This is a genomic window from Litoreibacter meonggei (assembly GCF_003663885.1).
Lineage (GTDB): Bacteria > Pseudomonadota > Alphaproteobacteria > Rhodobacterales > Rhodobacteraceae > Litoreibacter > Litoreibacter meonggei.
Window position 1 is genome coordinate 110475 of the sequence record NZ_RCCE01000006.1, and the last position, 55848, is coordinate 166322.

60 protein-coding genes (2 of these 60 running past the window's edge) are annotated in these 55848 nt (G+C 57.9%); 23 read left to right on the top strand and 37 right to left on the bottom strand.

What is annotated here, in order from left to right; all coding sequences use genetic code 11:
* The 5 genes from BCF46_RS16645 to folK all read right to left on the bottom strand — a co-directional run.
* On the bottom strand, window positions 1-609 hold the 5' portion of the coding sequence (locus tag BCF46_RS16645; protein ID WP_211332833.1) for a pyridoxine 5'-phosphate synthase. Its footprint begins 135 nt before the window's first position; the window shows 609 of its 744 coding nt (coding positions 1-609); the start codon lies at window positions 607-609; its stop codon lies off the left edge, out of view.
* A gap of 67 nt (window positions 610-676) precedes the next feature.
* Window positions 677-1324, bottom strand: coding sequence for a DUF2062 domain-containing protein (locus tag BCF46_RS16650; RefSeq protein ID WP_121026977.1), 648 nt, complete (start codon window positions 1322-1324; stop codon window positions 677-679).
* A 42-nt stretch (window positions 1325-1366) separates the two neighbouring features.
* Window positions 1367-3490, bottom strand: coding sequence for a RelA/SpoT family protein (locus BCF46_RS16655; RefSeq protein WP_121026980.1), 2124 nt, complete (start codon window positions 3488-3490; stop codon window positions 1367-1369).
* A 30-nt stretch (window positions 3491-3520) separates the two neighbouring features.
* Entirely contained in the window at window positions 3521-3874 is a 354-nt protein-coding gene (gene rpoZ, locus BCF46_RS16660) for a DNA-directed RNA polymerase subunit omega (RefSeq protein WP_121026983.1), read from the bottom strand.
* A gap of 91 nt (window positions 3875-3965) precedes the next feature.
* On the bottom strand, window positions 3966-4553 hold the full coding sequence (gene folK, locus BCF46_RS16665) for a 2-amino-4-hydroxy-6-hydroxymethyldihydropteridine diphosphokinase (RefSeq protein WP_121026986.1): 588 nt from the start codon (window positions 4551-4553) through the stop codon (window positions 3966-3968).
* A gap of 94 nt (window positions 4554-4647) precedes the next feature.
* Between folK and BCF46_RS16670 the strand changes: the two genes are divergently transcribed.
* A complete protein-coding gene (locus BCF46_RS16670) occupies window positions 4648-5226 on the top strand; it encodes a LabA-like NYN domain-containing protein (protein WP_121026989.1) in 579 nt (192 codons plus the stop codon).
* A 37-nt stretch (window positions 5227-5263) separates the two neighbouring features.
* Here BCF46_RS16670 and BCF46_RS16675 read toward each other — a convergent pair whose 3' ends face one another.
* Together BCF46_RS16675 and BCF46_RS16680 are read right to left on the bottom strand one after the other, a co-directional pair.
* Complete coding sequence (locus BCF46_RS16675; RefSeq protein WP_245990211.1) at window positions 5264-5722, bottom strand: GNAT family N-acetyltransferase; 459 nt, start codon at window positions 5720-5722, stop codon at window positions 5264-5266.
* A 56-nt stretch (window positions 5723-5778) separates the two neighbouring features.
* Window positions 5779-6210 carry a c-type cytochrome gene (locus tag BCF46_RS16680; protein WP_121026992.1) on the bottom strand — a complete coding sequence of 144 codons (432 nt, stop codon included), beginning with the start codon at window positions 6208-6210 and terminating at the stop codon, window positions 5779-5781.
* A gap of 146 nt (window positions 6211-6356) precedes the next feature.
* On the opposite strand from BCF46_RS16680, the gene ispH reads away from it, so the two are divergent.
* The 7 genes from ispH (at window position 6357) to BCF46_RS16715 (ending at window position 11028) form a co-directional block, all read left to right on the top strand.
* Window positions 6357-7307, top strand: coding sequence for a 4-hydroxy-3-methylbut-2-enyl diphosphate reductase (ispH, locus tag BCF46_RS16685; RefSeq protein WP_121026995.1), 951 nt, complete (start codon window positions 6357-6359; stop codon window positions 7305-7307).
* The gene (locus BCF46_RS16690; protein ID WP_121026998.1) at window positions 7304-8260 is read left to right on the top strand and encodes a serine hydrolase domain-containing protein; all 957 of its coding nucleotides are present in this window, start codon (window positions 7304-7306) and stop codon (window positions 8258-8260) included. Before ispH ends, BCF46_RS16690 begins: the two co-directional genes overlap by 4 nt.
* 73 nt (window positions 8261-8333) lie before the next feature.
* The gene (locus BCF46_RS16695) at window positions 8334-8948 is read left to right on the top strand and encodes a LysE family translocator (RefSeq protein WP_121027001.1); all 615 of its coding nucleotides are present in this window, start codon (window positions 8334-8336) and stop codon (window positions 8946-8948) included.
* Window positions 8945-9382 carry a DUF3429 domain-containing protein gene (locus BCF46_RS16700; protein ID WP_245990212.1) on the top strand — a complete coding sequence of 146 codons (438 nt, stop codon included), beginning with the start codon at window positions 8945-8947 and terminating at the stop codon, window positions 9380-9382. The genes BCF46_RS16695 and BCF46_RS16700 overlap by 4 nt, the downstream gene beginning before the upstream one ends.
* The gene (locus BCF46_RS16705) at window positions 9379-9969 is read left to right on the top strand and encodes a class I SAM-dependent methyltransferase (protein WP_121027007.1); all 591 of its coding nucleotides are present in this window, start codon (window positions 9379-9381) and stop codon (window positions 9967-9969) included. The genes BCF46_RS16700 and BCF46_RS16705 overlap by 4 nt, the downstream gene beginning before the upstream one ends.
* Window positions 9962-10411: a ribonuclease HI gene (gene rnhA, locus BCF46_RS16710; RefSeq protein WP_121027010.1), complete on the top strand. Its 450-nt coding sequence runs from the start codon at window positions 9962-9964 to the stop codon at window positions 10409-10411. Before BCF46_RS16705 ends, rnhA begins: the two co-directional genes overlap by 8 nt.
* Window positions 10408-11028: a trimeric intracellular cation channel family protein gene (locus BCF46_RS16715; protein ID WP_121027013.1), complete on the top strand. Its 621-nt coding sequence runs from the start codon at window positions 10408-10410 to the stop codon at window positions 11026-11028. Before rnhA ends, BCF46_RS16715 begins: the two co-directional genes overlap by 4 nt.
* Here BCF46_RS16715 and fmt read toward each other — a convergent pair.
* The 4 genes from fmt to def (BCF46_RS16735) are packed head-to-tail and all read right to left on the bottom strand — an operon-like array spanning window position 11025 to window position 13394.
* Window positions 11025-11933 (bottom strand): methionyl-tRNA formyltransferase, encoded by a 909-nt coding sequence (gene fmt, locus BCF46_RS16720; protein WP_121027015.1) that lies wholly within the window; start codon window positions 11931-11933, stop codon window positions 11025-11027. The genes BCF46_RS16715 and fmt overlap by 4 nt on opposite strands.
* Entirely contained in the window at window positions 11930-12424 is a 495-nt protein-coding gene (gene def, locus BCF46_RS16725; protein ID WP_121027018.1) for a peptide deformylase, read from the bottom strand. The genes fmt and def (BCF46_RS16725) overlap by 4 nt, the downstream gene beginning before the upstream one ends.
* On the bottom strand, window positions 12421-12876 hold the full coding sequence (gene def / locus BCF46_RS16730) for a peptide deformylase (protein WP_121027021.1): 456 nt from the start codon (window positions 12874-12876) through the stop codon (window positions 12421-12423). Before def (BCF46_RS16730) ends, def (BCF46_RS16725) begins: the two co-directional genes overlap by 4 nt.
* Window positions 12873-13394, bottom strand: coding sequence for a peptide deformylase (gene def / locus BCF46_RS16735; RefSeq protein WP_121027024.1), 522 nt, complete (start codon window positions 13392-13394; stop codon window positions 12873-12875). Before def (BCF46_RS16735) ends, def (BCF46_RS16730) begins: the two co-directional genes overlap by 4 nt.
* 153 nt (window positions 13395-13547) lie before the next feature.
* On the opposite strand from def (BCF46_RS16735), the gene BCF46_RS16740 reads away from it, so the two are divergent.
* Window positions 13548-14717 (top strand): MalY/PatB family protein, encoded by a 1170-nt coding sequence (locus BCF46_RS16740; RefSeq protein WP_121027027.1) that lies wholly within the window; start codon window positions 13548-13550, stop codon window positions 14715-14717.
* Window positions 14718-14722: 5 nt separating this feature from the next.
* On the opposite strand, the gene BCF46_RS16745 is transcribed toward BCF46_RS16740, so the two are convergent.
* Together BCF46_RS16745 and BCF46_RS16750 are read right to left on the bottom strand one after the other, a co-directional pair.
* Window positions 14723-17230, bottom strand: a complete 2508-nt coding sequence (locus BCF46_RS16745; RefSeq protein WP_121027030.1) for an ABC transporter permease — start codon at window positions 17228-17230, stop codon at window positions 14723-14725.
* Window positions 17227-17922, bottom strand: coding sequence for an ABC transporter ATP-binding protein (locus tag BCF46_RS16750; protein ID WP_121027033.1), 696 nt, complete (start codon window positions 17920-17922; stop codon window positions 17227-17229). The genes BCF46_RS16745 and BCF46_RS16750 overlap by 4 nt, the downstream gene beginning before the upstream one ends.
* A 79-nt stretch (window positions 17923-18001) precedes the next feature.
* Between BCF46_RS16750 and BCF46_RS16755 the strand changes: the two genes are divergently transcribed.
* Entirely contained in the window at window positions 18002-18604 is a 603-nt protein-coding gene (locus BCF46_RS16755; RefSeq protein WP_425454432.1) for an arylesterase, read from the top strand.
* Window positions 18605-18751: 147 nt separating this feature from the next.
* On the top strand, window positions 18752-19708 hold the full coding sequence (locus BCF46_RS16760; RefSeq protein WP_121027038.1) for an L-malyl-CoA/beta-methylmalyl-CoA lyase: 957 nt from the start codon (window positions 18752-18754) through the stop codon (window positions 19706-19708).
* A 39-nt stretch (window positions 19709-19747) separates the two neighbouring features.
* Here BCF46_RS16760 and BCF46_RS16765 read toward each other — a convergent pair whose 3' ends face one another.
* The gene (locus BCF46_RS16765; protein WP_121027041.1) at window positions 19748-20584 is read right to left on the bottom strand and encodes an AraC family transcriptional regulator; all 837 of its coding nucleotides are present in this window, start codon (window positions 20582-20584) and stop codon (window positions 19748-19750) included.
* 117 nt (window positions 20585-20701) lie between these two features.
* Between BCF46_RS16765 and BCF46_RS16770 the strand changes: the two genes are divergently transcribed.
* Window positions 20702-21664, top strand: coding sequence for an acetyl-CoA carboxylase carboxyltransferase subunit alpha (locus BCF46_RS16770; protein ID WP_121027044.1), 963 nt, complete (start codon window positions 20702-20704; stop codon window positions 21662-21664).
* Window positions 21665-21670: 6 nt separating this feature from the next.
* Here the strand turns inward: BCF46_RS16770 and BCF46_RS16775 are convergent, their stop codons facing one another.
* From BCF46_RS16775 to BCF46_RS16790, 4 genes are read right to left on the bottom strand one after another with little or no spacing between them, the layout of a single operon-like run.
* On the bottom strand, window positions 21671-22273 hold the full coding sequence (locus BCF46_RS16775) for a pyridoxamine 5'-phosphate oxidase family protein (RefSeq protein ID WP_121027047.1): 603 nt from the start codon (window positions 22271-22273) through the stop codon (window positions 21671-21673).
* Window positions 22274-23011, bottom strand: a complete 738-nt coding sequence (locus BCF46_RS16780) for a lysophospholipid acyltransferase family protein (RefSeq protein ID WP_121027050.1) — start codon at window positions 23009-23011, stop codon at window positions 22274-22276.
* A gap of 2 nt (window positions 23012-23013) precedes the next feature.
* Complete coding sequence (locus tag BCF46_RS16785; protein ID WP_425454434.1) at window positions 23014-23931, bottom strand: cell division protein FtsX; 918 nt, start codon at window positions 23929-23931, stop codon at window positions 23014-23016.
* A 2-nt stretch (window positions 23932-23933) separates the two neighbouring features.
* On the bottom strand, window positions 23934-24611 hold the full coding sequence (locus BCF46_RS16790; RefSeq protein WP_121027053.1) for a cell division ATP-binding protein FtsE: 678 nt from the start codon (window positions 24609-24611) through the stop codon (window positions 23934-23936).
* A gap of 159 nt (window positions 24612-24770) precedes the next feature.
* Here BCF46_RS16790 and BCF46_RS16795 point away from each other — a divergent pair, with 159 nt between their 5' ends.
* Window positions 24771-25595, top strand: coding sequence for a zinc-ribbon domain-containing protein (locus tag BCF46_RS16795; protein WP_121027056.1), 825 nt, complete (start codon window positions 24771-24773; stop codon window positions 25593-25595).
* A gap of 2 nt (window positions 25596-25597) precedes the next feature.
* Here the strand turns inward: BCF46_RS16795 and BCF46_RS16800 are convergent, their stop codons facing one another.
* From BCF46_RS16800 to BCF46_RS16810, 3 genes are read right to left on the bottom strand one after another with little or no spacing between them, the layout of a single operon-like run.
* Window positions 25598-28186, bottom strand: coding sequence for a TIGR02302 family protein (locus BCF46_RS16800; protein WP_121027059.1), 2589 nt, complete (start codon window positions 28184-28186; stop codon window positions 25598-25600).
* A 33-nt stretch (window positions 28187-28219) separates the two neighbouring features.
* Complete coding sequence (gene lysA / locus BCF46_RS16805; protein ID WP_121027062.1) at window positions 28220-29485, bottom strand: diaminopimelate decarboxylase; 1266 nt, start codon at window positions 29483-29485, stop codon at window positions 28220-28222.
* Entirely contained in the window at window positions 29485-29802 is a 318-nt protein-coding gene (locus BCF46_RS16810) for a DUF2834 domain-containing protein (protein ID WP_121027065.1), read from the bottom strand. The genes lysA and BCF46_RS16810 overlap by 1 nt, the downstream gene beginning before the upstream one ends.
* 150 nt (window positions 29803-29952) lie before the next feature.
* Here BCF46_RS16810 and BCF46_RS16815 point away from each other — a divergent pair, with 150 nt between their 5' ends.
* The 4 genes from BCF46_RS16815 (at window position 29953) to BCF46_RS16830 (ending at window position 35305) form a co-directional block, all read left to right on the top strand.
* A complete protein-coding gene (locus tag BCF46_RS16815) occupies window positions 29953-30918 on the top strand; it encodes a phosphatase PAP2 family protein (RefSeq protein ID WP_121027068.1) in 966 nt (321 codons plus the stop codon).
* 66 nt (window positions 30919-30984) lie between these two features.
* Complete coding sequence (locus BCF46_RS16820) at window positions 30985-32619, top strand: electron transfer flavoprotein-ubiquinone oxidoreductase (RefSeq protein WP_121027071.1); 1635 nt, start codon at window positions 30985-30987, stop codon at window positions 32617-32619.
* Between the two features lie 116 nt (window positions 32620-32735).
* Window positions 32736-34445: a tetratricopeptide repeat protein gene (locus BCF46_RS16825; protein ID WP_170157965.1), complete on the top strand. Its 1710-nt coding sequence runs from the start codon at window positions 32736-32738 to the stop codon at window positions 34443-34445.
* On the top strand, window positions 34445-35305 hold the full coding sequence (locus BCF46_RS16830; RefSeq protein ID WP_121027077.1) for a 4-(cytidine 5'-diphospho)-2-C-methyl-D-erythritol kinase: 861 nt from the start codon (window positions 34445-34447) through the stop codon (window positions 35303-35305). Before BCF46_RS16825 ends, BCF46_RS16830 begins: the two co-directional genes overlap by 1 nt.
* Here the strand turns inward: BCF46_RS16830 and BCF46_RS16835 are convergent.
* Complete coding sequence (locus tag BCF46_RS16835) at window positions 35298-36299, bottom strand: polyprenyl synthetase family protein (RefSeq protein WP_121027080.1); 1002 nt, start codon at window positions 36297-36299, stop codon at window positions 35298-35300. The genes BCF46_RS16830 and BCF46_RS16835 overlap by 8 nt on opposite strands.
* A 57-nt stretch (window positions 36300-36356) precedes the next feature.
* Between BCF46_RS16835 and BCF46_RS16840 the strand changes: the two genes are divergently transcribed.
* From BCF46_RS16840 to BCF46_RS16850, 3 genes are all read left to right on the top strand, one after another.
* Window positions 36357-36572, top strand: coding sequence for a putative signal transducing protein (locus BCF46_RS16840; RefSeq protein ID WP_121027083.1), 216 nt, complete (start codon window positions 36357-36359; stop codon window positions 36570-36572).
* Window positions 36573-36578: 6 nt separating this feature from the next.
* The gene (locus BCF46_RS16845; protein ID WP_121027086.1) at window positions 36579-37328 is read left to right on the top strand and encodes a tRNA1(Val) (adenine(37)-N6)-methyltransferase; all 750 of its coding nucleotides are present in this window, start codon (window positions 36579-36581) and stop codon (window positions 37326-37328) included.
* Window positions 37329-37424: 96 nt separating this feature from the next.
* Window positions 37425-37589 carry a YdcH family protein gene (locus tag BCF46_RS16850; RefSeq protein WP_121027089.1) on the top strand — a complete coding sequence of 55 codons (165 nt, stop codon included), beginning with the start codon at window positions 37425-37427 and terminating at the stop codon, window positions 37587-37589.
* Here BCF46_RS16850 and yddG read toward each other — a convergent pair.
* The 5 genes from yddG to BCF46_RS16875 form a co-directional block, all read right to left on the bottom strand.
* Window positions 37586-38452 (bottom strand): aromatic amino acid exporter YddG, encoded by an 867-nt coding sequence (gene yddG / locus BCF46_RS16855; protein ID WP_121027092.1) that lies wholly within the window; start codon window positions 38450-38452, stop codon window positions 37586-37588. The two genes, BCF46_RS16850 and yddG, sit on opposite strands and share 4 nt — an antisense overlap.
* Window positions 38445-39386, bottom strand: coding sequence for a transcriptional regulator GcvA (locus tag BCF46_RS16860; RefSeq protein WP_121027095.1), 942 nt, complete (start codon window positions 39384-39386; stop codon window positions 38445-38447). The genes yddG and BCF46_RS16860 overlap by 8 nt, the downstream gene beginning before the upstream one ends.
* A gap of 316 nt (window positions 39387-39702) precedes the next feature.
* Complete coding sequence (gene phbB / locus BCF46_RS16865; RefSeq protein WP_121027098.1) at window positions 39703-40428, bottom strand: acetoacetyl-CoA reductase; 726 nt, start codon at window positions 40426-40428, stop codon at window positions 39703-39705.
* An 85-nt stretch (window positions 40429-40513) separates the two neighbouring features.
* Window positions 40514-41689 carry an acetyl-CoA C-acetyltransferase gene (locus BCF46_RS16870; protein WP_121027101.1) on the bottom strand — a complete coding sequence of 392 codons (1176 nt, stop codon included), beginning with the start codon at window positions 41687-41689 and terminating at the stop codon, window positions 40514-40516.
* 173 nt (window positions 41690-41862) lie between these two features.
* Complete coding sequence (locus BCF46_RS16875) at window positions 41863-42690, bottom strand: EAL domain-containing protein (RefSeq protein WP_121027104.1); 828 nt, start codon at window positions 42688-42690, stop codon at window positions 41863-41865.
* 136 nt (window positions 42691-42826) lie between these two features.
* Between BCF46_RS16875 and BCF46_RS16880 the strand changes: the two genes are divergently transcribed.
* Window positions 42827-43399 (top strand): DNA-3-methyladenine glycosylase I, encoded by a 573-nt coding sequence (locus BCF46_RS16880; RefSeq protein WP_121027107.1) that lies wholly within the window; start codon window positions 42827-42829, stop codon window positions 43397-43399.
* Here the strand turns inward: BCF46_RS16880 and gndA are convergent.
* The gene (gndA, locus tag BCF46_RS16885; RefSeq protein WP_121027110.1) at window positions 43396-44802 is read right to left on the bottom strand and encodes an NADP-dependent phosphogluconate dehydrogenase; all 1407 of its coding nucleotides are present in this window, start codon (window positions 44800-44802) and stop codon (window positions 43396-43398) included. The genes BCF46_RS16880 and gndA overlap by 4 nt on opposite strands.
* A gap of 99 nt (window positions 44803-44901) precedes the next feature.
* Between gndA and BCF46_RS16890 the strand changes: the two genes are divergently transcribed.
* Window positions 44902-46260, top strand: coding sequence for an MATE family efflux transporter (locus BCF46_RS16890; protein WP_121027113.1), 1359 nt, complete (start codon window positions 44902-44904; stop codon window positions 46258-46260).
* Here BCF46_RS16890 and ccoS read toward each other — a convergent pair.
* From ccoS to ccoG, 4 genes are read right to left on the bottom strand one after another with little or no spacing between them, the layout of a single operon-like run.
* Window positions 46250-46402: a cbb3-type cytochrome oxidase assembly protein CcoS gene (ccoS, locus tag BCF46_RS16895; protein ID WP_121027116.1), complete on the bottom strand. Its 153-nt coding sequence runs from the start codon at window positions 46400-46402 to the stop codon at window positions 46250-46252. The two genes, BCF46_RS16890 and ccoS, sit on opposite strands and share 11 nt — an antisense overlap.
* Entirely contained in the window at window positions 46399-48549 is a 2151-nt protein-coding gene (locus tag BCF46_RS16900; RefSeq protein ID WP_245990214.1) for a heavy metal translocating P-type ATPase, read from the bottom strand. The genes ccoS and BCF46_RS16900 overlap by 4 nt, the downstream gene beginning before the upstream one ends.
* 5 nt (window positions 48550-48554) lie before the next feature.
* On the bottom strand, window positions 48555-49007 hold the full coding sequence (locus BCF46_RS16905; RefSeq protein WP_121027121.1) for a FixH family protein: 453 nt from the start codon (window positions 49005-49007) through the stop codon (window positions 48555-48557).
* Window positions 49004-50425: a cytochrome c oxidase accessory protein CcoG gene (gene ccoG, locus BCF46_RS16910; RefSeq protein ID WP_121027124.1), complete on the bottom strand. Its 1422-nt coding sequence runs from the start codon at window positions 50423-50425 to the stop codon at window positions 49004-49006. The genes BCF46_RS16905 and ccoG overlap by 4 nt, the downstream gene beginning before the upstream one ends.
* A gap of 396 nt (window positions 50426-50821) precedes the next feature.
* Between ccoG and rsgA the strand changes: the two genes are divergently transcribed.
* Window positions 50822-51826, top strand: a complete 1005-nt coding sequence (rsgA, locus tag BCF46_RS16915) for a ribosome small subunit-dependent GTPase A (protein ID WP_342768443.1) — start codon at window positions 50822-50824, stop codon at window positions 51824-51826.
* Window positions 51827-52002: 176 nt separating this feature from the next.
* Here the strand turns inward: rsgA and ccoP are convergent, their stop codons facing one another.
* The 5 genes from ccoP to fnrL form a co-directional block, all read right to left on the bottom strand.
* Entirely contained in the window at window positions 52003-52866 is an 864-nt protein-coding gene (gene ccoP / locus BCF46_RS16920; RefSeq protein WP_121027130.1) for a cytochrome-c oxidase, cbb3-type subunit III, read from the bottom strand.
* Window positions 52859-53068 carry a cbb3-type cytochrome c oxidase subunit 3 gene (locus tag BCF46_RS16925; protein WP_121027133.1) on the bottom strand — a complete coding sequence of 70 codons (210 nt, stop codon included), beginning with the start codon at window positions 53066-53068 and terminating at the stop codon, window positions 52859-52861. The genes ccoP and BCF46_RS16925 overlap by 8 nt, the downstream gene beginning before the upstream one ends.
* Window positions 53069-53080: 12 nt before the next feature.
* The gene (gene ccoO, locus BCF46_RS16930; RefSeq protein WP_121027136.1) at window positions 53081-53839 is read right to left on the bottom strand and encodes a cytochrome-c oxidase, cbb3-type subunit II; all 759 of its coding nucleotides are present in this window, start codon (window positions 53837-53839) and stop codon (window positions 53081-53083) included.
* An 11-nt stretch (window positions 53840-53850) separates the two neighbouring features.
* On the bottom strand, window positions 53851-55455 hold the full coding sequence (gene ccoN / locus BCF46_RS16935; RefSeq protein ID WP_121027139.1) for a cytochrome-c oxidase, cbb3-type subunit I: 1605 nt from the start codon (window positions 55453-55455) through the stop codon (window positions 53851-53853).
* A 237-nt stretch (window positions 55456-55692) separates the two neighbouring features.
* Window positions 55693-55848 carry the end of a transcriptional regulator FnrL gene (fnrL, locus tag BCF46_RS16940; RefSeq protein ID WP_121027142.1) on the bottom strand. The gene runs 573 nt beyond the window's last position, so 156 of the gene's 729 nt are visible here — the last part of the coding sequence; its start codon lies beyond the right edge, outside the window; the stop codon is at window positions 55693-55695.

The following is a 55848-nucleotide window of genomic DNA, read 5'->3' on the forward strand; positions in this document are numbered from 1 at the left end:
GCTGTCGAAGGTGAAGCCATGCCCCGCATGAACCTCCAGCCCCAACGAGTGGGCAAGTGTCGCCATGTCGCGCAGCCGCACAAACTCGGCGTCCCGCTCGTCAAAGCGCCCTTCGGCATGGGCGTCGCAATAGCCGCCTGCGTGCAATTCAATAATGTCTGCTCCAATGCGTGCCGCCGCGCGAACCTGTCGCTCGTCCGCGCCGATGAACAACGACACGCGCGTACCCTCGGCCTTGAACGGCGTGATATATGCCGCCAACCGGTTGTCGTCGCCCGCGACATCCAGACCACCTTCCGTGGTCCTTTCCTCACGCCGTTCCGGCACAAGGCAAACGGCATGCGGTTTGGCCGCCAAGGCAATCGCCTGCATCTCATCGGTGGCAGCCATCTCAAAGTTCAAAGGAATGGAAATCGCATCCTTGAGGGCCGCTATGTCTTCGTCACGAATGTGGCGCCGATCCTCGCGCAGATGCGCTGTGATGCCGTCCGCTCCTGCGTCTTGCGCCAAGAGTGCAGCACGGACCGGATCAGGGTTATCTCCACCACGGGCATTCCGAACAGTCGCAACGTGATCGATATTGACGCCAAGGCGCAGCTTACTGGTCATGAGGGTCGTCCTTTGGATAGCTCTGCTAGCCAGATCATAGGACAACGCACGGCAAGCTCAACAACGCTTATTGCACGCGACCATCCTCGGCCTTCTTGGCAGCCTTGCGCTGGCGAATTTCTTCCAGCTTAGCTTTTATCCGCCCCTTGCGCCGATTTTGATAGGCGGAAATCAGGGGTGCGCTGACATAATAAGCAATAGTGCCCGCAACCACGCCAGGAATGAGGCCACCAATCATATACGGAAAGAACACTTCGTCATAAAATCCGGCCAGTCGATCCCAATGGGCCACGTCATCAGTGAACATCGACCAAAAATTGTCCTTCAGGTCGCGCCACGCCCCGGCAAAGCGACGCGCGATATTCATGTTCTCTTCAAACTCGGTGCCTAACAGGAAGTGGCCGGTTTTCAACGACACCACGCCAATCGGTAGATAGGTCAACGGGTTGCCAAAGAAAGTCGCCATCAGCGCGGCAAGGATGTTGCCCCGCATGACTTTACCAAGCCCCGCAGCGATAAAAAAATGGAAGCCGTAGAAGGGCGTAAACGTAGTAAAAACTCCGGCAAAAACACCCCGCGCGATACGGTGAGGATCGTCAGGAAGGCGGCGAACACGGTGTTTGACATACCCGAACGCTCTGCCCCATCCGCCCTGAGGCCAGATCAGGTGCAGAGCCCACAGGGCCCAACTTTTTGGTGTCCGGCGTTTGAACACGTGTGTTTTTACCTCTCCGCCCCGCTCAAACGGGGCAACTCATTACGGTTTGCGGCTCAAATCTCTATGTCGCTCAAGCGCTGCTACGTCGCTATCAGCCTCGATCGCAGTCATCACGCTATGCAGATGCTCCGCGTCCCGCACGTCAACATCGACCAGCAGTTGAAAGTAATCCGGCTTACGGTCGATGAAATGCATGTCCGAGATATTCGCCTTCTGCTCCCCGATCAACGTACAAATACGTCCCAACACACCAAAGCTGTTCCCAATGGTAAGCGCCAGCGAAACTGCGTTGGTCGCCGCATGCCGCCCGGTATGCCAACGAATGTCTAGCCAGCGTTCGGGTTCGTCCTCAAACTCCACAAGCGCGTCACAGGCAATGGCATGCACAAAAACCCCTTCGCCCTTGTACTTGATGCCGACGATGCGCTCTCCCGGCACCGCCTGACAACAAGCGGCCCGTTTGACTTCCGCCCCTTCTGGCAAACCAACAACAGGACGTTGCGCGTCGGCAGGCTCCATGTCGGGCGTGTCGGCCAATTCTGGGTACAGCGCGGTCACAACTTCCCGTGCAGACAGCTCGGTTGAACCGACATACTCCAGCAATTGCGACGCATCGGTCAAGCTCAGCTCTTTGGCAGCCGTGTCCAATGCCTTATCCGAAGCCTTCTTTCCCACATGCTCGAACGCCACACGCGTCAACTCGCGGCCCAGCTTGATATATCGGTCGCGGTGTTCTTCGCGCAACGACTTGCGGATGGCCGATCTAGCGCGACCAGTAACCGCGATGTCGATCCAGGTCGGTTGCGGTTTTTGTCCTTCGGCCGTAATGATCTCTACCGATTGGCCATTGCGCAGCCGCGTCCAAAGCGGCACGCGTAAACCGTCGACCTTCGCCCCAACGCAGCTATGCCCGATCCGTGTGTGGATCGCGTAGGCATAATCCAACGGGGTCGCCCCACGCGGCAGCTTGACGACCTCCCCTTTCGGGGTGAAGCAGAACACTTGGTCCGAATACATCTCCAGCTTCACATGCTCGAGGAAATCATCGTGGTCATCGGCCTGCTCGAATCGCTCGGTCATGGACGAGACCCAAGTGGACGGATCAACAGCAAATGGGTTCTCGACCCGTTCGCCATCGCGGTAGGCCCAGTGGGCAGCAACGCCAGCCTCAGCCACGTCATGCATCTGGCGGGTACGAATTTGGATTTCGACGCGTTTACCATCACGTCCAGAAACCGTCGTGTGGATCGAGCGATAGCCATTGGTCTTTGGCTGGCTGATGTAGTCCTTGAACCGGCCAGGAACGGACCGCCACCTGCGGTGCAGCACTCCCAAGGCGCGGTAGCAATCATCTTCGGAATTGGTAATTACGCGGAAGCCATAAATGTCGGACAGCCGTGAGAAACTCTGCTTCTTCTCTTCCATCTTCCGCCAGATGGAATAGGGCTTCTTGGCGCGCCCGAGAACTTTGCCCTCAATCCGCGCATTCGCCAATTCCGTGCGAATATCTTCGGTAATTTTCGGAACAACGTCGCCAGTCTCTTTTTGCAGCGTAATAAACCGACGGATAATCGACGCCCGTGCATCCGGGTTCAGAACACGAAAGGCTAGATCTTCCAGCTCTTCACGCATCCAATGCATCCCCATACGCCCGGCCAGTGGCGCATAGATATCCATCGTCTCACGTGCTTTTTGTACCTGCTTTTCAGGACGCATATGCTTGATCGTGCGCATGTTGTGCAGCCGGTCGGCCAGCTTCACCAAAATCACTCGCAAGTCCTTGGACATCGCCATAAACAGCTTGCGGAAATTCTCGGCTTGTTTGGTCTCGCTGGAGTTCAGTTCCAGATTGGTCAGCTTGGTGACGCCGTCCACTAATTCAGCAATCTCGGAGCCGAAGCGACGCTCCACCTCAGAAAAGGTCGAACCCGTGTCTTCAATCGTGTCGTGCAGCAACGCCGTTACGATGGTTGCATCGTCCAACCACCGCTCCGTCAGCAGGGCAGCAACTTCAACTGGATGCGTGAAATATGGCTCGCCGGAATGCCGCGTCTGCCCCTCGTGCATTTTTGCACCGTAGGCATAGGCATCACGGATCAGGGCTTCGTTCGTATTGGGATTGTAGGCACGGACCATCGCGATCAGGTCGCTATCAGAAATCATCCGTTGGTCCGCCGCCAATTTTGTAGAGCCTTACTTTGGCCCTTGTGCTTCCATCAAGGCCCGCAGCAACTTCTCTTCGGACATATCATCGTCGGCAGGCTTGTCCTGCTCAACACCCATGAGAAGCGCCATGGCGTCTTCTTCAGGCTCGTCCACTTCGATTTGTGTCTGGTTGCTTTCGATCATGCGCTCGCGCAACTCGTCAGCTGTTTGGGTCTCGTCTGCAATCTCGCGCAGGGATACAACAGGGTTTTTGTCGTTGTCGCGATCAACAGTAAGCGCATCACCGGCCGCAATCTCGCGGGCTCGATGGGACGCCAACATAACCAGCTCAAAGCGGTTAGGAACCTTGTCTACGCAATCTTCAACCGTCACGCGGGCCATTGGGGACTCCAGTCATTCACAGGGGATGTCAGACGGCACAACTAGGACCGTTAAAGGCTGAATACAACCTTAAAACCCCTCAAATCGGCTTCTACAGCGGGCAAATCGCGCCTTTTTCTTCCTGAGGAAGCTCGCTGAGCAGCTCGGTCACGCTTTGACCGGTCAAAGGATGCACCCAACTCGGCGCAATATCAGCCAAGGGAATCAATACAAATGCGCGATCTTGAATCCTCGGATGAGGCAAAATCAGCCTCTCTGGAGCCTCGTTCATCTGGCGCACAAGCTGCAGGTTGATCCAGCGCTCTACCGTTGCCTGATCCGGCACGATAGTACCACCATAATCAAGCAAATCCAGATCTAGCGTTCGAGCCGCCCAGCGCTCCTCGCGCACACGGCCGAACTCGGCCTCCACACGGTGCAGGTGCGTCAATAGCGCCTCTGCTGACAGGGCTGTCTCAAGGGTAATTGCGGCGTTCACATAATCCGGCCCGCTGTCCGCTGGAAAAGCAGGACTGCGGAAAAAACGGCTTTCAGCCAGCACGTTAACTGAGTCGCTCGAAATCGCCTGCTTAACCTCTCGCAGGGTAAATTCCGGCGATCCAGAACTTGACGTTGCGTTACTACCCAGCGCAACATGAGCTATTATCAGCCCTTTGTGACCCTCCGTGGGTTGCGGCATAAGCTTTTTTCCTTATGTTTGACGAGGCGTGTACGCCTACGCCCCTCACTCGGGGATTATTAATCGGGCTAAGCGTTTATCGGAAGGACATTTAATGTTTTATAAAGACGAACGGCTGGCGCTGTTTATAGACGGGTCGAATCTATACGCCGCTGCCAAGTCTTTGGGGTTTGATATTGACTACAAACTCCTAAGGCACGAGTTCATGCGTCGTGGCAAAATGCTGCGTGCATTCTACTACACAGCTTTGCTGGAGAATGACGATTATTCGCCCATTCGCCCGCTTGTCGACTGGCTGCACTACAACGGCTTCACCATGGTCACCAAACCGGCCAAGGAATACACTGACCGGGAAGGTCGGCGTAAGGTCAAAGGCAACATGGATATCGAATTGGCGGTCGATGCCATGGAACTAGCACCCCATGTGGATCATATCGTGATCTTCTCCGGTGATGGTGACTTCCGCCCGCTGGTCGAGTCAATCCAGCGCAAAGGCGTTCGCGTATCGGTCGTCTCGACGATCCGGTCCAACCCGCCGATGATCTCGGACGAATTACGCCGTCAAGCCGACAACTTCATCGAGTTGGACGAGCTGCGCGACGTGATCGGTCGCCCCCCTCGTGAGGGCGATATGAGCTTTTCGCGAGAGCGAGAGACCGAAACCACCGAATAACAAGTCAAACGCCGGGCAACACCCCGGCGTTTTTCGTTCAGATCGTCGCACCGTCAACATCCAGATCATAAGTGACCCAGCCGGTGCGCGTTGCCAGTTGGTCATACAGCCCCCGCGCGCGGTAATTGTCGTCAGCAGTAATCCACCGCACCACACCCCAACCACGCTTGCGACCTTCTGCCTGCACAGCCGCAATAAGCGCCTCGCCGGCTTTTAGGCCTCGTGCGTCGGGGCTCACGAACAAATCATCCAGAAATCCACCCGTGCCTGCCGCTAACGGCCGCTCGAACGGTCTGTAATGGGTCAATCCCACAAGCGCGCCGTCCACCTCCGCGACAAACCCGTTCACCTCATGGGCAGGGTCTATCAACCACTCCCAAACGCGGTCGCGCATGTCCTCGGTCTGGGCGACACCATAGAAGGCCGCATACCCCTTAAACAGCCCGCCCCAAGCCGCACGATCAGCCGCCGCCACGGCACGAATATTTAACGTCACGATAGAATCTCCTTTTCAAGAGACCCTATGCGACGCGACGCGCTCTATGCCAGCCCCTAACGGGTCATCGCACTATGCCGCTCTTGGACGTCTGCAGGCCAAGTGCTTTTGATGAAAGCGAGAACCGCCTTGATCTGGGCATCAGTCAACTCATCCTGAAAACCACGCATGTCGCTTTTGTACGTGCCACCAACCAGCGCTTCCGTACCGAATTTCGTAATCACAAACAGCTGCTCCTCCGCGTGGTGCCAAGTGTGGCCGGAAACATCATGGGGTGGGGCGGGCAGTTTGCCGTCCGGCCCAGGCTGCCGCCAGTTGGGTTGTCCCTCCAGATCAGCCCCATGACACGAGGCGCAGGCGCCGTCATAGATGAGCTTGCCCTCGGCTACGGTCGCTGGGTCGTTATAGGCGTCAATCCGCTGCGCCTGCGCAGCAGGGATGCCCGCCGTCAAAGCCAGCACCACACCCACGAAAATTTGTCGTTTCATCTGATCTCAACTCCTCGATTGAGCCGCCCTTATCCGGCTTCCAGCAGGTGGAGGGTCAAGCGCCAAAAACACACATTTCCGCGAGCCACCACTGGACCCCGCTGGCCCAACCCCCTACTTCATGCCTTAAGCAGGAGCGACACATCATGACCAAGCCCCCCCTCACCCTCTATCTCGCCGCCCCGCGCGGGTTCTGCGCAGGCGTGGACCGCGCCATCAAGATCGTGGAGATGGCCTTGGAGAAATGGGGCGCGCCCGTCTACGTGCGCCACGAAATCGTGCATAACAAGTATGTGGTCGACGCCCTGCGCGACCAAGGTGCTGTGTTCGTCGAGGAGCTTGACGAATGCCCCGATGACCGCCCGGTGATCTTCTCGGCCCATGGTGTCCCCAAAGCCGTCCCCGCCGCCGCCGCCAAGCGAGAGATGATCTACGTTGACGCCACTTGCCCGCTGGTCTCCAAGGTCCATATCGAGGCGGAGCGTCATCACTCCAACGGCTTGCAAATGGTGATGATCGGCCATGCCGGCCACCCCGAAACCGTCGGCACCATGGGCCAGTTGCCCGAGGGCGAGGTCATTCTGGTCGAGACCCCCGAAGACGTCGCCACCATCACCCCGCGCAATCCTGAAAAGCTGGCCTTCATCACCCAGACCACCCTGTCCGTCGATGATACCGCCGATGTGGTCACGGCCCTGCAAACCCGCTTCCCCGCGATCATCGGACCGCACAAAGAAGACATCTGCTACGCCACCACCAACCGGCAAGAGGCGGTAAAAGCGATGGCCACCAAGACCAACGCGATGCTGGTCATCGGCGCGCCGAACTCCTCCAACTCCAGACGGCTGGTCGAGGTCGGAGCCAAGGCGGGTTGCACCTACGCGCAATTGGTGCAACGCGCCGCCGATATCGACTGGCGCGCGCTGGACGGTATCGACAGCATCGGCATCACCGCAGGCGCATCGGCCCCTGAAGTGCTGATCAACGAGGTCATCGACGCCTTCAAGGCGCGCTACGACGTGACCGAGGAAATCGTGGAGACCGCCGTCGAGAACGTCGAATTCAAAGTCCCTCGCGTGTTGAGAGAACCGACATGAGTCTGCGGGCGCTCCTGGTTGGCGCTTTACTTCTGACCATGCCGGTGGCCGCACAAGACGATCGCCAAGCCGCCATCGTGACCGCGTTCGAGGCATGGATGTCCGACCACGGCATCACCAAAGCCTCCATCGCGGTGCTCGCAGGCGACGCCCGCGCACCAACGCTGACGAAGGGCTATGGCCGCGATGCCGCCGCGCCTGTCACATTGGCGAGCCTGTCAAAAGCCATCACCGGGGCTTGCATCGCCGTGTTCCAGCAAGAAGGCGTCTTCGACCTCGACGCGCAGATTTCAACGCTGATTGACGCCCCTGAAGGCGCAGGCAGTTTGCACGATTTCCTGTCGCAGACCTCCGGCTTTGACGAAGACCTGACCCAAGGCAAGCCGTGGCATCTGGAAGCCGACCGCACGCCGCGCCATAAGCTCGCGACCAAACTAGCGCTGGACGCCCCCCGGGCAGACGCGTCCTTCCGCTACAACAACGCCAATTACGCCGTTTTGGGGGCCGTGATCGACGCCCATGCGCAACAGGACTACGAAGCCGATTGCCGGTCGCTGGTCCTCGATCCGCTGGGCATCGCCACCGCAGCACTCGACCCTGTCTGGGCCCCGCTGGGTGCGTGGGGCGGCTGGTCCATGTCGGTCGGCGATTACGCCCGTTTTGCGAAGGAATGGTTCGGCAGTCCCCGCAACATCGGGCGCGCGCCGCTTGACTGGCCCCATGCCGAGCTTGGGCGCGGTGCGAAGTATGTGATGGGGTCTTTCTATCGTAATCTAAAGGGGCGCAACGTCTTCTGGCACGCGGGATTGCTGTGCTGGGGCGACGAGGGTGACGGCTCCTATTTTGCCAGCTACGGCGGCGAAATGGTCGTGGTGGTCAGCTACGCGGCCTGCCTGGAGGACGGCGCTCTTGGCGATTTGGACACAGTCTTGTTCAAAGCCGCGCTGCGCTAGAAGGGGCCGCGCGGCGCGTGACATCTTCGCCTGCCATGATATCTCTGTATTACGCAACCGGAGCACCCTGCCCATGATCACCACCCAATTCCTGCTCACCGCCCTCGTCGTCGTCCTCGCCCCCGGCACCGGCGTCATCTACACGCTGGCCATGGGCCTCGGCCAAGGCCGCCGCGCCGCACTCTGGGCGGCGTTAGGCTGTACCTTCGGCATCGTTCCCCACCTCGCCGCCGCCACGCTGGGGCTGGCCGCAGTGCTGCACACCTCTGCTCTGCTGTTCCAGATCGTCAAATTCGCAGGCGTCGCCTATCTGCTCTATCTCGCGTGGCAGATGCTCAAATCCGGCGGAACGCTCTCCGTAAACAGTACGCAATCCGCGCAAAACGGCTGGCAAATTGCCCGCCGTGGCGCATTGATCAACATCCTGAACCCCAAGCTGTCGATCTTCTTTCTGGCCCTTCTGCCCCCCTTCCTGTCCGGCAACCCCGCCTCTGTCACGATTGAGATGACCCTGCTGGGCACGGTCTTCATGGCTCTCACCTTCGCGGTCTTCGTGCTTTATGGCCTCTTCGCCGCCCGCGCCCGCGATGCGATCCTCGGCTCCGAGCGGGTGCTAAAATGGCTCAACCGCTCCTTCGCCGCAATCTTCGCGGGTCTCGCCGGGAAGCTGGCCCTAGAGCGCGCGTGATCCCCCGCCCCGCCCTCACCCTTGGCCTTGCGGGGTTGCTACCGTTCCTGTGGGGCGCGCTCGGCGTGCTGGTCCCCGTCATCGACGACCAGACCACCTCGCTTCTCAGCCAGCGCTTCGGCGCGTCCTACATTCTGATCTCCTACGGCACGGTGATCTTGTGCTTCATGTCCGGAGTGCTCTGGGGCTTTGCCACCAAAACCAACGCCGCCGCAGCCTATGCGCTGAGCACCTTGCCCGCCCTATGGGCGTTCTTCACCATCGGCGGCGGTGGCGCGCGCCCGACCACCGCCGTGCTGATCGGCTTCCTTCTGGTCTTCGCCTGCGACGTGCAATTCGCGCGCTGGAACCTCACGCCCGCATGGTGGCTCAAACTCCGCGCCTTGCTGACGGTGATTGTCTGCGCCTGCCTTCTCATAGGAGTCTACGCATGAGCGACAAGGAAACTATCGACGTCTACAACGCCCGTGCAGCCACTTACGCGGATACGTTCGCGCGCACCAAGCCCGACGCCGACCTGCGGGCCTTCATGGAGGCGGTCACGCCCAACGGCGACATACTCGACCTCGGCTGCGGCCCGGGCAACTCCGCCGCGATGATGCAGGCGGCGGGCTTCACGGTAGAAGCCACCGACGCCTCCCCCGAGATGATCCGCATCGCCCGCGAGCAGCACGAGGTCGACGCCCGCCTCGCCACCTTCGACGACATCTCGGGGAGCGACCTCTATGACGGCATCTGGGCGAATTTCTCGCTGCTCCACGCGCCGAAAGCCGATATGCCCCGCCATCTGTCTGCCCTCCGCAAGGCGTTGAAACCCGGCGGGATATTCCATATCGGTCTCAAGATCGGGGACGACGCCAACCGCGACAAGATCGGGCGGCTCTACAGCTACTATCAGGAAGACGAATTGAAACACCTTCTCACAAACGCGGGCTTTACCCCGCGCACCACCCGCCTCGGCGCGGAGCCGGGGCTTGACGGCACCGTCGCCCCCTTCATCATCGTGCTGTCCGATGGCTGAGTTGTTCGCCTACACGGATGGCGCATGTTCCGGCAATCCTGGCCCCGGCGGCTGGGGCGCGATCCTCATCGCCCGCGAAGGTGGCACCGTGGTCAAAGAACGCGAACTCAAGGGCGGAGAGCCCAACACCACCAACAACCGCATGGAAATGCTGGCCGCGATCAACGTGCTGGAAACACTCAGCCGCGCGTCGAAGCTGACCATCGTGACCGACAGTTCCTACGTCAAAGACGGTATCACCAAATGGATTCACGGCTGGAAGGCCAAAGGCTGGAAAAAGAAGGGCGGCGAGATCAAGAATATCGACCTCTGGAAGCGCCTCGACGAAGCGCAAGCCCGACACACCGTCACATGGGAATGGGTCAAGGGCCACGCAGGCCACCCCGAGAACGAGCGCGCCGACGAGCTGGCCCGCGCGGGCATGGCCCCGTTCAAGCCATGACGTCGCTGGTCTATCTCGACTACGCGTCGGTCTTCGTCTTCGCCCTCACCGGCGCGCTGGTCGCCAGCCGCGCCCAGCTTGATATCGTGGGCTTCGTCTTCATCGCTTGCCTGACTGCCGTGGGCGGTGGCACGGTCCGCGACGTGCTGCTCGACCGCCCCGTGTTCTGGATGGAGGAGCCGACCTTCATCATAGTCGCCTCCGTTGCAGCCTTCATCGTGTTCTTCACCGCCCACCTGCTGGAATCCCGCTACCGCTCGATCTTGTGGATCGACGCGCTGGCGCTGGCCGTGGCCGTTCCCGCAGGGGTTGCGGCGGCGGTCGCAATGGATGCGACATGGCCCATCGTACTGATCATGGGCATCTCGACCGGCTGCTTCGGCGGCCTGATGCGCGACGTGGTCTGCAACGAGGTGCCGTTGGTCCTCAAACAAGGCGAGCTTTACGTCACCTGCGCCTTCGCAGGCGCGGGCGCTGCCGTGGGCTTGCTGGCCCTTGGCCAGCCCCTGCCCATAGCGCTCCTCGGCTGCGCCATCGTCACACTGGCCTTGCGCACCGGCTCCCTCGCCTTCGGCTGGAGCCTTCCCGTCTACAAAAGCCGACCGCCCCGCGTTTAGGAAAAGCGCTCCGGCGGCGTCCAACCTTGCGTCACAATCGCCGCGTCGGCGGCCTTCTTGCCCGCCCGTTGCAGCGTCAGGATCGAAACGGCCCCGTCGCCGGTGCCAACCAATAGCGCCCCGCCGGTCAGTTGCACCTCGCCCGCAGGAAGATCCTGCGCGACCGCAGCGGCCCGCAGGCATTTGACGCGCTCGCCCTCCGCCTCGGTCCACGCCCCCGGAAACGGCGACAGCCCATTAATCTGGCGCGCAATCTCGGCCGAGCTACACGTCCAGTCGATCCGCGCCTCTGCCTTGTCGATCTTGGCGGCGTAGGTCACGCCGTCCTCCGGCTGTGGCTCCGCCGCCAGCTCGTCCAGACGTGAAAGCGCGTCGACAATCATCCGCGCGCCTATGGCGCTCAGCCGGTCGTGCAATGCGCCCGTGGTCTCTGTAGCGCCGATGCCGGTCGCCTCACGCAGCAACACCGGCCCCGTGTCCAGCCCTGCCTCCATCTGCATGATGCAGATGCCCGTCTCAGCATCCCCCGCCATGATGGCGCGATGGATCGGCGCGGCCCCGCGCCAGCGCGGCAACAACGAGGCGTGGATATTCAGGCACCCCCGCTTCGGCGCGTCTAGCACGGCTTGCGGCAGGATCAGCCCGTAGGCCACGACCACCGCCACATCCGCGCCCAGCGCGGCGAACTCCTCTTGCTCGGCCGCGCCCTTCAGCGACACTGGATGGCGCACTACCAAGCCCAAGTCCTCGGCCCGCGCCTGCACAGGCGACGGTCGGTCCTTCTTGCCCCGTCCCGCAGGGCGCGGCGGTTGGGAATAGACGGCGACGATTTCGTGACCCGCCTCGACCACAGCCTCCAGAACCGGAACAGAAAACTCCGGCGTGCCCATAAAAACAATTTTCATCGCACCAGCTTCCTTGCCTTTTTCACCAGCATTCCCCGCTTGGTGCGGCTCAGGTGATCGAAGTACATCTTGCCCCGCAGGTGGTCGATCTGGTGCTGCACCGAGGTCGCCCAGAGCCCGACAAAATCGCGCTCCTCAACCTCACCCACCGCGTTCAAAAACCGAACCGTCACCGCGCGCGGCCGCTCGACCACGGCCGAAACACCCGGCAAATTCGGGGACGCCTCGTCATGCTCCCGCATCTGCCCGCTGGCATGCAGCACCTCCGGGTTCGCCATCAACACAGCCTGCCCCCGCGCTTCCGACGCATCCACGACGGCCAGCCGCTGCATCACGCCGATCTGCACTGCCGCCAGCCCCACGCCGGGCATCGCGTCCATGGTCTCGACCATATCGGCCCAGATTGCGCGGGTCTCGTCGGTGACCAACGCCACATCCGCCGCGACACTGCGCAAGCGCTTGTCGGGCCACATCACGAACGGGCGCTTCATGCTTTATCCTCGTAATCCACGATCAGAACCCCGTCGAGATGGTCAATTTCGTGCAGCACGCAGGCCGCCGCGAAACCTTTGAACCCGCCCCGCCGCTGCGCGCCTTGCGCGTCGGTCCATGTCACCTCGATACGCTCGGGCCGCTCCACCCACACAGGATGGTCCGCTATCGACAGGCAGCCCTCCTCGTTGCGCTGCGTCTCGGGCGATCGTGACAGAATTTCGGGGTTGATCATCACAACAGGGCTTCGCTCCCCCTCTTTCCAGGTGCAGTCCATCACGAACAGCCGGATCAGCCGCCCCACCTGAGGCGCGGCCAGCCCACGCCCGGATGCGGCATACATCGTCTCGAACATCTCGGCGATCAGCCCGCCAAGCTCCGCTACGTCGAAAACCGGCGCGCATAACTGTCTCAGCCTCGGGTCGGGATGCTGCACAATCGGCAGGATCATCCGGCGCGGGCCATTTCGCGCTTCAGCTTGACCATCTTGCGGGTAATCATCTGGCGTTTCAGCGGGCGCAGGTAGTCGATGAACAGCTTGCCCTCAAGGTGGTCGATCTCGTGCTGTACGCAGGTGGCCCACAGCCCGTCAAAGGTCTCTTCCTGCAACGCCCCGTCGCGGTCAATCCAGCGCACGGTCACGTCCGCAGGGCGGGTCACGTCGGCATATTGCTCGGGGATCGACAGGCAGCCCTCCTCGTAGGTGTTCTCTTCCTCCGACGAGGCGATAACCTCGGGGTTGAACATCACCAGCGGGCGGGGGCTTTCGCCCTCTTTCTTGATGCAGTCCAGCACGATCAGCCGGTCCATCACGCCGACCTGCGGCGCGGCCAGACCGATGCCCGGCGCGTCATACATGGTCTCCAGCATGTCGTCCGCCAGTTCCCGCAGCGCGTCCGAGACGTCGACGACAGGTTTGGCCACTTTTTTCAGGCGCGGGTCGGGGTGGATCAGGATCGGGCGTTTCATGCCGCTCAGATAACCGTTCCCGCCCTTCGGAACAAGAGCTTCGGGCCGAACTCCGCCCGACCAGAGCACACCATGATGGCATCTCTGATTTTGGCACTTGCAGCGCTTCGGGAATCCCGCGACCTTGCGCCCGATAACAAGGAGAACTGATCCATGAGTTTCGACACCCCGATCGACCGCCGCGGCACCCATTCCTCCAAATGGGACAAGATGGAGGCGATATACGGCGTCTCCCCCGATGACGGCCTTGCAATGTGGGTGGCGGACATGGACTTCCGCCCGCCGCAATGTGTGCAGGACGCGGTCAAGGCGATGTACGAACACGGTGTCTACGGCTACTACGGTGACGAAACCGCATATCGCGCGGCAATCCAGTGGTGGATGAAAAACCGCCACGGCTGGGCGCTGAACCCCGACCATATCTTCACCACCCACGGGCTGGTGAATGGCACGGCCATGTGCCTCGATGCGTTCACCAAACCCGGCGACGGTATCGTGCTGTTCACACCCGTCTACCACGCCTTCGCCCGCGTCATCAAAGCCGCAGGCCGCGACGTGGTGGAGTGTCAGCTGGTCAATTCGGACGGCCGCTACGAGATGGATTTCGACGCCTATGACGCGCAGATGACGGGCAAGGAGACCATGCTGATCCTGTGTTCGCCGCACAACCCCTGCGGGCGCGTCTGGACCAAAGCGGAACTGCAAGCCGTCGCCGCCTTCGCCAAACGCCACGACCTCATTCTGGTGTCCGACGAAATCCACCACGACCTCGTCTACCCCAGCCACACGCATATCCCGATGGCAACCTTGCCGGGCATCGAGGACCGGCTAGTGATGATGACAGCGGCGACCAAGACCTTCAACATCGCGGGCTCTCACGCTGGCAATGTCATCATCGCGGACCCGGACCTGCGGGCCCGCTTCGCAAGCCGCATGGCCGCGATGGGCATCAGTGCCAACAGCTTCGGCCTGTTTATGGCCACCGCCGCCTATTCCCCCGAAGGGGCCGCGTGGGTTGACGCGCTGGTCGACTATCTCGACACCAATCGCAAAATCTTCGACGCAGGGATCAACGCCATCCCCGGTCTTGCCTCCATGCAGATGGAATCAACCTATCTTGCTTGGGTCGATTTTTCCGGCACCGGCATGAGCCGCGCCGAGTTTACCAACCGCACGCAGGACACCGCCAAAATCGCCGCAAGCCACGGCCAGACCTTCGGCACGGGTGGCGAGGAGTTCATGCGCTTCAACATCGGCGCACCACGCGCGGTCATCGAAGATGCCGTCGCGCGCATGCAGACCGCGTTCGCGGACCTGCAATAAGCGCATCACTCGCGGGCGCGCAAAACCTGTGCTGGCCGCGTGGCAAGGGGGCGCCATGCAAACATCAGCCCGGTTGCCAACGTGGCCAGAATGCCGCCCGTGATGATCGCTACGGCAGAGCCGACAGCGATCTGGAAATCCGACTCCATGACGAAAACCATAACCCCCCATCCGGCCGCAATACCGGTCACCAGTGCGATCCCACCAGCCGTCAGGCCCAACAGCGCCGAACGTAGCGCGAAGTTGCCCAGCACCGCAGCGCGTGACGCGCCCAGCGTCTTCAGCACAGCGCCTTCATAAACCCGCGCCTTTTCTCCAGCGGCAGCCGTGCCGATCAACACGATGCCCCCCGTGACCAACGTCGCCAACGCGCCGTAGGTGATCGCCGCCGCGATGCCTTGCAGAACCTCGCTGACACGGTCGATTGCGTCACGCACGCGGATCGCGGTGATATTCGGATAGGTCTTCGCCATGTCGCGCAAAATCGCGCCTTCATCGGCTTCCTCGGCGTAGATCGTGGCGATATGCGTGTGCGGTGCACCCCGAAGCGCCGCCGCATTCATCGACAGCACGAACCCGAGCCCTCCGGTCGAGAAATTAACCTCGCGAAAGCTGGTAATCGTGGCGGTGATGTCGCGCCCCAGCACGTTGACGGTCAGGGTGTCACCCAGTTTCAAACCAAGCTCCTCCGCTTCCTCGGCGGCAAAGCTGATCTGTGGGTTGCCCTCGTACCCTTTGCCCCACCATGCGCCTGCCGTAATGTCGGTCCCTGCCGGCAACGCATCCGCATAGGTCACGCCGCGATCACCGCGCACGACCCAGTGGTCCGGTGCCACCTCCATCGCAGGCTTACCGTTGATCTTGGCAATCACGCCGCGCAACATCGGCGCGCTTTCGATCTTCGACACGCTTGGGCGCGCGGTCAAAGATGCCACAAGCGGCTCCAGCTGATCGGGCTGCACATCCACGATGAAATAGCTTGGCGCAATCTCGGGCAAGTCCCCGGCAATCGCATTGCGCAGGTTCCAGTCGATCTGTCCCACTGCCGCCAGCACCGACAGGCCCAGCCCCAATGAGACAACGACGGCCTGCGCCTCGCGCCCCGGCCCGCCAACCGCGCCCAACGCAAAGCGCAACGTCTTGAACCCGCGCAACCGCCGCGAAAGCCACCGCGCCAGCACCCGCACGCCCATCGCCGCCAACACCAGCAATACAAACGCCGCCATGATGCCACCCGCCGCCCACAGGGTCAGCATGACCAAACCGGAAAGCCACGCCGCAGAGCCTACCAGTGCAGCTAAGATTAACGCGCACACAACAATCCAGACCGGCCTCGGCCAGCCTTTGACACCGCTCTGCGCATCCCGAAACAACGCCGCCGCGCGGATATGCTCCGACTGGCCCAGCGGCCACAGCGTAAACAACGCCGCCGCCAACGCCCCGTATAGGGCCGCTTCCGCCAAGGGCCGCAGGCGCAGCGCCAGTTCCACCGGCACCGGCAAGCTCGCCTCAATCAACGGGCCGAACGCCAGCGGCAACAGCCCGCCCAGCACCAGTCCCATGGCAATGCCCAGCGCCGCGAGGAAACCCACCTGCAACAGATAGACCCGAAACACCAAGCCGCCCGACGCGCCCAGACTACGCAAGGTGGCGATCACTTCCGTTTTGCCCGCCAGATAGGCCCTGACCGCCGCCGATACGCCGACGCCGCCCACGGCCAATCCCGTCAGCCCCACCAGCACCAGAAACGCCGACAGCCGCTCCACAAACCGCGAAATCCCCGGCGCGCCGTTGCGCCGGTCCCGCCAGCGAAAGCCGGTGCCTTCCAACGCCGCTTCGGCCTGCGCTTTGGCGGCCTCCAGATCCAACGCCTCAGTCGTCCTGATCCGGTATTCCGTCTCGAATAAAGTCCCTGGCGTCAAAAGCCCCGCGTCCTGCAAGGCCGCACTTTCCACCAGTGTCGGCGGCCCCAGCGAGAAACCCGCCCCCGCGCTGTCCGGCATGCGCTCCAACGCGGCCATGACGATGAACTCTTTGACCCCCAGCTTCACGCGGTCGCCCACGTCCAAGCCCAGTCGCGCCAGCAGGACCGGATCAACCACCGCCCCCGCGAACCCGTCGCGCCCTGCCAAAGCCTCTGCCAAAGGTATGTCCGGTGTCAGTTGAACCGCGCCATAAAGCGGATACATGTCGTCAACGCCTTTGACTTGCGTCAGGGCGCGTTCGTCCCCTGTCGCCAGCATGGAGCGGAAATCGACAAGCTCCGACACATCCCCCAAGCTCTCGAAAAACGCGCGCTCTTCAGGTTCGGCAAACCGGTAGGTCAGTTGCACTTCCGCGTCGCCGCCAAGGATCACCGCGCCCTGTTCCGTTAGCCCCGCCTCGATCGCGCCGCGCACCGTGCCGATCGCGGCAATTGCGGCCACGCCCAACGCCAGACAGGCCAGAAACACCCAGAACCCCCGCAAGCCGCCGCGCAGCTCGCGGCGCGCAATCCGCCACGCAAGATTCATTGCGCGGCCATCGCAAGGCTGTCGCTGATGATCTGCCCGTCGCGCAGCTGCACCACGCGGTCACACCGCGCCGCCAGTTCCGGCGCATGGGTCACGAGGATCAAGGTCGCGCCATGGCGGTCGCGCAGGTCGAACAGCAAATCCATCACCATTTCGCCCGTCGCCGCGTCCAGATTGCCCGTAGGCTCGTCCGCCAGCAAAATCTGCGGCCGTCCGACAACCGCCCGCGCCAGCGCAACACGCTGCTGTTCCCCGCCCGACATCTGCGACGGATAATGCCCGCCGCGTGACGCCAGCCCGACAGCGGCCAGTTCCGCATCCGCCCGCGCAAACGCATCCTCGGCCCCTGCCAATTCCAAAGGCAGCGCTACGTTCTCCAAAGCGGTCATTGTCGGAATCAGGTGGAAGGATTGGAAAACCACCCCCATATGGTCCCTACGGAAGCGGGCCAGCCCATCCTCGCCCATCGGCGTGAGGTCTTGGCCCAAAACTGATACAAGCCCCGATGTGGCGCGCTCCAGCCCGCCCATCACCATCAGGAGAGACGATTTGCCAGAGCCCGACGCCCCCGTAAGCCCCAAGGTTTCCCCTGCGCTCACCTCCATAGAAATGCCCTTCAGGATCTCGACCACGCCGGCATTGCCGTCCAGTGACAGGGTCAAATCTTTCAGGCGCATCACGGGATCGGTCATCACTTGGTCCTTGGGCTTGGGGCGTGGACTTGTAGATAGACCCTTCCGCACACTTCGCAACCTTGCACTTGCATCCGTCTTGGCAAGCCCCGCAATGGCAGAGCCGGTGACGATCGCCGCGCTTGGCGACAGTCTGACCCAAGGCTACGGCCTGCCCGCCGAAGACGGCTTCGTGCCGCAGCTTCAGGCGTGGCTCACCGCGCAAGGCGCGGACGTCACCTTGGTCAATGCAGGCGTCTCCGGCGATACCACCGCGGGCGGCCTGTCACGCATCGACTGGACCCTGACGCCAGAGGTCGACGCCGTGATCGTCGCCTTGGGCGGCAACGACGTGCTGCGCGGGCTACCCCCCGAACAGGCGAAATCCAACCTTGATGCCATCCTAACCAAGATCGAGGAGCGCGGCCTACCGTTCCTGCTGGCAGGAATTGACGCCCCGTCCAACTACGGCCCCGATTACGAGAGGGAGTTCGAGGCGCTCTACCCCGATCTCGCCGCCAAACACGACGCGCTTCTGATCCCGAATTTCCTCGAGGGTCTGACCCGTATCGACGACCGCGCCATGGTCATGCGCGACCACATGCAAAGCGACGGCATCCACCCCGACGCCTCCGGCGTTGCGCTGATCGTCGAGGCCATCGGCCCGGTCGTTCTGGACCTTATCGCCCGCGCCAAGCACTGATTTCGTACAAACTGGCAGAAACGATGTACGCGGCGTACGTGGTGTACAAAACCCCGTTCGCCGCAGCGCAGCGCTTGCAGAGCATCGCGCAATATCCTATCCCTGACCGCAGCAAACACGAAACATCCTTACGCGAAAGAAATGCCCATGAGCTTCCGCCTGCAACCCGCCACCCCTGCCCGTCCAAACCGTTGCCAGCTCTTCGGCCCCGGCTCCCGCCCCGCGCTTTTCGAGAAGATGGCCGCCTCCGCCGCCGACGTCATCAACCTTGATCTCGAAGATTCCGTCGCGCCATCCGACAAAGACACCGCCCGCGAGAACGTCATCAAGGCGACACATGAGGTCGATTGGGGCAACAAGTATTTGTCGGTGCGCATCAACGGGTTGGACACCCCCTACTGGTATCGTGATGTCGTTGATTTGCTTGAGAAATCATCCGATCGCCTTGACCAGATCATGATCCCGAAAGTCGGCTGCGCCGCCGATATCTACGCCGTCGACGCCCTTGTGACCTCCATCGAGGCCGCAAAAGGCCGCACCAAAAAGATCAGCTTCGAGGTCATCATCGAAAGCGCCGCAGGCATCGCCCATGCCGAAGAAATCGCCGCATCCTCGCCCCGTCTGCAAGCCATGTCGCTGGGCGCCGCCGACTTCGCAGCCTCAATGGGGATGCAGACCACCGGTATCGGTGGCACGCAGGAAAACTACTACATGCTGCAAGGCGGCAACCAGCACTGGTCCGATCCATGGCACTGGGCGCAGGCCAAAATCGTAGCAGCCGCAAGAACTTACGGCGTCCTGCCAGTTGACGGCCCCTTCGGTGACTTCTCCGACGACGAGGGCTTCCGCGCCCAAGCCCGTCGCTCGGCCGTGTTAGGCATGGCTGGCAAATGGGCCATTCACCCGAAGCAAATTGCCCTTGCAAACGAGGTGTTTACCCCCTCCGAAGAACAAGTCACCGAGGCCCGCGAAATTCTTGAAGCCATGGAAACCGCCAAAGCCAACGGCGAGGGCGCGACCGTCTACAAGGGCCGCTTGGTCGACATCGCCTCGATCAAACAAGCCGAGGTCATCGTCAAGCAATTCGAGATGATAAACAGCTAAAAATTGCGCTGCCCCAATACCTTGGGGCAGCGCACCGCCCTATTTCAGCGGCAAATAGAGTTCCGTCACCAAATCTTCCGGTGCCGTATCCGTCGGGTCGTTCAGGTAAACCTCCATCGCAGGCGCGTCCCCCGGCTCCTCCCCGCTTTCAGGCAGCCAGACCCCATACAGGTAGTCATACGCCGCCTTCAGCCCCGCATACGGGCCGGTATGGGTCAACACGGCAACCTTGCCTGCGGGTATTTGCAAGTCTTCCATGCCGTCGGGCATCTCGAAGTCATCGCTGACCAGTATTCCCGCATGGCTGCGCAGTTTGGATTCAGCCACTGCATTCGGGTCGTCGTAATAGACCCCCGCCATCCCCCGCGCCGAGGGCCACAGCCCGCGCGACGTGAACATCGCGGAGATGGCTTCGAACTTCTTGCCGATCTCCAGATAGGGGCCAGTATGAGCCAAAGCCGCCATTCGTCCGCCGGATCGTTCTTTAATTTCAACAGGGTACATGGAAAATTCTCCTCTGTGGGTTTCGGGGCTTGGAGACGCCAGAGCCCCGCGTTTGCGAAACGCCGCCGGAGTCACACCAAATGCCTCGCGGAAAATGCGGGTGAAGCTGGCGATGTTGTCATAGCCGCACCGCGCCGCAACTTCCCCGATCGACCAGTCCCTTTGCACCAGCCAGCACGCCGCCCGATGCATCCGGATACGCCGCACTGCGGCGGCGCAGGTCTCTCCGGTCATCCCGTGAAACACCCGATGCCAGTGAAACCGGCTCATCGCCGCCACATCCGCCAGCGCGTCCAACGACAGATCAGCCGCAGGGTTGTCGTGGATGTAGTCTTTCACACGCAACAGCCGTGCCTCATAGGGATTGGTCATTGATTACTCCGTCTCGTCTCGCCTTTGGTTCTAGCCTAGCCCCATTTCACAAATCTTGCTGAGTTGCATCTGCCGTGAAGCATGGTCATATATCCCCCACGCAATCTGGAGTTCCCAATGACCAATTACCTTGAGTTCGAAAAGCCTCTGGCCGAGATCGAAGGCAAAGCCGAAGAACTGCGCGCCATGGCGCGTCAGAACGAGGAAATGGACATCGAGAAGGAAGCGGCGGCGCTCGACAAGAAAGCCGCTGTCCTGCTGAAAGATCTTTATAAGGACTTGACGCCATGGCGCAAATGTCTGGTCGCTCGTCATCCTAACCGACCGCACTGTAAAGATTATATCGAGGCGCTGTTCGATGAATACACTCCGCTGGCAGGTGATCGAAATTTCGCGGATGATCATGCTGTGATGGGTGGTTTGGCGCGACTTGGTGATCGCGCGATCATGGTGATCGGCCATGAAAAAGGGAACAATACAAAAAGCCGCATCGAGCGTAACTTCGGCATGGCCCGCCCCGAAGGCTATCGCAAAGCGATCCGTCTTATGGATCTCGCGCACCGTTTTGGCCTGCCGGTGGTTACGCTTGTGGACACTCCAGGCGCCTATCCCGGTAAAGGCGCGGAAGAACGCGGCCAATCGGAAGCCATCGCTCGCTCGACGCAGAAGTGCCTTGAGATTGGTGTGCCTTTGGTATCGGTGATCATTGGTGAAGGCGGCTCCGGCGGTGCGGTGGCATTTGCAACAGCCAACCGTGTGGCGATGCTGGAACACTCCATCTATTCCGTTATCAGTCCCGAAGGCTGCGCCTCAATTCTGTGGAAAGACGCCGAGAAAATGCGCGAGGCCGCCGAAGCGTTGCGCCTGACCGCACAGGATTTGAAGAACCTCGGCGTCTGCGACCGAATTATTCCCGAACCTGTTGGGGGCGCACAGCGCGATGCCAAGACCGCTATTGCCTCGGTTGGTGAAGCCTTGGGTGAAATGATCGACGATTTGTCCAAAATGGATAGCGCTGCGTTGATCAAGGATCGCAGAGCCAAGTATCTGGATTTGGGCTCTAAAGGTCTGGCAGCCTAACGCGCCTTACCACATGGTATCTTTGGCGCGCGCGCCCCATTCCGCGTCATAGGTTTTTCCATCGAACCCTGCTTTTAATTCGGCGAGCATGTCACCCACAGACGGCAAAACAACGTCTGCGCGCTGTCCTCGCCATAACTCCGAACGCATAAGAGCACGGGCGCATTGCGAATAGACTTCGATTATCTTGATGACGACAACACAACGCGGTGTTCGCCCCTTATCACTAAAACGGCCTCGCAAGCCCTCGTCGAACGTCACTTTGGCCTCGCCGTTCACGCGGACGACATTGTTCGAACCGGGGACCATGAACATTAGTGCGATACGCGGATCGCGCACGATATTGCGCAGGCTATCCATGCGGTTATTGCCCCGCCAGTCCGGCAATGCGAGCGTGGTTTCATCCAATTCCAACACCACTGGGCCATCATCCCCGCGTGGAGAGCCATCAACCCCTTCGGGGCCTACAGTGGTAACCACACAGAAGCGCGATGCCATAATCCATTTTCTGTAAGTCGGCGTCAGGCGGTCCGCAACTTTGACAAGTGAAGCCTCACCGGGCGTGCCATATGCTGCTTCCAATTCAGAGACGTCAGACACAAAATCCATTCACTCCTCCTTGGGTTGAAACCCTGCTTCGACCAACAACCGATCCGAGGCGGACTCCACTTCGGACTCCAGTTTTGCGAGGAATTCTTCCTTGGGTAGTCCCGGCGGGATCGGTTCAAGAAACTCGACGACCGCCACACCGGGCTTGCGGTAGACACCGCGGCGCGGCCAGAACACGCCCGCATTGGTTGCCACCGGATAGCAGGTCTGGCCCATTTGTTCGTAAAGGACTGCTGTACCAATCTTGTACGGTTTTTTAACTCCCGGTGCGAGGCGGGTCCCTTGGGAGTAGATCACCAGTTGACCAGGCAATTTGTCACCTTTGTCCACATCCGCAAGCATCTTGGCGATTGCCGCCCCCCGTTTGCCGCGGTTCACCGGAATACAACCTATGCGGTATGCGTACTGGCCTAGAATAGGCGCGTAGAGCAGTATCGCTTTCATTATAAACTTGCCATGCGGGATGGCATCGAAAATCATCAAAATATCCAGAAACGACTGGTGCTTCGCGGCGACGAGAGCTTCTTCAGTCGGGGGCGTGCCGCGCACCTCGCTTTTTAATCCGATCATCCAACTTGCGGACCAGATGACATAGCGCGCGTAAGCGTGACAGGCTGCAAGTGCGCCATAGGGGCTAAAGATCGCCCATGGCAGGTAAATGAGCGCAAGCACCGGCATAGACACATACATCGACAGGTTGAACACCAGCGAACGGACCCATTGCACTGCATATTTCATGATCACGTCACCTCGTTCAATGTGCGCAGGGCGGCACTGCGCGTCGCCCAGAACGCCACCAAAGCGGCCAACGGTGGAATGGTCAACGGCCAAAGCCATTGCCACCCCTGGAAACCAAGGCCTGTAAGGAACGCACCTTCATCGGCAGCACCGGGCAGCAGAGCGACTGCGATGCACCCCGCAATCGTGCCAATAGTCGCCCCTGCCAGCGCGCGAAGAGTGAACCGACGCACGAAAGCGCGGGCAATATAGACGTCCCGCGCGCCTACAAGACGCGTAACCCGCACGACCTGAGCATTTGCAGCCAACGCGGCACGGGCCGCGAGGGTGATCATGGCTGCGGTCGACAACCCAATTAATGCAATTGCTATCCAGCCCAGCCCACGCAACCTTTTGGCCGCGTTCACAAGTGGGCGACGCCAGCGGGTGTGATCATCCAGAAACGCACCCGGGGCTTCGCCAGCCAAGCGCAACCGCAATCCGGCGGCATCGTAGCCGGTCTCATCCTCAACGACCTCAATGAGCCTTGGAATTGGCAAATCTTCCAGTGGCAGATCGGGGCCGAACCACGGCTCCAGAAGAAGCATCTGCTCCTCCTCGGACATGATACGCGATCGCACAACACCCGGCGTCGTACGTAGCACTTCCTGCGCGGCGAGGGTTTGCGCTTCGATCTCCTCAATGGGGGCCGAAATTCTAACCGTAGAGGTTTGCGCCAACTCGCTTGCCCAGCGCTCGGCCAATCTTCCGGTGGCGAGCGACAGTGACAGCGCAAAAACAGCCAAAAAAGCCATCGCACCCGCTGTAAAGGTCGTCAGAGTCGCGGTGAACCCCGTTGGCGGTACGACACGATCTGCCGCGCGGTCTCCGCCCACAATTTCGGCAATTGCCTCAAACGAGGCACCCATTTTGTCCAACATGCTCACAGATCAGCCCCTGCCAATTGCAGTCGTCGGTCTTTGATCCGCAGCACGCGGGCAGACACTTGCGCCTTGGTGTTTCGGATAAGGTTGAGATCGTGGGTCGCGACAAGAACCGATTTGCCCATCTTGTTCAGCTCGATCAGCAACGACATCAGACGTTGTGACATTTCCCAGTCCACATTCCCGGTCGGCTCATCCGCCAAAATAACATCAGGCCCCATGATGACAGCCCGTGCCAAAGCCGCGCGCTGCCTCTCGCCGCCGGACAGCTCAGGTGGCAATTGGTTCTGCTGGTCGGTCAATCCGACCCAGCCGATCAAGTCCTCGAGATTTTGTCGTTCAGCTTCTACGTCTCGACCAGAGACCGTCAAAGGCAGTGCAATGTTTTCTGCAACCGAGAGATGATCAAGGAACTGGCATTCTTGATGCACAACCCCAATCCTGCGCCGCGAAAAGGCAATTTGATCACGGTCCAGCACTGCAACATCCTGTCCAAAAACCTGCACTAACCCCTTGGATGCGGCCAATTCCATATAGCACAGCTTTAGGAATGTGGATTTCCCTGCGCCTGATGGCCCGGTCAGAAAATGGAACGATCCAGCTTGCAGTCTAAGGGAAATATCGGTCAGCAAATCACCGCCGCCATAGCTGTAGGCTACGTTTTCCAATTCAATCACGGGGAGTGCTCCAATTTTGATTGCGCAACAATTACGCCATAGGCGGCAACAGTTGCAATCAATTGGAAACAACAAAGCTTGGAATACACATTTCCACAGGCTAAGACTTGATGAGATGTGAGGCGCGCCAAGGCTTTAGCGCGCAAAAGCGGGGTTATCATGCGGCTGGTTTGCCCAAATTGCGATGCAGAATATGAAGTTGACGACGGCCTAGTTCCGCCCGAGGGGCGTGACGTACAATGCTCTAACTGCACGACAACGTGGTTTCAGGCGGCATCTGAAGCTGTAACTGCTGATATTCCGCCGACGGAACCGGAAGCTGAGGAAAACGATCCTGATCTGGCAGCAATAGCTGCAATGACAGCAGCTGCAGCTATGCCACCTCGCAAGCCGAGCGTCGACCAAGCAGCCCTTGATATCATCCATGAGGAAGTCGAGCGTGAAACGACAGCGCGCAAGGCAGAATTAGGCAGTATCGAAACACAGCCTGATCTAGGTCTTGATGAAACGGAATCCGAGGAACGCGCCTCCGCCGCCCGTGACCGAATGGCGCGACGCCGCGGCCTTGACCCACAAGACGCGACGATTGACGACGATGACCAAGCGCTTGCCGCCGCACCAAAACGCGACGACCTTGCAGCGAAAAAAGAGCTATTTCCGGATATCGAGGAAATCAACTCTACACTATCACCGGAAGCCGCCGAAGCTGAGGCCGAAGCCGCGCGATTGGCCGCAGAGGGTGGTGATGTAGGCCAAATCCAAAAACGAAGCGGTTTCCGGCTGGGTTTTGGTCTGATGTTGCTGCTAATCGTTGGATTGTTGGTGGTATACGTCTATGCGCCGCAACTTGCACAGCGCATGCCGTCAATGGCCAGCACTGTGGAAAGTTACGTGGCGTTAGTAGATAGCATGCGGGTCTGGTTGGATACCGCTGCACAAGGATTGGTTGAGAAGATCGGTGTAACCTTGGGCGACACTTCCTAACCCTAGAATTGATCCAACAACCTCTTCAGGTAGTCACGCTCGATCTCTGGACGGTCTTGCTCGCCGGAACGACGCCGGATTTCGTCCAATAACTCGCGTGATCTGCGTTGCGCGTTTTCGCCCTGAAGCATGTTATCTTCCGACCCGATCATACCGTCAGACCCTTGCTCGCGCCCCAGCGGGTCGCGGTTTTGGCGGGAGGCTTGGCCTTGATTTTGCCCTTCTTGACCTTGGCCCTCGCGTTGCTCTTGCGCAATCGCTTCGCTCAGATTGCGCATCCCGTCACGTAACGCCTCCATGGCATCGGACTGCGCACCAAGGGCCTCCGCAGTTTGATCATCGCGCAATGCCTCTTCGGCGCGGTTCATTGCTTCACCAGCGCGATCAAGCGCCTCACGAGCCGCGTCACCTTCAGGTGTGCCCTGTCCGGGTAAGTTGCGTTGTTGGCGGTTCAACTCGTCGCGCAAAGCTTGCTGTCGATCCGCAAGCGAGCGCTCGTTTCCGCCGCCTTGCTGCCCTTCGGACTGTTGGTTCCCTTCGCCTTGCTGGCCCTCTTGTTCGCCTTGTTGACCACCCTGCCCGTCGTGACTTTGACCGCGGCCTTGCCCGCCATTGCGACCTTCATTGCCTTCATTCTCGCCGGCTTGCGCATCTGGGTTAAATTGCTCTTGAAGGTCGCGGAATGCCTCGTCACTGAGGCCCTGTTGTTCGCGCAAGGTATCCTGCAAACCTTCCATAGCCTGCTCGCCGGGGCTCTGCTGACCTTCGCCACCTTGGCCTTCAGCAACTTGCATGTTTTTCATCATTTCCATCAACTGATCGAGCAAGGCCTGTGCTTCGGCCATTTTGCCCTCTTCCATTAGACGCTGGATTTCATCGAGCATCTGTTGGAGTTGGTCATCAGTAATTTCTTGCGACTCGCCTTGTGCCTGTTGTTCTTGATCACCCTCTTGTCCTTCTTGCGCCAACTGCTCCATGTATTGTTGCATGGCCTCGCTCAGCTCTTGCATTAGCTCAGCGATTTCCTCGTCGGACGCCCCGTCTTTCATCGCATCGGACAACCGTTCCTGTGCGCGCTGCAGACGCTCCAATGCGTCGGCAAGCCGCCCGTCTTCTAGCAGTGTTGCGGCCTGCCAAAGCATGTCTGCAATCTCGGTCTGCTTCTCGTCGGTGATGCCGAACTCTCTCGCCAGTTCCAGTCGCGTAACTGCCATACGAACGGTCAGATAGGCCACTTCACTTGGGAAAAACCCCTCTGGAGCATACGTAATCGTGCGCAACACTTGGCTGATACGCACAGCGTTTTCACGCGACCAAAGCAGATCGCGGCGCTGCTCGATCAATGCCTTCGCGATGGGTTGGAAAAAGCGTCGACCGGGAAGTTCCGCCTCAACGGATGTCGGTGCGCTGGTTTGCTCCGAGGCATCCAAGACTGAAAGATCAATAGAAACGGGCAAGCCCGCCCAAGGATGCTCGGACAAGTTCTCGATCAGTGTCTCGCTAAAATCCTCCCTACCGCCAGAATACGGCATCGGCAAATCAAGAACGATGTCCTCTTGCGGCTCGGGCTCAACTACCAAACCGTAGCGACGGTCAACTGATGCCAAATCTAGCGAGATCGTCGCGGTTCCACGTTCAACGCCATAGTCATCTGATGCAGAAAAAGGCAGTTCCATCTCGCCGTTAATCTGCCGCGAGACCTCTGCCCCTGCCTCCACAACCGGTGGCGCATCAGATTGAGCGGTGATTATCCATTCAGCGGTGTCTTCGCCCTCGATACGAATAATGCCGTCGTTTTTGACAATTCTGCTAAAAGCGGTCTTGGGTTCGGCACTTTCCGCCTCAATCACGCCGGATACAGTCTCTGATAACGTCAGCCTGCCAACTTGCCCGTAAAGTCGCACCGTTAGGTCGCTGCCCTTTGGCACGGTCAATTCGGTAACTTTAACTTCGTTCAGATAAAGGCTTGGCTTGCCGGTATACGCCGGCGGTTCGATCCAAATTTCCCAAGCGGGGCCGCCTGCAACAGCCTGCCCCAAACCGCCCGATGTCAGATCATCCAGCGAAGCAGATCGCCAAAGGCTGCCAAAACCAAGCGTCATCACCAACAACAACAATGCCACATATCGTAACGCATATGGATCTTGTGCAGAGACACGCAAATCGGGCGAAACCGCTTCTGCGTCAGCTAAACGCGCCTGCATCCGGGCTTTGTGGACTTGCCAGATCGCAAGAGATGCAGCATCGCCGCTGCCCAATGCCTGCGTATCCAAAGCTGCGGTGACAGGCCGTCCTGCCATCGTGCGGTCAATCCGGTTGAGAGCATCAGAGCGCGTCGGCACGCGGAACTTTCGCCACGCATAGACCAATGATGCGATTACCCCGGCACCCGCTGCCAACGCCGCTGTCCACAACACCTCAGCGGGCGGATTGCCGCCGCCGACGAAAGCCAACAACACCGCGCTAAGGAAAACTACTGTCCAGAATGGCCAGAAAGCGTGAGTAATCCGCTCGGCCCAGAGGCCTACAAGCGTGAGCCGCGTAGGCCACGTCAGTGCGGAAAGGTCTAGCTCGGTGTCAGGCTTGCTCATCAAGTCGTCCCGTTGGGCCGACGCACCATAGCGTCAAAGCCACGAAGGAATGGTATCTCGATTTATCATCTCGTCAAAGGTCGGACGTTCACGAATGACGGCGAATTGATCTTCATGGACCAAAACCTCTGGGATAAGCGGCCTTGAGTTGTACTCTGACGCCATAACCGCGCCGTATGCGCCGGCTGAGCGGAAAGCCACCAATTCGCCCGCGACGACCGGAGGCATCACGCGTTGTTTGGCAAATGTGTCCCCACTTTCGCACACGGGGCCGACAATGTCGTACTTCACTTGCTCGACGCCTGCGGCGGGCTCGACCACTGGAATGATGTCGTGATGTGCGCCGTACATTGCGGGGCGGATCAGATCGTTCATTGCGGCGTCGATAATCATGAAGCTGCGATCTTCGCCTTCCTTGATGTAGATGACTTCGGACACCAACAGCCCCGCGTTTCCCGCGATCAGCCGACCCGGTTCAATCTCTATCTCACAACCCAGATGGCCAACCTTGTCCCGCACCAACTGCCCGAATTCTTGCGGCAAGGGCGGCGCGTCGTTGGAGCGCTCGTAGGGGATGCCAAGACCGCCACCTAGATCAAGGCGGCGGATGTCATGACCTTCGGCGCGCAGCATCTGGGTCAGTTCAGCGACCTTCTCGAAGGCCTGACCGAACGGCTCCAGCTGCGTCAACTGGCTGCCGATATGCACGTCGATGCCAATCACGTCCAAGCCCGGCAAGGCGGCGGCCTCGGCGTAGACTTCTTTGGCGCGCGAGATCGGGATACCGAACTTGTTCTCGGACTTGCCGGTCGCGATCTTCTCGTGGGTTTTTGCATCGACGTCGGGATTGACCCGAATGGTGATCGGCGCGGTGACGCTCATCGACGACGCGACCTCCGAAAGGACAAGCATCTCAGGCTCACTTTCGATGTTGAACTGGCGAATGCCCCCCTCCAGCGCGAGACGCATTTCGGCACGGGTTTTCCCCACACCGGAGAACACGATCCGCTCGCCGGGAACACCAGCCGCTTTGGCGCGCATGTATTCGCCGCCCGAGACCACATCCATGCCCGCGCCCAGATCACCGAGCAACTTCAGCACGGCCTGATTGGAATTCGCCTTCATCGCATAGCAAACCAGATGGTCAGCCCAATCCAGCGCATCGTCGAACAGGCGGTAATGACGCTCCAGCGTGGCGCTGGAATAGACATAGAAGGGCGCGCCGACTTGTGCGGCAATGTCGGCAATGGCAACGTCTTCGGCATGCAGCACGCCATCACGGTAGAGAAAATGGTCCATCAGTCGAGAGGCCTTGTGCGTAGGAACAGATACAGCGGCAAGCCGCAGGATACACCGATACAGAAAGTTGCCGGGATCGCAACCAGCGCGACCCAGTTGCGGCGCACCGAGACCTCCGCGATGATCCAGACGGTCAGCGCGATTGCGGCAATGGTCAGGTCCCAGACCAAGCCCGAGGACGCGGCGTTCGTGTGCCATGCCTCAACCATCAAGGCCAGCGAGAACCCATGCTCGCCAAACCATTGCATGAAGTAATACATCGGGTGGATTGCCCCCCAGATCGCAAGGGCGAGATAGATCATACGCAACACAGACATAGCGAGCGCTCCTGTACCAGTTGGCTGGGCATGTAGCCCATTGGCCCCGCGCCGGAAAGGCCTGAGGCCCCGCGATAACCCAGCATTTTCCTTATTTTTGCCTAACGAGCACGGCAGAAAGCGCCAACGGATTTAGAGGCCGACAAATTGATGCGACATTACCTGCTGTTTTCCTTGGCATATCTGGCCTGCGCTGTGGCGTTGGTCTTTGCCTTGCGCGAACAGCCTGCCGTGTTGTTACTTGGGGCCGTGCGCACATCCCTCTATTTGCTGAAATCCTTTGCGGAATGGCTTCCGATATTGGGTGTTTTCCTTGCCGGGTCCCTGTATCTGACCAGAAAATATGGCATTAAGGCGCGGATTGTACCGACAATTTACGCGTTGTTGGGATGTCTTATCTTTTCTATGGCTTTCTCACTGGTCAAAACCTCTATTCCCTACATTCAGCCGTTCTATGCCGACCCGTTCTTCGCAGATCTGGACGCAGCGCTGCATTTCGGCGTTGATCCGTGGCGGATCGTTCATTCGGTCGCGGCCTATGTGCCGCCCGCGGCCATAGTTATCTTGTATTTTATGGTCTGGTTCTTGCCAGCAGTCTTCTTACCCGTATTTATCGCGCTGACTGACACCAACGCTGACCGGTCAAAGCGGTTCATGATCCTTTATGTCGCCTCATGGATTGGCTTGGGGAATGTGATGGCGATATTGGGAAGTTCCGCTGGTCCCGTCTACTATGATCGCCTGATCGGCGGGTCACGTTTTGCAGACTTGGCCTCAGCACTCGACAGCAGCGGAATCGCAGCATCTGCTCTGGGACGGGTCCAAGATAACCTATGGCTATTCTACTCCGAAGGCGGGCAAAGTCTGGGCTCTGGCATCTCCGCATTTCCGTCTGTCCATGTGGGTCTTGCTGCCGTCACGTTGCTCTATCTATGGGAACGGTCGCGGGTCCTGGCGCCGTTCGGCGTCCTGTTCGCAACCATGATATTATTCTCCTCGGTATATCACGGCTGGCACTATGCCGTGGACGGATACATCTCGATAATCGCAGTGACGGCGCTCTGGGCCGTGCTACGACGACGCAACGTCGCAATTGCCACTTACATTCCTGCTTGATTGAAGGTTTAAAGCTAACAATGTTGCGAACCCGCTCCGATGGGGCGTTGCGAGAGGAATTGAGACATGGCCGAGATTGAACGCGAAAGCATGGAATATGACGTGGTGATCGTCGGGGCCGGACCTGCTGGTCTGAGCGCCGCCATCCGCCTGAAGCAGCTGGACGCAGATATCAACGTTGTCGTTTTGGAAAAAGGCTCCGAGGTCGGCGCACACATCCTGTCCGGCGCGGTGCTTGACCCCAGCGGCCTCGACGCGCTGCTGCCCGACTGGCGCAACATGGACGCGCCGATCAATGTGCCCGTGACATCCGACAATTTCTACATGCTGGGCGAAGCCGGTCAGGTTCGCATCCCCAACTTCGTGATGCCGCCGCTGATGAGCAATCACGGTACATACATCGTCTCCATGGCCAATGTCTGCCGCTGGATGGCCGAACAGGCCGAAGGCATGGGCGTCGAAATCTTCCCCGGCATGGCCTGCTCCGACATCGTCTATGGCGACAACGGCGAGGTGAAAGGCGTGATCGCCGGTGTCTTCGGGTTAGAGGCCGACGGCAGTTACGGCGAGAACACCGAACCGGGCATGGAGCTTCACGGCAAATACGTGTTCCTTTCCGAGGGTGTGCGCGGGTCGCTGTCCAAGCAGGTGATTGAAAAGTACGATCTGGCCAAAGGCGCAAGCCCACAAAAATACGGCCTCGGCATGAAAGAGATTTGGGAAATCGACCCTGCCAAGCACAAGGAAGGCACAGTTACGCACACAATGGGGTGGCCTCTGGGCGGCAATGCCGGCGGCGGGTCATTTATCTACCACCTCGACAACAATCAGGTTTATGTGGGCTTCGTGGTCCACCTGAACTACGAAAACCCGCACCTGTTCCCGTACATGGAATTCCAGCGGTTCAAACATCATCCGATGATCGCCGACCTGCTCGAAGGCGGCAAGCGCGTAGCTTACGGCGCGCGCGCGATCACCGAGGGCGGCTGGCAGTCCCTGCCAAAAACTGCCTTCCCGGGTGGCGCTTTGCTGGGCTGCTCTGCGGGTATGGTGAACGTGCCGCGCATCAAGGGGAACCACAACGCGATGCTGTCAGGCAAGGCGGCGGCGGAAGCGGCGTTCGAGGCCATCGGCGCGGGCCGGTCCGGCGATACTTTGGAGAGCTACGACACCGAAGTGCGCACCGGCGCAATCGCCAAGGACCTGAAACGCGTGCGCAACGTGAAGCCGCTGTGGTCGAATTACGGGCTGACGGCCTCGCTGGTCGTTGGCGGTGCAGATATGTGGTGCAACAACATTTTCGGCACGTCGCCGCTAAATCTCAAGCACGGGAAATCGGATGCGGAAGCCACCGGAAAGGCGGCTGACTTCACGCCGATCGACTACCCCAAGCCCGACGGCAGGCTGTCTTTTGATCGGCTGACCAACGTGTCTTTCTCTGCGACCAACCACGAGGAAAGCCAGCCGTCACACCTGAAGCTAAAAGACGCCAGCATCCCGATTGACGTAAACCTGCCGCAATATGCCGAGCCTGCGCAGCGCTACTGCCCGGCTGGAGTGTATGAAGTGGTCGACAACCAGTTCGTGATCAACTTCCAGAACTGTGTTCACTGCAAGACCTGCGACATCAAAGATCCGTCGCAAAACATCGTCTGGACGACACCGCAGGGTGGCGACGGGCCAAACTACCCCAATATGTGATGATAAATTGGCGCGGTCGCCGCTCGCCCGCGCCATTGTTACCAACCGGTCATGGACAACCCTACACCGCGCACCTACGTTCCAGCTGTGACGCAAGAGAAATTGGGCCGACTGACATGACAAAGACTAGCATCCAAGGCCGCGTGGCGGGGCTTTTACTGTCCATGGCGGCAAGTACCGCACCAGCCATCGCTGCGGAGCACGGGCTGGCCGGGCCGTATTTGGCGGCGCGACAAGCGACCATTTCCTTCGACTATAGCGAGGCGGCCCGCTACTACCGCCGCGCAGTCGCCGTTGAGCCGCACAACCTGCTGCTCAAGGAAAGTGCTATCGTCGCGCTGATTGGCAAAGGCGACATCGACACTGCGGCAAAAGTCGCCGCCGATCACGAAGCATCCGGTGGCCGTAACCAGATTGTCGATCTGGTGCTCGATACCGCTGCCGTGGCCAACGGAGAGTTCGACCGCCCCGCAGAAAAAAGCCCCGAGACGACAGGCCTTGCCCCGTTGTTAGGCGGCCTCACCCGTGCTTGGGCATTGTTGGGCCAAGGCAAGATGTCTGACGCAACGGACGCGTTCAACAAGGTTGCCGAAATCGAGGACTTTGCCTCGTTCGCCCGTTATCACAATGCTTTGGCCCTTGCCTCTGTCGGGGACTTTGAGGGCGCAGATGATATTTTGTCCGGCGAAGCTTTTGGCCCGCTTATCCTTAGCCAACGTGGCATCGAAGCACATGCCCAAGTGCTTGCCCAACTAGAGCGCCGGTCTGACGCCGTTGAACTTCTGAAAGCCACGACCGCCAATGGCTTCAGCGCTGAACTAGAGGCCTTGAAGACTCGTCTAGAGGCCGGTGAAACGGTGGAATACGACTTTGTGACCAACGCCAGCGAAGGTGTGGCAGAGGTATATTTCAACCTGTCCGCCGTACTCGACGGACGCGCCGCGCCGGAGCATGTTCTGCTCTACGTGCGCATGGCGCAATATATCCGCCCGAGCCATGCGCCCGCCGTCCTGATGGCAGCCTCGATCCTGGAAAACATGGGTCAGTTCGACCTTGCTACGGAAGCCTATGCCTCCTTGGATGCCAGCTCTCCCGCTTATGTGCTGGCCGAGATAGGTCGCGCGAACGCGCTATATTCCGACGGTCGCAAGGATGCGTCCGTTGAAGTCCTAACCGCACTGTCTAAGTCTCATGGTGATATCGCCATGGTCCATTCTACGCTTGGCGATATGCTGAGCCGGACTGACAAAAACGAAGCCGCCGTTACCGCCTACAGCCGCGCGTTGGACCTAAACGGCATCGGAAACCGTAGCAACTGGCGTATAATGTACGCGCGCGGGATTGTGAAAGAACGCATGGACGACTTTGTTGGAATGGAATTGGATTTCCGCTCCGCACTGGAGTTATCGCCAAACCAACCCGACATTCTAAATTATCTTGGGTACTCTCTGGTAGAACAACGGATCAAGCTCGACGAAGCACTTGAGATGATCCAAACCGCCGTCAAAGAAAGCCCTGAAAGCGGCTATATTACAGATAGTCTTGGCTGGATTTTCTATCGCTTGGGCCGCTTTGAAGAGGCGGTTGCCCCAATGGAACGGGCCGTCGAACTGTTGCCAGTTGATCCAATTGTCAACGACCATCTTGGTGACGTCTACTGGAAGGTTGGTCGCGAGCGTGAAGCCGAATTCCAATGGAAACGCGCATTGTCGTTTAAGCCCGAAGAGGCAGAGGCCGAGCGCATTCGCGCGAAACTGGCACGCGGTTTGACGATTGTTCTGGAAGAAGAGGCCAAGGCGGGAACGACACAAACTGCTAACGATTGATGTTTGAGGAATTTGCGCCCGCAAAGGTAAACCTGACGCTTCACGTGACTGGCCAGAGACCAGACGGCTACCACCTGCTCGACAGTTTGGTAATGTTTGCGTCTGTGGGCGACCACCTTGCATTTAAACGCGCGGACACGCTCTGTCTTACGGTGGACGGTCCAGAAGCCCATGCGGTTCCCACTGATGGAAACTCTGTTCTTTCTGCCGCCAGCCTTCTTGATCCGCAGAGCGCCGCACATATCCACTTAAATAAAACCCTGCCCGTCGCGTCAGGTATTGGTGGAGGTACGGCAGACGCCGCAGCCGCCTATCGCGGGCTATCAAAGCTGTGGGGATTGCCTGCCCCAGTACCAACTGCTCAAACTTTCGCGCATGTCGCAAAGCTCGGTGCAGATGTTCCAGTTTGCCTATTTTCACGATCAGCCCGAATGTCAGGTATTGGAGAACAGATCGTTTTCTTGCCCGACCTGCCAACCCTTAGCGCCGTGCTGGTCAATCCCCGCGCAGAGGTCTCGACGCCTGCCGTATTCAAAACGATTCCCCGTAAAGGCAACGCACCAATGGCTATCGTGCCGCCAACTTTCGCCAATCAGGCCGAGTTCGTCAGCTGGTTGGAACTCCAGCGAAATGACATGCAGGACGCTGCAGTCGCAATAGCCCCTGTCATTGCTGAAGTTCTGGCGCAAATAGCGGCTACCACGTCTTGCCAGCTCACACGCATGTCAGGATCTGGCGCCACGTGCTTTGGACTGTTTCCGAACGACCAAGCCGCCCAAAAAGCCGCGGCGCAGATTAGCGTAACTCATCCCGATTGGTGGGTTCAGCATTGCACGCTCGGAAATAACGCCACTAGTTGAGCCGTGACACCACATAATCGGCTAAATCACTCAGCATGTCAGTCAACTCGCTTTCAGGCACAGCATCCAGCGCCTGTTGTGCCTTGGATGACCAAGCCAGCGCATCTTGGCGGGATTGTTCCAGCGCGCCGTACCTTTCCAGGAGCACCAGCACGTGATCTAAGTCACCGTCTTCCTGCTTACCTTTTTCGATTGTCCGCACCCAAAAATCGCGATCAGCATCGCCACCAGCCGCTATTGCCTTGATTAGCGGCAGGGTTAGCTTTCGCTCGCGGAAATCGTCGCCGACATTTTTACCAGTCTTCGCCGTGTCACCCGCGAAGTCTAGAATGTCATCGGCGATTTGGAAACTTACACCCAAAGCATCACCATAGGTGAACAGGGCTTTGACAACCTCATCAGAGGCGTCCGCGATCATCCCGCCAACTTCTGTCGCAGCCGAAAACAGTGCGGCTGTTTTACCCCGGACAACTTGCAGGTAGATGTCTTCTGTCGTCGCCAAATTCTGGGCAGCGGTCAATTGAAGAACTTCACCTTCCGCGATCACCGCTGACGCGTTTGATAGAACTTTCAAAACGTCCAGACGCCCCGCTTCCGTCATTAACTGGAAGGCGCGCGCGAAAAGGTAGTCGCCGACCAAAACGGACGATTTATTGTCCCATAACAGGTTGGCTGCTGGCCGCCCGCGTCGCTGCTCGCTGCCATCGACCACATCATCATGGAGAAGCGTCGCAGTATGGATAAACTCAACGGTCGCCGCCAAGTGGACGTGATAAGGCCCTTCGTAGCCACAAATCCGTGCCGCAGCCAATGTCAGCATAGGTCTAACGCGCTTGCCGCCTGCATCAACCAAATGAGCGGTAACCTCTGGAATACGTGGGGCGTGCTCAGACGCCATGCGCGTGCTGATCAGTTTTCCAACTGCATCAAGATCAGGAGACAAAGCGCCCTTAAGGCGATCATGTGGCTTCACAGAAGGGGTATCCAAACTCATTATCGCGTTCTGCCTCGTCTATCGACAAACGTGCTGGCCTGTCGTTAACTCTAACACATGAAAGAGCTTTTGCGCAGCAACGATCCTACGGTTATCGCCTTCTCAAAAGCCCTTTTGTCAGGGGAAGATATATGCGTGTTCGAAATGGACGTCCACATGAGTGTGCTTGAAGGCTCCGTTGGCATATTGCCACGCCGTTTGATGGTACGCGAGCAAGATTTATTCATAGCGCGCGCCATTTTGCGTGACAATGACATCCAGTTGGACGGCTGACAACCAATGCACTTTGGCCCAGAAGACTTAACTCATGACGCCTTCCTTGGCGGTAAGTTGCACCTCTGGCAGCCTCGCAAAGGTTACCGCGCGGCCACTGATCCAGTACTTCTGGCAGCATCCTGTCCTGCAAAATCTGGTCAAACCGTATTGGAACTGGGTTGCGGTGTCGGCGCCGCCTCGATCTGTTTGCGTTCAAGAATCGACGTCCATCTCAGCGGAATTGAGGTGCAACCCGCCTATTCCGAGCTGGCCCGTCGCAATGCGTCAGAAGCAGGCTTCGAGATGGAGGTTATTGACGCTGATCTCGCGCAACTTCCTGCCGAGCTTCGTGCCCGCAGCTTTGATCATGTCATCTTGAACCCGCCCTACTATGGCCCTGGAACGGCTTCACCGGATGAAGGGCGCGATACTGCCCTTCGCGAACAAACTCCTCTGTCTTCATGGATTGACACCGCATTACGCCGGGCAGGTCCAAAGGGCTGCATCAGCATCATTCATTTGACGGATCGCCTCGGCGACCTTGTTGAACTGCTTAATTCAAGAGCCGGTCTGATTGAAATCAAGCCAATCGCAGCACGAGCGGGGAAACCTGCCCGGCGCGTATTGCTGCGCGCGCAAAAAGGGCGTGCAGCGCGAACAATTCTGCATAACCCATTGGTCCTACACGACGGGTTGCGACACGAACGAGACGGTGACGATCACTCGCAAGCCGCAACCAGTATATTGCGCCACGGAAGCTCCCTAGAATTTTAGCAATTGTCGCTGCAATGCCGCAACGCATTTTCGTGACTTGAGGTTTTAGATGTGCTGCAATGAACCTCTAAACCACCCAAAAAAGGAGTTATGCCCATGACGATCAGTTCTCACCTTTCGGAGCTGAAGCGCAAGCACGATGCATTGTCCCAACAAGTGGAAGAGGCACAAAAGAGCCCAAGCTCCGACGACCTAACTGTCGTTGAGCTAAAAAAACAGAAACTGCGATTGAAAGAAGAAATCAGCAAATTCGCAAACTAGGATTTTCGTGACCCAAGCGCGGCCAATACCGCTCCGGCAGTAATCAACCCTGCCGCTAACAGCAAAACAGCCGACGCTTGGGCATATCCTGCAACGATCAAGACACATGTAGACAGCAATGGGGCGGCATACGACGCAGTACCCAAAAGCTGGATATCGCCTTTCTTGACACCCACATCCCACAGATAAAATGCCAAGCCGACCGGTCCTAGGCCAAGGCCTGCAATAGACAACCAGCTTGTGATGTCTTTCGGTGCGATGGTCTGTTCAAACAACAGATGCGCCACACCCGACAAAGCTGCGGTCGCTAGGCAAAAGAAAGCCACGACGTCCGTCGGCACGTCGCTGTAGCGACGCGACAAGACAGAGTAACCCGACCATGTCAGAGCGCATAAAACCGCGAGGGCATATCCGGTTGCGTAGGACCACTGAAACCCCGCCCCTCCGCGCGCGACGATGAGCGCTGCGCCGGCAAATGAAATCACCGCGCCTAAAATGTGCAACGGCTTCAATTGCTCCCCTGGCAACAATCCCGAGAACAATACAATGAGCAGAGGCCAAAGATACGCAATCAGGCCCGCTTCCGCCGCTGGCGCCATGCGAAGTGCCGAGAAATACAGCGCGTGATAGCCGAACAACCCGCCAACCCCTAGTAGCCAGACCATTGTTGGGATCGACTTAAGCGTTCTGTACACACCACCTTTTCGAATGGTGAAAACGAGGCCAATCAATCCGCCCAGCGTAAAGGCCATGGCGCTCAACTGAAATGGCGGAATTGGATTAGAGCCGACGGTCAACAGCGCAAGCAAAGACCACAACAGCACCGCACCAAATCCAACGAATGTCGCGGAATATCTATTCATGAGACTGTTGATGTAGGAATTCAACGCCCTGAGCGGCTGTTGCCATCCCCTCCATCTCTTTCAGGACCCATTCAATAAAACGTGCCACCTGCGGTCGCGTCTCGTGACCTTTTGGGCAGATAATTCGGTAACTACCGCTTGTATTCAAACCACGCATTACCGGCATGACCAATCGTCCATCTCGTAAATACGCCTCAGTCAGAGAAAGTCTTCCCAAGACCACCCCGCCACCTGCCAGAGCAGCATCTATGGCGTGGTCCGCTTGCGAAAAACGAGGACCGTGCTTTTCTTGGTAAGGCACCCCAGCGGCAGCAAAGTATCCGGCCCAATTAACCGATGGCTTCAGGAAATTAATATCTTCTTGGTGAAGCAGCGTCATCTTTTGCAAATCCGCCAATCGGGTCACGCCACCTGCGAGCTCGGGCGACATCATAGGGGCAACCCACTCATCGATCAGAGTTTTTGAGTAAAGCTCTTCGTCGAAATATTGCCCGAAGCGTATGGCCACATCGACATCGTCGCGTGCAAAATCGACCAATCGAAGACCCGCCGAGAACCTAAGCTCAATATCGGGATTTTCTCTTGCGAAGCTAAAAAGCCTTGGGGCGAGCCATTTTGCGGTGAACGCCGGCCCGGCGGTCACCGTTAACGTCGCGCTGTCCAGCCGCCGCTTTACCGCACGCCACGCGGATTGAAGCGCATCAAAGCCGTCTGAGACACCGGGGGCCAGCAACGCGCCCTCTTCGGTGAGTTCCACTGCACGGTTCAACCTGCGAAACACCGGAACACCAAGATGTTCTTCCAGTGATTTGATCTGAAAACTAAGCGCCGCTGGCGTCACGTTCAACTCAGCTGCCGCACGCGAGAAGCTCAAGTGACGCGCAGCGGCTTCAAACGCGCGCAGGGCAGTTAATGGCGGAAGTCTGTCATTCATTTCACTTAAGTATATCTTAAGTGAAGATATGAAAAGTCTCGTTTGTCGCTGAATTCATTGGAAGCCATATTGGGGTCAGTTCAGAAATACATGTTCGCGAAAGGAACACCGCATGATTGAGACCAGATTGACCCCCCGCATCATCGCCGCTCACGAGCGTGCTCACAAAGAACGTGCCGATGCCTTTGCGCGACTCTTCCACAGAATCCCGCAATTTGTCTCTTCCCTTCGGATACGCGGCTGACACATAGCTGTTAGCCACAAAAAAGGGCCGATACAAAAATGAATCGGCCCTTTCTCTTATTTCGCAAGCGGCTTACGCCATGTACTGACCGCCATTCGCAGAAATTGTCGAACCCGTGATGAATCCTGCGTCATCGGACGCTAGGAATACAACGGTGCGTGCGATCTCTTCCGGCTCCCCCAAACGTCCCACTGGAATTTGCGGCAGGATCACGTCGTTCATCACTTTTTCAGGGATCGTGCTCATCATCTCTGTGTTGATGTAGCCAGGGCAAATTACGTTCACGGTAATACCCGCACGGGCACCCTCTTGAGCCAAAGCCTTTGTAAAGCCGATATCGCCAGCTTTTGCAGCCGCGTAGTTTGTTTGGGCAAACTGCCCTTTCTGACCGTTAATCGAGCTGATTGTGATGATGCGACCGAACTTGCGCTCACGCATGCCAGGCCAAATAGGGTGACTCATGTTGAACACACCGGACAGATTGGTGCTCATGACTTCAGACCATTGTTGCGGCGTCATTTTATGGAACGGCGCGTCACGAGTAATCCCAGCGTTGTTGACCAGAACTTCAACCGGGCCAATGTCAGCTTCAACCTGAGCGATGCCCGCAGCGCAAGCATCGTAATCGGCCACGTCCCACTTGTAGGTCTTGATGCCGGTCTCAGCAGTGAACGCGGCGGCTTTCTCGTCGTTGCCAGCATAAGTGGCCGCGACTGAGTAACCTGCGGCTTGAAGCGCCTTCGAGATGGCTGCGCCAATTCCGCGCGATCCTCCGGTAACAAGTGCAACACGGGACATGATGTTTCCTCCTGAATGTGTAAGTAATTTTCTGTCTAATTTTGTATAGGTTGCGCAATTTTCATGCGCAACCCTGTTTACGGTATCAGTCGCGTTCGACGCAAACCGCTACGCCCATGCCGCCACCAATGCACAAAGTAGCAAGACCTTTTTTGGCATCGCGGCGTTGCATTTCAAACAGCAGTGTATTGAGCACACGGCAACCGGATGCGCCAATCGGGTGCCCAATCGCGATGGCACCACCGTTGACGTTCACGATCGCGGGATCCCAACCCATGTCTTTGTTCACAGCGCAAGCCTGAGCTGCAAAAGCTTCGTTCGCCTCGACCAGATCAAGGTCGGAAACGCTCCAGCCTGCTTTCTCAAGCGCTTTGCGAGAGGCATAAATTGGCCCGACGCCCATAATGGACGGATCTAAGCCCGCGGTTGCATAGCTCGCAATGCGTGCCAAAGGTTGCAAACCGCGTTTCTCTGCATTTTCTGCGCTCATCAAAAGAGTCGCGGCGGCACCATCATTCAGGCCAGAAGCGTTTGCAGCGGTAACAGACCCATCCTTGGTAAACGCAGGGCGAAGTTTCGCCATAGCGTCCATAGTTGCGCCGTGGCGAATGTACTCGTCCTGATCGACAGTGACATCACCCTTTCGGGTTTTGATCGTGAAGGCCGCAATTTCATCAGCAAATTTGCCGGCCTTTTGTGCAGCTTCAGCTTTATTTTGCGAAGCGACTGCAAACTCGTCCTGCATCTCACGGCTGATTTGCCATTTATCGGCCACGTTTTCGGCGGTTTGCCCCATGTGATACCCGTTAAACGCATCCCAAAGACCATCGCGGATCATGCTATCGATATATTTCATGTCGCCCATTTTCTGACCTTGGCGCAGATTTGCGACGTGACCACTCATGGACATGTTTTCTTGGCCACCGGCAACCACGATAGATGCATCGCCCAGCATGATATGCTGCGCGCCCAGCGCTACCGCTCGAAGGCCGGAGCCACAAACCTGATTGATACCCCACGCAGAGCTTTCTTGAGGAAGGCCCGCGTTGATATGGGCCTGACGGGCGGGGTTCTGGCCTTGGCCAGCTGTAAGGACCTGACCCAAAATGGTCTCGGAAACTTCTCCCTTGTCGACACCGGCACGTTCCACCACGGCTTCGATCACAGCGGCACCCATATCATGGGCTGGGGTATTGGCAAAAGAACCTAGGAAGCTACCTACAGCGGTGCGGGCGGCCGAGGCGATTACGACGTTGGTCATGGACATTCCTTTCCTGCGATCGGCGCGTCTCTGCTTTCCAGAGCGCTGGATATCACCGATCGTGTATAGCAAAGCCTTTAACTGGCTTACGTAGGGTATACGATTGGACAGGGTGTCTCACAATTACTCAAGAGACAAGGCCCACAAAGGGCGGTTCGGCAGTGATTTTTTCGCTATCCGAACAACGGTCGCTTCGCGCCTCCGGCTTGTGCTTCCCATGGCTTCGACACAGAAGGCACACCAAACAGGTAGCCCTGAAGGCAATCAATTCCGATTTTATTAAGGTATTCAGCTTCTTGATGGCGTTCAATGCCTTCCGCAACGGTAAACATATCGAACTGCTGAGCAATTGAAGCCAACGCCTGCATCAACACTTGATTGTCAGTATCTACATCAATGTTGCGGGCAAATGTTGTATCGATTTTCACGAGGTCAAAGTAAAAATCTTTGAAGTGCCGGAACGCGGTATACCCCGCCCCGAAATCATCCAATGCGAAAGATACCCCCCGCCGCTGCATGCGCGTCATGAAATCTGACACCAGATCAGGCATCAACAAAGCCGATGATTCGGTGATCTCAATGATAAGGCGCTCTCCAACTGTTGGATCGCGCAGCAATCCACGTTCAAGCGCGGTTTCCCATTCTGGATGACCGATGGACCGAGGCGACATGTTTATGGAAAGCCGAAGTCGCGGTTCCATCACAAGGCTTGCCACTCCTAGCTCTACTGCCAGACAATCAATGAGACGCCCTTCTTCCCTGGACTCAATGGTATCAATGAACTCTTTCGCTGGGATGATCCGTCCTGTTTCATCCAAAACCCGAATCAACCCCTCGTAGAAGGCAACGCGGCTCGTGTCGCCGCACTGCACAATTGGCTGATATGCAAGCAAAACGTCCTTTTTACGCAGCGCAGAACGCACCACATCAAGCACGTGAGCATCGCGCTGCGAAATCGCGGCAGAAAGCGGACTATCTTCGGAATGAGGATCGAATGACATTGCGTGTTCTGCCCTAAGTTCTGACACACAATCTCTAGGCCACACGGCCTTAAATGCGAGTTAATGTTCCAATTTTGTTCTAATTGAGCTAAATAACGGTATAAATCTGCAAGGCTTTGGAACACAGGTGAAAATTATGAGCGACCGTTGCGGCTGGTGTGGCACCGAAGAAATTTACGTCAATTATCATGACACTGAATGGGGTGTGCCTGAATATGACAGCCGCGCCTTATGGGAGAAGCTGATTCTAGATGGCTTCCAAGCGGGGCTAAGCTGGATCACCATTCTGAAAAAGCGCGAAGCATTCCGCGAAGCATTTGAAGATTTTGATCCCAACATCATAGCAGGTTGGAGCGACGCGGATGTAGAGCGTCTTTTGCAGAACGCTGGTATTGTCCGCCATCGAGGCAAGATCGAAGCGACCATCGGCAATGCACGTGCATGGCAAAAGATCGAACAACGCGAAGGATTCGACACCTTCTTATGGAAATATTTCGACGGCAAACCGCTGCAAAATAACTTTCAAAGTTTGAGTGATGTACCTGGCTTCACCCCCCTCAGCACACAAATTTCAAAAGATTTGAAAAAAGAGGGATTCAAATTTTGCGGCCCCACCATCGTCTACGCCTTCGCGCAGGCCTGTGGGCTGATTAACGATCACCTTGTAACCTGCCCACGCCATAGCGAGGTGAAGAAGCTCGTCCGTTAAGCCCCCCAAGGCCCATGATGCGCGCCTTCTTTGTCGACACGCTCGAAGCTATGCGCGCCGAAAAAGTCACGTTGCGCTTGGATCATGTTTGCCGTCGAGCGACCCGTGCGCATAGCGTCATAATAAGCAAGACCTGCCGCCAACGCCGGCACCTGCAAACCGTGAGAGATAGCCATTGAAACAACTTTGCGCAGCGCAGGTGCGTTATCTTCGATTGCCTTGGCAAAGAACGGCGCAAACATCAGATTGTCTTGGGGGGCAGCGGTCAAAGCTTCGGCCATATCATTCAGCATGGTGGAGCGAATGATGCACCCCTCGCGCCAGACGCGGGCGATCTCGGGCATCGGCAAGGTCCATCCAAACTCGGCACTCGCCGCATTCAGCAAATGGAAACCCTGTGCGTAGCACATGATTTTGCCAGCGATCAGCGCTTGCTCCAGATCATCCCGGCTAAGCCCGTCAGCGGGTAGCGCCACGGGCGCAGCCCCGAATGTCGCCTCGCCGCGCTCGCGCTCTTGCTTCATTGCAGACAAGTTACGCGCAGCGACCGCAGCCTCGATCACTGGGATAGGAGCACCCAAATGTTGAGCCTCAATGACGGTCCAGCGACCGGTGCCTTTTTGCCCAGCGCGATCCAGAATAATATCAAGCACCGCGTTTCCGGTGTCGATATCTGTCGCCGCTGAAACCTTGCCGGAAATCTCTATCAAATAGGATTGCAGTGGTCCGTTATTCCATGTCTGGAACGCCTCGGCGCAGTTAGCCGCTGTGGCACCTTGCCCGTCACGCATGATCCCGTAGACCTCGGCGATCATCTGCATATCGGCATACTCAATACCGTTATGGACAGCCTTCACAAAGTGACCAGCGCCGCCCTGCCCCATCCATGTGGCGCAGGGGGTGCCTTCGTAGTCGGCGGCAATGGCGGTGAGAATGTGGGCCACTTGATCCCACGCCTTCTTGCGTCCTCCGCCCATAATCGAAGGCCCGTGACGCGCGCCCTCTTCGCCGCCTGACACGCCGATACCAAGAAACGGAACGCCGTCAGCCTCGGCTTGTGCGGCGCGTGCTTCAGTATCACGAAAATTGGCGTTGCCCGCGTCAATGATCAGATCATCCTTACCTAACAACGGGCGAAGAGCTGAAATTTGCTCGTCCACAGCGCTACCGGCCGGAACCATCAGGATAATGGCACGGGGCTCTGCGATCGAGGCCACCAAGCTTTCAAGTGTGTCGCAAGGTGTAATGCGTTCAGCAAGATCACCCACCTCAGCATAGAACTCTTGGGTGCGAGTTGCGGTGCGGTTAAAAACCGAAATCGCGTGACCCTTCTCCGCGATATTGAGGGAAAGCATGGCCCCCATCGTACCAAGCCCGATCAAGCCAATCTCAGATTTCGACATTGCAATATTCTCCCCAGTCTGCCTTCATCTGTTATCGCTAACGACCTTAGGGGTCAAACCCATCTCTGATCACGCAGGTCAGAACTAGCAGGGAATTCCATGCGCGACATTGATCTGACAGAAGGCTCCATTGCGAGCCATTTCAAAATGCTCGCAGTGCCAGCGGCCTTGGGTATGCTTTTCAGTACGCTTTACAATGTCGTCGATGTCTACTTTGCGGGCCAAATCTCGACCCAAGCTCAGGCGGGGTTGGCGATTGGATTTCAAGCGTTCTTCATTACGATGTCCGTAGGCTTCGGCCTCGGGTCGGCCATGAGCGCCCTTGTTGGCAATGCCAGAGGCAAGAAAGACGACAATGCAGCGCGGCAGTTGGCATCACAAGGCATAGGCTTCGGGATTGCCGCGGTTGTTGTGTTGATGATCGGCGCAGCCTTTGCCGGGCCAAGTGTTATCGCACTGGTATCCGAACCGGGAGAGTACCGCGACGCTGCAACAGACTATTTTCAATGGCTCATCATTGCGCTTCCTGGATTCTTGCTGGCCTACGGGGCGAACGGCATATTGCAGGCACATGGCGACACCGTGTCTATGCAGCGCGCGATGATGGTGGCTTTTGTAGCCAATATCGGCCTCAATCCGCTGCTGATCTATGGCATCCCCGGCCTTATCCCCGGCCTTGGCCTAAACGGCATAGCGATTGCTACGGTCATTAGCCAAACTGGGGTGATGGTTTGGATACTCTATCAGGTTTTGGGCCGCCGGATCATGGAAGGGTTTCAACCGAGCTGGCTAAAGCCAAACCTCTCGAGCTATCGCGAGATCACTGAACAGATGTTGCCGACAACCACCGCTATCATGGTCATGTTTATCTCTGGCTTCGTTGTACAGTTCGCCCTCAAGGGGTTCGGAGCACAGGCAATCGCTGCTTATGGCATTGCGCTCAGGGTCGAGCAAATCCTGCTCCTGCCTGTTCTGGGCATGACGGGGGCCCTGTTGCCCATTGCTGCGCAGAATTACGGGGCTGAACAATTCGACCGCGTACGTGAAGCGCTCTTCTTTTGTTGGAAGCTGGGGTTTGTGATGACCTTTGCCGCCTTTCCCATCCTCTGGTTCGCATCCCCGTATGTCGTGGCTTTGTTCAACGACGATCCAGATGTCGTGCGCATTGGCGTGAGCTACCTTCGCGTCGACGGGTTCCTGTTCCCGATCTATATGATGCTCTTCGCCATCAACTCGTTCCTGCAAGCCCTCAAGCGCCCCGTTTGGACTTTGTGGATCAGCGTGTACCGCCAAGGCTTTGGCGTCGCGTTCTTTATCTGGATATACGTTTCGCTAATCGGAATGGACGTGTGGGGCGTCTGGATCGGCATTGCGACAGCGGTAATAACTGGTTGGGGTATTGCGATGGTAGTGACCAAACGTATCGCAAGTGAAAAGATCGGTGGCCTTACGGGTTAGGCTCATCATCATCGAACAAGATACGCGCCGCGTCCCCTTCGATGTCTTCATACTGATTGTGCCGCACCGTCCATAGAAAGGCGGCAATACCCATCCCGCCAAGGATCAGGGACACTGGAATAAGGATCACGAGCACATTCATGCCCGAACCCTTAGCGCGTTCAAGATCACGAGGATAGAGGAACTGGACATCGCCAACGCCGCCATCAAGGGGCTGGCGAACCCCAATACCGCCAGCGGTACCGCGACTGCGTTGTAACAAATTGCAATACCGAAGTTTTCGCGGATGCGTGCGCGGGCGCTGCGGGACACCTTCAACGCGTCCTGCACTGGCGCGAGCGAACGGCCCAGCAATACAATGTCCGAGGTGGCACGTGTTGCGTCAACGCCGGACGCTGGCGAAATTGACACAAACGCCTGTGCCATCGCTCCCATATCGTTCAAGCCATCCCCCACCATCAAGACGCGCTTGCCCTGACTTTGGAGGGTCGCAAGGTGGTCAATTTTGTCCGCTGGCAACATATCGCCCTTGGACCGCTCCAAACCCAAACGCGCACCAAGCTTGGCAGCTGCGAACTCGGTGTCCCCAGACAACAGCTCTACGTGCAAGCCTTGCGACTGGATGCTGGCAACCAAGTCTTGCGCTCCGGGGCGCAGGGATTCGTCGATACGCAAAACTTGCTCCGCTGCATCACCGCGTTGGAATACAGTGCCGCCTACTGCTGTTTGCGATTTGCCCAAGCGCACGCGTTCAAGGCCATCAAGCCCCTCTACTCCACGGCCCGCAATCTCATGAATGTCATCAAGACTAGTCGGAGTGACCTGCATGCCCTCTAGGGCAGCAGCCAGTAGGCGCGATATAGGATGGGCCGACGACTGGCTCAAAGCCAAAACCACGGCACGATCTTCGGCCGATAGATTCTGCAGATCTTCGAGGATCGGGGTGCCGTCCGTCAATGTTCCTGTCTTGTCAAAAACAACCGCATCAACCTCCGCCAGCCGCTCTAGGGCCGTGGCAGACTTAATTAGCAATCCTTTGCGAAACAAGCTGCCGGACGCCGCAGTGGTAACGGCAGGCACCGCCAGTCCAAGCGCGCAAGGGCAAGTGATGATCAATGTTGCAATCGCGATATTGAGCGAATAGCGGACATCGCCCGTCACGATAAACCACCCGATAAACGCAAATGCGGCCACACCATGCACCAGCGGCGCATATAGCCGCGCGGCACGATCCGCCAATGGTGTGTAATGCGAGCGCCCACTTTCCGCGACCGCGACCATCTCCGCCATGCGGCGCAGCGTTGTGTCCTGACCGACCGCGGTTGCGCGAACGATCAACGGGTTAGACAGATTTACCTCGCCCGAGACGACCTCGTGACCGACCTGCGCCGCCACCGGCAGGCTTTCGCCCGTCAGAAGTGATCGGTCCAACTGCGAACGGCCAGCGTCGATAACGCCATCCACCGGCAGGCGCCCACCCGCAGGTACTTGAACAAGATCGCCCACCACGATGTCAGCAGCCTTAACACGCACAGGCTCCCCGCCACGAAGGCAAGTGGCCGAAGGGACCTCCAACGCGGCCAATTCCTGCGCAGCTGAGCGTGCTGCTGCGCGGGTGCGATGATCCAGATATCGACCAATCAACAAGAAAAAAGTCAGCGACAAAGCTGCGTCGAAATAAGCGTCTTCGCCACCAGCCATCGTCTCGTAAAGCGACAACCCGCTTGCAAGAAGGATCGCAAGGGAGATCGGCACTTCCATATTGACCCTGCCAACACGCAGCACGGAAAGCGCGGACGCAAAGAAGGGTCGCGCGGCGAACGCTACGGCGGGCAAGGCGATAATGGCTGAGATCCAGTGAAATAGTTGGCGCGTCGCATCAGCCGCCCCCGCCCAGACCGCCACCGACAAGATCATCACGTTCATCATGGCGAAGCCCGCTACAGCCAAGCGTAACAGCAACGCCCGCCCTGCGGCATCGCCCTCACCAGCGCGCAAGGTATCGCTGTCCAGCGGTAGGGCTTCGAACCCCAATTCCAATAGCGCATTGATCAAGCTGTCTTCGTCTGCATCACCACGGGTTTGAACCGATACTCGTTTCAGACTGAGGTTCACACGTGCATCAAGCACATCCGGAAGCCGTGACAGGCCGCGCTCGACCCCCGACACGCAGGCCGCGCAATGGATGCCGGGCAAGGACAACGAAACCGTGTCCCCTGCGGAGGACGCTGGAAAGCTGCGTGCAGTCTCCTCCGCGAGCGGCGCACCCGCACAACCGGGACAGCTCATTACGCTCATTTTGGGACTACAAATGGAATCCGCTGCTCAAACACAGTTCCATCTTCTGCGATCGCCCTCAAGCGAAGGTTCCAGTTTCCCGATGCCAACTCAGCAGCGGCCAGATGCGCCGTTCCATCAAAACTGAACGCAGGCGATTGATCCTGGCTTATATTGGTAGCACGCCCCAGAGTAGAGTTGATTGACGCTGGATCCACTGGTCCGCTCGCGTCTCTGATTTCAAGGCGCAGCACTCCATCTGCGTATCCGGCCTTCACATCCCAACCTAAGGAAAGCTGCGCCTTACGGCGCGCATCAAAGCTCTGGCTCGCAACATAGGAGTTCTTCGTCTCAAGTCCTGGGAAGGTCCGGACTGCCTGGAACGCGAGCGTCAAGTTAACACCGATAATAATGCTAAACCCGAACGCAAACATCGCGAAGACGTGGATGCCTTTTATCTCCCGAGTCATCGGCCAGCTTCCTTCCCGTTGAACACTGAATTGGTATGGGCGCGTTCGCCAGAGATTACGTCCTCCACCCAGAAACGCAAATCGGTGCGTGCCGCAGTGGCACTTGGGTCACCACGGCGGGCAGTTACATACACCCGCTGAAGTTTTGTTTCGTTTGCAGGAACGACAACACTCATCAGATCCGTCCCTTCCAGATCGATGCGCAGCACTTCTTCCGATGTCAGCGACATGTGGAACTCTCGATCATCGCCGTGCTTGTTCAGCAACCGGATATCATAGGCGTTGCGGATCGAGCCGTCGGACATCGTCACAAAGGTCGGATTACGAATAGGCGAAACCGTCATATCGATCTCTGGGCGAATGAACAATGCGAACAGAAGCCCCAAGCCAATTGTTGACCACAAAAAAGTGTAAACCAGTGTACGGGGGTGCAAGATATGCTTCCAGATGGGTTTAGGCTTGCCGCCAGCACGTTCGACCGGCTCATCCGACAGCGCCAGATAATCGATCAATCCGCGCTCTTTGCCAACCTTCGCCATAATGTCGTCGCAGGCATCAATACACAGGGCACAGGTGATACACTCCATCTGCTGCCCATCCCGAATGTCGATCCCCATAGGGCAGACATTCACGCAAGCCATGCAGTCGATGCAATCGCCAGTTGTCCCATCGTGTTTTTTGCCCCGAGGTTCGCCGCGCCATTCGCGGTAACCAACCGTGATCGTATCCTCATCCATCATCGCACCTTGAATCCGCGGCCATGGGCACATGTAGATACAAACCTGTTCACGCATGAAGCCGCCGAATACGAAGGTCGTCGCCGTCAGCACGCCAATCGTAGCATAAGCAACTGGGTGGGCATTAAAGGTCACAAGATCAACAGCCAGCTTTGGCGCATCCGTGAAATAGAACACCCAAGCGCCGCCAGTTGCGATCGCGATCAGCAACCAAACCAGCCACTTAGTGAACCGGAGCCGCCATTTGCGAATATCCCATTTAGCCCTCCAAAGACGAACACGGGCGTTCCGGTCACCCTCAATCCAGCGTTCCACAAGGATAAACAGGTCTGTCCACACGGTCTGGGGGCACGTATAGCCGCACCACACGCGGCCCAACGCCGAGGTAAACAGAAACAGGCCAAGACCGGCCATAATGAGAAGGCCGGCCACGAAGTAGAACTCGTGCGGCCATATCTCAATCCAGAAGAAGTAAAAGCGCCGCCCTGCGAGGTCAATCAAGACAGCTTGATCTGGCAAATTGGGCCCACGGTCCCAACGAATCCAAGGAGTTAGGTAGTATATCCCCAACGTGATTGCCATAATCCACCACTTGAACGTGCGGAAAAATCCACTGACTTTGCGCGGAAAAATCGGCTCCTGTGCAGCATACAGGGCGGGTGGAGTATCGGTTTTGCTCATTTCAGAATCGTCCGGAATTTTTTCATCTGTTCGCAGCGTGTGTTTGCAATCATAGCACTTACAGGTCCTTGACCCAGATCAATCGGCAAACTGCGACATCATCGTCCGGCTGGATAGCGCGGCCAGATCGTGTTATGCATCTCGCGTCAACATGGAGATTTTATGTCCCGTTAAAGTGGGGAGCAACAAAGCTCCCGACGAAAAGCCGAAACTCAATCGCGCGTCTGCTGATATTTAGCAGGCGAGGGTTTGGCTTGAGTCTTCCAAAACACTCTAACTCACCGCCGGGCAACGCCCGAAGCCGGAACATGAAAGCACGCATCTATGACACGAGATTACTCCAAATTCCTCCCCACAAGTAGCAGCGAATTTTCGCAGCGACCTGAGCTTTCCCCATTGGCCGCCCTAGGATGGCAACAGTTCTTCGCCCAACAAATCAGCGTCAAGCAGATGGAGGAAACTCCCCCCCTGCGTGTCACCGAAGTCCACCGCAACGGACTACAGGCCCGTGGGGAGGACATCGACATGCATATCCCACACGGTCCCGAGGCAACGGTTGGAGATTGGATACTTCTGAACCGCGAACTTCCCTCGGCCAGCGAGGTGCTAGAACGCAAAAGCCTTATCAAGCGTCGCGCACCGGGACGGACTCTTGGCATTCAATTGATCGCTGCCAATCTGGACACGGCCTTCATCGTGTCATCGTGCAACGACGACTTCAATGTGGCGCGCATAGAACGATTCATTGCCCTTGCATTCGAGGCCGATTTAGCACCCGTCATTGTTCTAACGAAGGTAGATAAATGTGAGGCGCCGGAAGCCTATATCGAGCAGGCCAAAGCCATCTCTCCTCTGGTACCGGTTGTGGCGCTCAACGCAAAAAGTGATGAACCACAAACGATGTTGGCAGAGTGGTGCAAGCCCGGACAAACGGTGGCCTTTCTGGGATCGTCAGGTGTCGGTAAATCTACGCTGACGAACGCGTTGGCGGGGGACACTGCGATCACAACACAGGCGGTCCGCGAAGACGACGCCCGTGGACGTCACACTACCACTCGGCGAAATTTGTACTTTCTCGCATCAGGCTGCGCGGTGCTGGACACGCCGGGCATGCGCGAGTTGCAACTCACCGATAACGCCGCTGGCGTGGCAGAGATGTTTTCAGATTTGGACGAGTTGGGAATGCAGTGCAAATTCAATGACTGTAAACACAAGGTAGAGCCCGGATGCGCCGTTCTGACGGCAGTCGAACGCGGTGAAATTGATGCGACACGTTTGGCGCGATGGCAAAAACTTGTCGCCGAAGACCTCCATAATTCCGCGACTCTTGCCGAGCGCCGCACGAAGGACAAAGCCTTTGGGAAGATGGTGCGCAACGCCCAACAAAAGAAAAAGAGGTAGCTCACTCTCACGCTCCTCTCATATAAAAATGCCCGCCAAGCTCTCGCTGGCGGGCATTTTCATTTGCCGAACCCGCGCCCTAAGCCGAATGCGCGAACAGGAGGCTCAGGGGCGGGGGATCACACGCTAGGTTCGAATTCCTCCCGAAGTAGCGTGCGAACTTTGCGAGGCGTGGCTCACTCGCCACCACCTTTTTGGTGAACATAGGCCGCAACGGCATTAATTTGCGCATCAGACAAACGAGGTGACCAAGGTGGCATGACACCGAACCGCGCATTGGTGATTGTTTCGGTCAAAGCTTCATCGGATTCGCCATAGAGCCAGACCGAGTCCGTCAGATTAGGTGCACCCTGTTCGCGATCGCCGATACCGGTGTCACCGTGGCAAGCTGTGCAGTTATCCACAAACAACTCGTTGCCTTGCTCAATCAATGTCGTGTCGTGATCCAAGCCGGACAAGGATTGAACGTATGCGACCAGCGCTGCGATTTCTTCCTTCTCCAGTTGCTCTCCAAAAGCGGGCATTTCGGAATACCGGGCATCCTCGTCTTGCTCGTTGCGGATACCGTGGCGGACCGTTGTAACGATCGCTTCCATATCACCGCCCCAAAGCCAGTCGTCATCCAATAGGTTTGGGTAACCTACAGCACCGGCAGCGCCCGAGCCGTGGCATTGCGAACAATTGTTCGCAAAGACCGATGCGCCGGCAGAAACCGCGTATTGATGCAGTGGTTCGTTGTCCTTTAGGGCATTCAAATCAACTGCTGCAAGCTGGGTATTCAGCTCGGAATTTGCCTCTTCCACTCGGGCAATCTCTGCGGCCACCTCGGCGCGCGTCGAATACCCGAGAAAACCAGCTGTCGCGGACGACACCAATGGCCATGCAGGGTAAGCGATCGAGTAGATCACAGCCCATACGATGGTCATGTAAAGCGTCCAGAGCCACCACCGAGGCAACGGCGTGTTCAGTTCTTCGATGCCGTCGTAGGAATGGCCAGTCGTGTAGGTTTTCGTGGCCTCGTCATATCTTGGCTCATCCATTGTCTTGGCCTTTCAGTAGTGCGGCATCCGAGTCGTCCGCGGCGGGACGGTCTTCATTGCGAAAAGGTGCTTGGCTGATGTCGTCATGCATCGACCGCGAGCCCGGACGAAACGCCCAAAGGATCACCCCAAAGAAAAATGCAAACATAGCGAGCAACACCCAGCTGTCTGCCAGTTGCCGCAGGAAGGAATAGGTATCCATCACTCCCCCTCCTTAGCGAGACGCATCGGGAGTGAAGGTGGAGAAATCCACCAACGTACCGAGCATCTGTAAGTAAGCCACCAAGGCATCCATTTCCGACACGCCTGACGCGTTGTCGAAATTGCGCGTCTGCGCACCAGGATAGCGTTCCAGCAGCCCGTCCCAATCCGCGTCCGGGTCCGACTGCGCCATGAAATCCGCTTGCGCGGTTTCAATCATCTCGTCGGTGTAAGGCACACCGACAAAGCGATGCGTCTTCAAAGTTGCCTGGATATACTTGCCATCAATTTTGACGTCCTTGAGAAACGAGTACTTAGGCATAACGGACTCGGGCACCACGGATTGCGGGTCGCTCAAATGGCTTACGTGCCATTCGTCCGAGTAACGGCCACCCACGCGTGCCACGTCGGGTCCAGTACGCTTGGACCCCCATTGGAACGGGTGATCATACTGCGACTCTGCGGCCAGAGAGTAGTGGCCATAACGCTCTACTTCGTCGCGCATCGGGCGGATCATCTGCGAGTGGCAAAGGTAGCACCCTTCACGCACGTAGATGTCGCGACCTGCAAGCTCCAGCGGGGAGTAAGGGCGCATGCCCTCCACATCCTCGATGGTGTTCTCTAGGTAGAACAATGGCGCGATTTCGACGATACCACCGATGCTGACCACAACCAGTGATGCAACCATCAGCAAGGTGCCGTTCCGCTCAAGCGCCCCATGGCGCTCAAGAAAGCTGCGGCGTTTCTTCGGGTTTGTTTTCTCAGATGTCATTCATCCGCTCCTTATTCCGCAGCCACGCCGACGGGGGCCTTCACAGAAGCTCCTCCGCGTATGGTCATCCACATGTTCCAAACCATGATCAGCCCGCCGGCGAGATACAAAACCCCACCCAAACCGCGCACCACGTTCATCGGGAACTTAGCGGATACGGTGTCGGCAAAGCTGTTCACCAGGAAGCCTTGCGCGTCGACTTCGCGCCACATCAGACCCTCCATGATACCACTGACCCACATCGACGACGCGTAGAGAACGATGCCGATGGTCGCCAACCAGAAGTGCGTGTTGATGGCAGAGATCGAATACATCTTCTCACGTCCCCAAAGTTTCGGTGTCAGGAAGTAGATCGCCGCGAAGGTAATCATGCCATTCCAGCCAAGAGCGCCGGAGTGCACGTGTCCAATGGTCCAGTCGGTATAGTGCGACAGCGAGTTCACCGCGCGGATCGACATCATCGGGCCTTCGAAGGTCGACATGCCGTAGAAGGCAAGCGAGGCCACCATCAGACGGATGATTGGGTCGGTGCGCAACTTGTCCCATGCGCCTTGCAGGGTCATCAGACCGTTGATCATGCCACCCCATGACGGCATCCACAGCACGATCGAGAACACCATGCCCAGCGTAGACGCCCAGTCAGGCAATGCGGTGTAGTGCAGATGGTGCGGACCGGCCCAGATATACAGGAAGATCAGCGCCCAGAAGTGGATAATCGACAGTTTGTAGGAATACACCGGACGACCTGCTTGCTTTGGCACGAAGTAGTACATCATGCCAAGGAAGCCCGCGGTCAGGAAGAAGCCCACGGCGTTGTGGCCATACCACCATTGCGTCATGGCATCTTGCACACCGGCGAAAACCTGTACGGATTTGGAACCCCAAATCGAAACCGGGATGGACAGGTTATTAACGATATGCAGCATTGCTACGGTCACGATGAACGACAAGAAGAACCAGTTGGCCACATAGATGTGGCGCTCCTTGCGAGTCAGAATGGTCCCTAAAAATACAGCCAGATAGGCAACCCAAACAATGGTTAGCCAGATATCGACGTACCATTCAGGCTCGGCATATTCTTTGGATTGCGTGGCGCCCAAGAGATATCCGGTTGCCGCCAATACAATGAACAGGTTGTAGCCCCAGAACACGAACCACGCGAGGTTGCCCCCCCAAAGCCGCTGCGCGGATGTACGTTGAACGACATAGAATGAAGTTGCGATCAGCGCGTTGCCACCGAATGCGAAGATGACGGCTGATGTGTGCAATGGACGAAGGCGTCCAAAGTTCGCATAAGGCTGAGCCCAATCGAAGTTCAAAACAGGAAATGCAAGTTGGAACGCAATAAACGTGCCCACCAAGAACCCCGTAACGCCCCAGAAGGCCGTCGCGACGATCCCAAAGCGCACAGGGCCATCCATGTAGCCCGTCACATCCCCAGCCGAGACAGCTACAGGCTCATCTGTATGCCGAAGCACCCAAACGAACATGACGATCCCAACCACAAAAATCAAAAGCGCGTGTACTTGGTAAGCCAAGTCGTGCGCCCAGTTTGCCGCAAGAGCAGCAAACAGTATGACGCCTCCCAGCAGTATTAGCTTGATATAATTAAGCATTTCTCACCCGTTCCGTTCATTCCTGACCGCTCGCAAAGGGAATCCCCCTACCTCGGCATGGCTGCAAATGCCTAATTCTCCGAGGACGAACCTTGATATAAGTCAAAAGACACCAATGGGCAGCCAACCTAGTGAGCTTTTTATGTTCACAATCGACCGCTGCCTGCCACACCGTAATCAAAAAAAATGAAAAAGCTTTGTATCGCCGACTGGCGGGACGCTCTTTGCGGCGTTGATTTACGCCAGCGTCGCACCGTCACTGTCGTCGCCGGCTTCGTCAAGCAAGCGATTGAGGTCTGGAATTGTCACCTTACGCGTACCTTCTAGAACCAGAACGCCGTCACGCTTCAATGCCGCCATCTGACGGCTGACGGTTTCGATGGTCAGTCCCAG

Bases quoted from the DNA above. Each gene is read 5' to 3' on its own strand.
- BCF46_RS16655 (WP_121026980.1), bottom strand. From the start codon at position 3,490: ATGATTTCTGATAGCGACCTGATCGCGATGGTCCGTGCCTACAATCCC.
- rpoZ (WP_121026983.1), bottom strand. From the start codon at position 3,874: ATGGCCCGCGTGACGGTTGAAGATTGCGTAGACAAGGTTCCTAACCGC.
- folK (WP_121026986.1), bottom strand. From the start codon at position 4,553: ATGCCGCAACCCACGGAGGGTCACAAAGGGCTGATAATAGCTCATGTT.
- BCF46_RS16670 (WP_121026989.1), top strand. From the start codon at position 4,648: ATGTTTTATAAAGACGAACGGCTGGCGCTGTTTATAGACGGGTCGAAT.
- BCF46_RS16680 (WP_121026992.1), bottom strand. From the start codon at position 6,210: ATGAAACGACAAATTTTCGTGGGTGTGGTGCTGGCTTTGACGGCGGGC.
- ispH (WP_121026995.1), top strand. From the start codon at position 6,357: ATGACCAAGCCCCCCCTCACCCTCTATCTCGCCGCCCCGCGCGGGTTC.
- BCF46_RS16690 (WP_121026998.1), top strand. From the start codon at position 7,304: ATGAGTCTGCGGGCGCTCCTGGTTGGCGCTTTACTTCTGACCATGCCG.
- BCF46_RS16695 (WP_121027001.1), top strand. From the start codon at position 8,334: ATGATCACCACCCAATTCCTGCTCACCGCCCTCGTCGTCGTCCTCGCC.
- BCF46_RS16705 (WP_121027007.1), top strand. From the start codon at position 9,379: ATGAGCGACAAGGAAACTATCGACGTCTACAACGCCCGTGCAGCCACT.
- rnhA (WP_121027010.1), top strand. From the start codon at position 9,962: ATGGCTGAGTTGTTCGCCTACACGGATGGCGCATGTTCCGGCAATCCT.
- BCF46_RS16715 (WP_121027013.1), top strand. From the start codon at position 10,408: ATGACGTCGCTGGTCTATCTCGACTACGCGTCGGTCTTCGTCTTCGCC.
- fmt (WP_121027015.1), bottom strand. From the start codon at position 11,933: ATGAAAATTGTTTTTATGGGCACGCCGGAGTTTTCTGTTCCGGTTCTG.
- def (WP_121027018.1), bottom strand. From the start codon at position 12,424: ATGAAGCGCCCGTTCGTGATGTGGCCCGACAAGCGCTTGCGCAGTGTC.
- def (WP_121027021.1), bottom strand. From the start codon at position 12,876: ATGATCCTGCCGATTGTGCAGCATCCCGACCCGAGGCTGAGACAGTTA.
- def (WP_121027024.1), bottom strand. From the start codon at position 13,394: ATGAAACGCCCGATCCTGATCCACCCCGACCCGCGCCTGAAAAAAGTG.
- BCF46_RS16740 (WP_121027027.1), top strand. From the start codon at position 13,548: ATGAGTTTCGACACCCCGATCGACCGCCGCGGCACCCATTCCTCCAAA.
- BCF46_RS16745 (WP_121027030.1), bottom strand. From the start codon at position 17,230: ATGAATCTTGCGTGGCGGATTGCGCGCCGCGAGCTGCGCGGCGGCTTG.
- BCF46_RS16750 (WP_121027033.1), bottom strand. From the start codon at position 17,922: ATGACCGATCCCGTGATGCGCCTGAAAGATTTGACCCTGTCACTGGAC.
- BCF46_RS16760 (WP_121027038.1), top strand. From the start codon at position 18,752: ATGAGCTTCCGCCTGCAACCCGCCACCCCTGCCCGTCCAAACCGTTGC.
- BCF46_RS16765 (WP_121027041.1), bottom strand. From the start codon at position 20,584: ATGACCAATCCCTATGAGGCACGGCTGTTGCGTGTGAAAGACTACATC.
- BCF46_RS16770 (WP_121027044.1), top strand. From the start codon at position 20,702: ATGACCAATTACCTTGAGTTCGAAAAGCCTCTGGCCGAGATCGAAGGC.
- BCF46_RS16775 (WP_121027047.1), bottom strand. From the start codon at position 22,273: ATGGATTTTGTGTCTGACGTCTCTGAATTGGAAGCAGCATATGGCACG.
- BCF46_RS16780 (WP_121027050.1), bottom strand. From the start codon at position 23,011: ATGAAATATGCAGTGCAATGGGTCCGTTCGCTGGTGTTCAACCTGTCG.
- BCF46_RS16785 (WP_425454434.1), bottom strand. From the start codon at position 23,931: ATGTTGGACAAAATGGGTGCCTCGTTTGAGGCAATTGCCGAAATTGTG.
- BCF46_RS16795 (WP_121027056.1), top strand. From the start codon at position 24,771: ATGCGGCTGGTTTGCCCAAATTGCGATGCAGAATATGAAGTTGACGAC.
- BCF46_RS16800 (WP_121027059.1), bottom strand. From the start codon at position 28,186: ATGAGCAAGCCTGACACCGAGCTAGACCTTTCCGCACTGACGTGGCCT.
- lysA (WP_121027062.1), bottom strand. From the start codon at position 29,485: ATGGACCATTTTCTCTACCGTGATGGCGTGCTGCATGCCGAAGACGTT.
- BCF46_RS16810 (WP_121027065.1), bottom strand. From the start codon at position 29,802: ATGTCTGTGTTGCGTATGATCTATCTCGCCCTTGCGATCTGGGGGGCA.
- BCF46_RS16815 (WP_121027068.1), top strand. From the start codon at position 29,953: ATGCGACATTACCTGCTGTTTTCCTTGGCATATCTGGCCTGCGCTGTG.
- BCF46_RS16820 (WP_121027071.1), top strand. From the start codon at position 30,985: ATGGCCGAGATTGAACGCGAAAGCATGGAATATGACGTGGTGATCGTC.
- BCF46_RS16825 (WP_170157965.1), top strand. From the start codon at position 32,736: ATGACAAAGACTAGCATCCAAGGCCGCGTGGCGGGGCTTTTACTGTCC.
- BCF46_RS16830 (WP_121027077.1), top strand. From the start codon at position 34,445: ATGTTTGAGGAATTTGCGCCCGCAAAGGTAAACCTGACGCTTCACGTG.
- BCF46_RS16835 (WP_121027080.1), bottom strand. From the start codon at position 36,299: ATGAGTTTGGATACCCCTTCTGTGAAGCCACATGATCGCCTTAAGGGC.
- BCF46_RS16840 (WP_121027083.1), top strand. From the start codon at position 36,357: ATGAAAGAGCTTTTGCGCAGCAACGATCCTACGGTTATCGCCTTCTCA.
- BCF46_RS16845 (WP_121027086.1), top strand. From the start codon at position 36,579: ATGCACTTTGGCCCAGAAGACTTAACTCATGACGCCTTCCTTGGCGGT.
- BCF46_RS16850 (WP_121027089.1), top strand. From the start codon at position 37,425: ATGACGATCAGTTCTCACCTTTCGGAGCTGAAGCGCAAGCACGATGCA.
- yddG (WP_121027092.1), bottom strand. From the start codon at position 38,452: ATGAATAGATATTCCGCGACATTCGTTGGATTTGGTGCGGTGCTGTTG.
- BCF46_RS16860 (WP_121027095.1), bottom strand. From the start codon at position 39,386: ATGAATGACAGACTTCCGCCATTAACTGCCCTGCGCGCGTTTGAAGCC.
- phbB (WP_121027098.1), bottom strand. From the start codon at position 40,428: ATGTCCCGTGTTGCACTTGTTACCGGAGGATCGCGCGGAATTGGCGCA.
- BCF46_RS16870 (WP_121027101.1), bottom strand. From the start codon at position 41,689: ATGACCAACGTCGTAATCGCCTCGGCCGCCCGCACCGCTGTAGGTAGC.
- BCF46_RS16875 (WP_121027104.1), bottom strand. From the start codon at position 42,690: ATGTCATTCGATCCTCATTCCGAAGATAGTCCGCTTTCTGCCGCGATT.
- BCF46_RS16880 (WP_121027107.1), top strand. From the start codon at position 42,827: ATGAGCGACCGTTGCGGCTGGTGTGGCACCGAAGAAATTTACGTCAAT.
- gndA (WP_121027110.1), bottom strand. From the start codon at position 44,802: ATGTCGAAATCTGAGATTGGCTTGATCGGGCTTGGTACGATGGGGGCC.
- BCF46_RS16890 (WP_121027113.1), top strand. From the start codon at position 44,902: ATGCGCGACATTGATCTGACAGAAGGCTCCATTGCGAGCCATTTCAAA.
- ccoS (WP_121027116.1), bottom strand. From the start codon at position 46,402: ATGAATGTGCTCGTGATCCTTATTCCAGTGTCCCTGATCCTTGGCGGG.
- BCF46_RS16900 (WP_245990214.1), bottom strand. From the start codon at position 48,549: ATGAGCTGTCCCGGTTGTGCGGGTGCGCCGCTCGCGGAGGAGACTGCA.
- BCF46_RS16905 (WP_121027121.1), bottom strand. From the start codon at position 49,007: ATGACTCGGGAGATAAAAGGCATCCACGTCTTCGCGATGTTTGCGTTC.
- ccoG (WP_121027124.1), bottom strand. From the start codon at position 50,425: ATGAGCAAAACCGATACTCCACCCGCCCTGTATGCTGCACAGGAGCCG.
- ccoP (WP_121027130.1), bottom strand. From the start codon at position 52,866: ATGGATGAGCCAAGATATGACGAGGCCACGAAAACCTACACGACTGGC.
- BCF46_RS16925 (WP_121027133.1), bottom strand. From the start codon at position 53,068: ATGGATACCTATTCCTTCCTGCGGCAACTGGCAGACAGCTGGGTGTTG.
- ccoO (WP_121027136.1), bottom strand. From the start codon at position 53,839: ATGACATCTGAGAAAACAAACCCGAAGAAACGCCGCAGCTTTCTTGAG.
- ccoN (WP_121027139.1), bottom strand. From the start codon at position 55,455: ATGCTTAATTATATCAAGCTAATACTGCTGGGAGGCGTCATACTGTTT.